We start from the raw sequence: 45,551 nt of genomic DNA on the forward strand, positions 1-45,551 counted from the left end.
ATGACGTTCGTGGACGGCTACCTGCACCCGGGCGACAAGCCCGGCATCGGCGTCGAATTCAACGAAGAGGCCGCCGCCACCTACCCGTACCAGCAGGCCTACCTGCCGTACAACCGCCTTGTTGACGGCACCGTCCATGACTGGTGACCCACAACCGGCAACGCGCGACCGGTGACCCCAACAAAGCAGCAGCACACGCTGTTCTGAACGATGAGAACGGCGCGTGCTGCTACCTAGTTGAGTTGGACTGGGTTGGGTTGGGTTGGGCTGGTTGGATTAGGAGTTTTCGACGGCGCTCACGGGCCCGGCTCCCACAGTCCCGCCCGCTGGCTTGGCGACTGCGGGCTCGGCGACGGCGGCCACGGCCGCGGGCGTCTTGGCTGCCGGCATAGGTTCCTCGGCGCTGTCCGACGGCGCCGTCTTCCACTTGAACCGTTTGGCCACGGTGGTTCCGCCGCCGCTGCGGTTCTTGTTGAAAATGTCGAAGCCCACTGCGAGCAGGAGCACCAGGCCCTTGATGAGCTGCTGGTAATCGGTGCCCAGGCCCAGGATGGACATGCCGTTGTTGAGCACTCCCATGATGAGGCCGCCGATCATGGCACCGGCCACCGTTCCGATCCCGCCCTGGACTGCGGCGCCGCCAATGAACGCCGCGGCAATGGAGTCCAGTTCGAAACCGGTGCCGCCCGCCGGCTGCGCCGAGTTCAGGCGTGCCGTGAACACGAGTCCCGCCAGGGCGGCGAGTACGCCCATGTTCACGAACAGGCGGAATGTCACGGCCTTGGTCTTGATGCCGGAGAGCTCTGCCGCATGGAGGTTGCCGCCGATTGCGTAGGTGTGCCGGCCGAAGATGCTGTTGCTCATCAGCGCCGAGTAGGCGATTACCAGGACGGCGAGGACGATCAGCACGATCGGGGTGCCGCGGTAGCTGGCGAGGAGGAAGGTGATGGCCAGCATGAGCACCGCGATGAAGGCGGTCTTGGTGGCGAACCAGGCCATGGGCTCGTTCTCGAGGTTGAACTTCCGGCGGATCCGGCGTTCCTTGATGGACTGGAACAGGATCGCGGCGGTGCCGCCCACGCCGAGGATGACCGTCAGCCACTCCAGCATCGAGGTGCCGCCGGAGATGTCCGGGAGGAAGCCGCCGCCCAGGGCGCGGAGCTCGTCCGGGAACGGGGTGATCTGCTGGTTCTTGAGCGTGATCAGCGTCAGGCCGCGGAAGATGAGCATGCCCGCCAGTGTCACGATGAACGCAGGGATTCCCACGTAGGCGATCCAGTAGCCCTGCCAGGCACCGACGAGCGCGCCTACCAGCAGGCAGGCCGGGATGGCGATCCACCAGGCCCAGCCCCAGTGGACGATCATCACGCCCGATACGGCCCCGATGAAGCCCGCAATGGAGCCGACGGAGAGATCGATGTGGCCGGCAATAATCACCATCACCATCCCGATGGCCAGGATCAGGATGTAGCTGTTCTGGACCACGAGGTTGGTGACGTTCTGGGGCTGCAGCAGGATCCCGTCGGTCAGGACCTGGAAGAGCAGGACGATCAGGATCAGGGCGACGAAGATGCCAACCTGGCGGAGGCGGCTTGTGAGAAAGCCCAGGGATTCTCGTAGGGCGGACATATTCGCTATTCCTTCTCTTGGGTCATGTAGTGCATGAGGGTCTCCTGGGTGGCTTCGGCAATCGGCACTTCGCCGGTGATGTGCCCCGCGGACAGGGTGTAGATCCTGTCGCAGATGCCCAGGAGCTCGGGGAGCTCGGAGGAGATCACGATGACGGCCTTACCCTCGGCGGCCAGTTCCGCGATGATGGTGTAGATCTCGAACTTGGCACCCACGTCGATCCCGCGGGTCGGTTCATCGAGGATCAGCACGTCCGGGTCCGAGAACATCCACTTGCTCAGGACCACCTTCTGCTGGTTGCCGCCGGACAGCTTTCCCGTGATGGCCGCGACCGATGGGGCCTTGATGTTCATGCTGGTCCGGTACCGGTTGGCCACGATGGTCTCTTCGTTCCGGTCCACCCAGCCACGCTTGGCCAGCTTGCCGAGGGCAGCCATCGAGACGTTGCGCTTGATGTCCTCGATCAGGTTCAGGCCGTAGTGCTTGCGGTCCTCCGTGGCGTAGGCGATCCCGTGGCGGATTGCCTCCGGCACGGTGGAGGTGTTGATTTCCTGCCCGTGCTTGAACACCTTGCCGGACACCGCGCGGCCGTATGTCCGGCCGAAGACGCTCATGGCCAGCTCGGTCCGGCCGGCGCCCATGAGACCGGCGAGCCCCACCACCTCGCCCTTGCGGACGTTGAGGCTGGCGTTGTGAACCACTGTGCGGCTGTGGTCCTGGGGGTGCTGCACCGTCCAGTCCTCGATCCGCAGGACCTCTTCGCCGATGCTGGGCGTGCGGTCCGGGTAGAGGCTTTCGAGGTCGCGGCCCACCATGCCCCGGATGATGCGCTCCTGGGTGATCTGGCCCTGGTCAAGCCGAAGGGTTTCGATGGTCCTGCCGTCCCGGATGATGGTGACGGCGTCCGCCACCTTTCGGATCTCGTTGAGCTTGTGGCTGATGATGATGCTGGTGACGCCCTGGCCCTTGAGGTGCAGGATGAGGTCCAGCAGATGGCCCGAGTCCTCGTCATTGAGCGCGGCGGTGGGCTCGTCCAGGATGAGCAGCTTCACCTCCTTGGAGAGCGCCTTCGCGATCTCCACCAGCTGCTGCTTTCCGACGCTGATGTGCTGGATGGGTGTCACAGGGTTTTCGCTCAACCCCACCCGGGCCAGCAGCTTGGCGGCCTCCAAGTTGGTTTTGCGCCAGTCCACCCAGCCGCGGGATGCCAGTTCGTTGCCGAGGAAGATGTTCTCCGCGATGGACAGGTACGGGCTCAGGGCCAGTTCCTGGTGGATGATGACGATGCCGCGCTTTTCGCTGTCGCTGATGGTGGAGAAGTCGCACGGCTCGTTTTCAAAGAGGATGTCGCCGTCAAACGTGTTGTGCGGGTACACGCCCGACAGCACTTTCATGAGGGTGGACTTCCCTGCCCCGTTTTCACCGCAGATGGCGTGGACTTCGCCGCGGTTCACGTCCAGGGTGACGTCCTGGAGGGCTTTTACGCCGGGGAAGGTCTTGGTGATTCCCCGCATTTGAAGAATGGGTACGTTCATGGTCAATTCCCGCAGATTGGTTGGAGCCGGACTCCTGCTGATGCAGGGCCCCCGGGAGGGATGCGGCCAGGCCGGCGCCCGGCCGCAGCCGTCACGGCGGCTACTTGATGTCGGCGTCCGTGTAGTAGCCGGAGTCGATAAGTTCCGGCTTGTAGTTGTCCTTGGTGATGATCACGGACTTCAGCAGGTAGGCCGGAACCACCTTGACCTTGTTGTTGTAGGTCTCGGTGTCGTTGGTCTCGGGCTGCTGGCCCTTGAGGACGGCGTCAACCATCTTCACTGCCTGCTCGCCCAGCTTGCGGGTGTCCTTGAAGATCGTGGAGTACTGTTCCCCGGCGATGATGGACTTCACCGAGCCCTTTTCCGCGTCCTGCCCGGTGACGACCGGCAGGCTGCCCTTGGAGTATCCGCCCGTGCTGGTCAGGGCGGAAATGATGCCGATGGACAGCCCGTCGTAAGGCGACAGCACGCCGTCGAGCTTTTTGCCTGAACTGTAGGCGGCGGTGAGAATGTCCTCCATGCGCTTCTGCGCAACGGGTGCCTGCCATCGGAGGATGGCGGCCTGCTCAAACTTGGTCTGGCCGCTGGGCACTTTGATGGTGCCGGCATCCATGAACGGCTTCAGAGTGTCCATGGCACCGGTCCAGAAGAAGTTCGCGTTGTTGTCGTCCGGGCTGCCGGCGAAGAGTTCCACGTTGAACGGGCCCTTGCCGTCCACCTTCTTGCCGCTGGCGTCCATGAGGCCCAGCCCGGTCAGGAGGGACGTCGCCTGCTGGACGCCCACCGTGTAGTTGTCGAAGGTGGTGTAGAAATCGACGTTCGGCGTGCCGTTGATCAGGCGGTCGTAGGCGATGACCTTGACGTTCTGTTCCTTCGCCTTGGCCAGGACATCCGTCAGGGTGGTGCCGTCGATGGCGGCGATGATCAGTGCCTTCGCGCCCTTCGTGAGCATGTTTTCAATCTGCGAGACCTGTGTGGGGATGTCGTCGTTGGCGTACTGGAGGTCCGCCTTGTAACCGAGCTTAACCACGGAATCGGAGACGTTCTTGCCGTCGGCGATCCACCGTTCTGACGTCTGGGTGGGCATGGAGATGCCCACCAGGGCGCCGGCAGCATCGGCGCTGCCGGACGGGGCCGCGGCGCCGGGCCGGCTGCCGCAGCCGGTTGCCCCCACGGTGACGGCGAGGACGACCGCAAAGGCGCCCAGAAGTTTCTTGATACGCACTTGTTCTCCTTCCGCGGCTGACTCGTGCCGCGAATTGGTGCTGGGTCGAAGGGCATCTGCGCCTTCCGACGGGACCGGCAGTTGGCGTCGCAACCCACGTTGTGAGCGCTAACAACACGAGAATAGCCTACTGCCCGACTGTGAGTCAATTCACATTAGCTGGCGTCAAACCACGTTGCGCAGCGGCGGATGGGCGCGGTTGGAAGGCGTGGTGCCGGCCGGAGGCGGCCGGCACCACGCCGAGGGTGAAAGCGTGAGCCGCGCTACTGCAGTCCCGGGACGCCGTCGTGGATCTTGAATGAGGCCTTCGTGCTCACCGGCGAACCGGGGGTGGCCACGTAGTCCAGGACCCGGAAATCGGCCTTCATCGAGTCCTTGGTGATGATGGTCCTGACGTACCCGCGCTGGTCGTTGAAGAACTTCAGGTGATCGTTCCAGGCCATGGTCGGATCCGTGACGGAGCCCGTTCCGTTGCCGGTTGAGGTGACGGACGTGCACACCAGTTCCGATCCCACGACGGGCGCGTCCGGGTTCTTGTAGTCCACCTTGACGTCGTTGGCCCAGTTCCGGTGGACGTCACCGGTAAGCACGACGGCGTTGCGCACCTTCGCGTCCACCCAGCCCTGGGTGATCCTGCGGCGGGAAGCGGCATAGCCGTCCCAACCGTCCATCGACATGTCGTCGATGTCGGCGGCCGCGTTGCGGTCGCGTTCGGCGAAGAACACCTGCTGGCCCAGAACGTCCCAGCGGGCCCGGGATTTCCGGAACCCGTCCAGCAGCCATTGCTCCTGTTCCGCACCCGTGATGGTGCGGTTCTCCGCCAGGCGCTCCTGGACGTTCTTGCGCCAGCCGTCGCCGGCAAGCTGGTCATCCCGGTACTGACGGGTGTCCATCATGTGGAAGTTCGCCAGCTGGCCCCACTGCACCGTGCGGTAGATCTTCATGTCCGAGCCTGAGGGCATGGAGGGCGCGCGCAGGGGCATGTTTTCGTAGTATGCCTGGAAGGCCGCAGCCCGGCGCCGGCGGAAGTTGGCGGTGGTGTCATTCAACTGGGCCGGGTCCGCGTTCTCCGGCACCTCGTCCGCCCAGTTGTTGTCCACTTCGTGGTCGTCCCAGACCACCAACCACGGCGCGGCCGCATGCGCGGCCTGGAGGTCGGCGTCGGCCTTGTACTGCGCGTGGCGCTGGCGGTAATTCTCAAGCGTCACGGTCTCCGGCCCCTCGTGGTCGCGGACGTTGCCGCCAGCGGTGATGTAGGAGCCCTTCTTGTATTCGTACTGGTAGTCGCCCAGGTGGAGGACAAGGTCCGGCTGGTCCTCCGCGAGGCGCCGGTAGGCCGTGAAGTAGCCGTGTTCGTACTGGGCACAGCTGGCGAAGGACATGGCCAGCGCCGCCGGCGTCTCGTTCCAGGCCGGGCTTGTCAGCGTGCGGCCCACCGCGCTGATGTGGCGGCCGGCGCGGAAGCGGTAGAAGTATTCACGGCCGGGCTTCAGTCCGCGCAGCTCGGCGTGCACTGAGTGGGCGCCCGCCGGCACCGCCTGTTCGACGCCGCGCTGGACAACCTTCCGCATGGCCGGGTCCTCGGCCACTTCCCAGGCGACGGCGACGGTGCGGGAGGGCATGCCGCCCAGCCCGTCCTCCGCCAGCGGGCTGAGGGCAAGGCGGGTCCAAATCACAAAGCCGTCGGGCCACGGGTCGCCAGAGGCGACGCCGAGCGTGAAGGGGTCTGTGGGAAGGCTTGCCTCCGAGCTCCGCTGGTCGGCGATGGCGGTTCCAGGCAAGGCGATGACGAGTCCGGCACCGAGGCCGGTGGTGATGAGCGTTCTGCGCGTAATGTCCATGGCCCGAACCTAGCCAGCCCGTTTGGACAGGCGAGGACGCACGCGTGAATCGCGAGTGAACGCAGTGGTGCCGTCCGGCTACTTCGAGGGCTGCGGGACTTCGCAGGCGATCTTGGGATTGGCGCCCATATAGTTCAGGGGGCCAGCCGCGATGGTCACCGCCACTGTGCCGGCCTCGGCGCACGAGTCGGGCGAACCGCCGAAGTAGCCGCGCTGGAACGCAGCGAAGGCCCCGATGAGGAGCCAGATGATCAATAGCGTTCCGACGATCCTCATGGCATCCTCCGTAGCTGCGTCGCCACTAATGTGAGTCCATTATCCACCGGCGCCATGCTGTGGGACAGAGCCCCGGATCCGGCGCCTTACCCGTGGCTGGACCCGGCGTGTGGCTGGGATGCCGCCACCCGAGTCAGCTCGGCTCAGTGGTGTCCACGGGGGTGTCGTCCACGTCTTCAGTCTCTTCGGCGGTGCCTACCTGGTCATCGCTGGGTTCCGACCCGCTCGGCGCTGCAAGCCCTTCTTCGGGCTCGAACGTGTTCGGTTCACCTGCGCCAAGTCCGACGCCTGAGCCAGACGGTGCCACGGTGCCATCCTCCTGTGTAGCAGCGTCCTGCGGGCCGGTTCCGGTTCCTTCAGTGCTCATGCGCTCTCCTGAGACCTCGTAGTGAATGGGTACCTCACGGTAACAGCGGCTGGGTCCATCCGTAAGGCTCCGCCGGATATCCTGTTCCCGCCAGCGTCACCGGAACGGGGATATTCTTCATCAAAGAACATTCCCCTCGGCGCACAGGCAGGCTTCCAATGGCACAAGAATCAGCGGGCAAGACTGGCTGGTGGCGGACGTTCCACGACAAGTTCGTCGTCGAGGAACGCTATATGGACACCCGCGCCAGAAAAGCGCTTTACGTAAGCGCGGTGATCCTGGTGCTGGTGGGCGCGTCCGTGTTCTTCGTGAGCCTGGCCGGCGTCCTGCAGCAGGATGGATTGACCGGCGCCGACGAATCAGCACGACGATGGCTGCTGACGCTGCGTTCGGAGGCCCTGACGGTTGTGATGATTTTCCTGGCGATCATATTTGGGCCAGTAGCGCTGCCTATTATCGTCCTGGTGGTCACGGTCGCCTGGGGGATCCTGGCCAAGCACGCGTGGCGGCCCATTGTGCTGGCCGCGGCGATGCTCACCGGCGTGGGGCTCGCACAGCTTATCGGCCGTTCCGTCGAGCGTGACCGCCCACCGGTGGATCTCATGCTCTTCGGTGCCGACCACACTTTTTCCTTTCCTTCCGGCCATGTCCTGGGTGCATCGGATTTCCTGCTGGTGACCACGTTCCTGGTGTTTTCCCGGCGGCAGAACTCGCGCGCCGCCGTCGTCGCATTTGCCTTCGCCATTATTGGCGTGTTCCTGGCAGCGGTCAGCAGGCTCTACCTGGGGTACCACTGGGTGAGCGACGCCGTCGCCTCCGTGGCGCTGTCCCTGGTGGTGGTGGGCGTCGTCATCGCCGTGGATACCTGGCGCACTGCCCGGGTGACGGGTGAAGCCGTCACTGGCGAGCTGTCCAAGGCCGATTCCCCGTCGGACTGATGCCGGCACGCGGTGCCCGGGGCGGGGATTGCCGCGGCCGGTGCGCGGTGCCACAGTAGGGCATGGCCACTGAAGCCGATGTCCGCCGGATCTGCCTTTCGCTGCCGGGTGTCACGGAACGTCCCAGTTGGGGCCAGCCGGCATGGTTCGCCAAGACGCTCATGGCCCGGATCTGGGAAGAGGGCGTGCTGACCGTCAAAACCGTAGAGCGCGAGGCGCTCGCGGGAACGGATCCGGAGACGTACTTCTGGACGCCGCACCACGAGAGGTCGCCGCAGTTGGTGCTGGTCCGGCTTTCAAGGCTCGACGGCGACGAACTCGCCGAGTTGTTGGAGGAGTCCTTCCTCCTCGCTGGCGGACGGGGCTGAGCGGCGGACGGGGCTACCGCGGACTCCGGGTGCGGGCACGTTCCAGCTCCCGGCGGAGCCTGGCGTTGTCCACCTCGAGCTCGAGCACCTTGGCCACGCCCGCCAGGTTGAGCCCTTCGTCGAGTAGCTCCCCGATCCGGCGCAGCACCGCCAGGTCCGACTCGCTGTACTGCCTCGTTCCGCCCAGGGTCCGCCCCGGGGTGAGTAGGCCGCGGCGCTCATAGAGTCGGATGTTTTGCTGGCCTGTACCGAGGAGTTCCGCCACCACGGAAATGGCGTAAACCCCCCGGTCGCTGTCTGAAGCTGCCACTCTTTCCCCTGATCTGGAAAATTTTCGAAATCATCTGTTGCACCAGTTTGTCACTAGTGCTATAAAAAATCTATATCCACCACCATAGATATCTGGGGTGGGTCGCCATAACACCAAACACGCTGAAGGAGTGGGAAATGATGTTGATCCGTACCGACCCGTTCCGTGAGCTGGACCGGCTCACCCAGCAGGTCTTCGGAACCGCGGCTCGTCCGGCGGCCATGCCGATGGATGCATGGCAGGAGGACGGGGAGTTTGTCGTCGCCTTTGACCTGCCCGGCGTTTCCCCCGACACGGTGGACCTGAACGTCGAACGGAACGTCCTGACAGTGCGGGCCGAACGCCGCGACGCCACGCAGCCTAACGTCGAGCTGGTGGTTTCCGAGCGGCCCCGCGGCGTCTTCAGCCGCCAGCTGATTCTCGGCGACACCCTCGACACAGAGAACATCAAGGCCACCTATGACTCCGGGGTGCTGACGCTCCGGATTCCGGTAGCCGAGCAGGCTAAGCCCCGCAAGATCGAGATTGAAAGCAAGGGCCAGCTGCATCAGCTCGAAACCTAGCAGTCGTCGCCATGGGTGCGGCTTCCGGTTTCCGCTTTCCGGCCCTTTGGGCTTCGGGCGGAACCTGGAAGCCGCACCCAAACTCCCGCAAGGTCCCCCCATGTCCAGCAACCCTCCGGATCACTACGCGGTGTTGCACGTTTCCCGCAGTGCGACGCAACAGGAGATCGCCCGCGCTTATCGTTCCCTGATGCGCAGGCACCACCCCGACCTGGACAGCGGGGAAGCCGTGCCCGCCGAACTGCAGCGCATCATGCAGGCCTTCGCCGTCCTTCGCGACCCCGGACGCCGCAGAGCTTATGATCAGGAAACCGCCCGTGCCGCCGCCCGCGAAGCCGGCGGTCCGCGGACTATCCCCGTCCGGCTCGACCCGCACACGGATCCGCCGCTGCGGGCCACCCCCGTCCGGTGGGAGAGCGGCCCCTGGGCTTGAACCCCTACGTCAAAGGAGACCGAACATCATGAGCGACTGGCGCCGCTACGACTCCCACCTGATCCCGGCATTCCATGAGAGGTTTGAAGAGCGCTGGGGCAAGGGCACCGCGCCGTTTCTGGATCCGGAGGCCTACGAGGAGCCGCTTCCCCGCGCACAGTGGATCAACCCCGTAACCGGCGCTGCACTGGCCGTTGTGCCCATCTGGAGTGATGACGACCGCCAGAACCGTTCGTTCGGCGTCTTTTATCTGCCTCCGGCTGGAGATATCTGGGTGCTCCGCCCAGGCTTCACCGGGTACCTTGAGCCGGGCGAACCGGCTTCAGACCAGCTTGTAGCCCTCCGGAACGACGCCTACAAGAAGGCCGTGGCCCACGCCAAGGATTTTCTGTTCGGCCCGCCCCCGGTACATTAGGCCGGCCGCTCCGGGTCAGTGTGCCCCGGGGTGGAAGGGGCCCAGCCCCCCGTAGCCCGGTCCGCCGTAGCCGTCGCCTTCACCGGGGCCGCTGCCAAGGAGGCTCCGGGTGAGGGCCTCGCTGTCGGCCATGAGCCCGTCCACAGCCTGGCCGAGGTGTCCGTCGGCGACGGGCACGCCCTCTAATGCTGCGGCCACGACCGCGCGGCGCACGAGTTCGCGGGCGAACGAGGCTGTGGTGCCCTCGGTGCGCTCGGCAGCATCCTGTACCGCGGCAGGACTGAAGGGAATCCCGCGGCCATACAGTTTCACCAGCTCGGTGCGCTCTGCCGGGGCCGGGAGCGGGATCTCCACGGCAAGGTCCACCCGGCCCGGACGCTGTGCCAGGGCGCGCTCAAGCATGTCCACACGGTTCGTGGTGAGGACGAACGCAACGTCGGCGTCGCTGTCCAGGCCGTCCATGGCGTCCAGCACCTCGAACAGCAGCGGCTGTGGTCCGTGGCCAAAGCTCCGGTCCTCGGCGATCAAGTCGCAGTCCTCAAGCACCACGATGGAAGGCTGCAGTGCCCTGGCCATGGTGGCGGCCTCCGAAATTCTGGCCAGTGATCCGCCGGACAGGAGGATGGCGGTGGCGCCTTCGCTCTGGCTCAACAGATACCGCACGGTATGCGTCTTTCCCGTGCCCGGCTTGCCGTACAGCAGGATGCCCCGCTTGAGGTGCTGCCCGTATTCGCTGAGCGACTCACGGTGCTCGGCGATCCCGAGGGCATGATCCGACACCTTTTGCAGCAGACCGTCCGGCAGGATGACGTCGGAGGCAGCCAGGGCAGGCCGGGCGTGGAACGTCACCCCGGCGGCGCTGGGACCGTATTCCCCCATGACCAGGGAGATGATCTGGCCTTTCAGGACACTGCGGTGCCGCATCTGCCTGCGAAACTCGGACAAGAAGCCCGCGGCGTCCGCGGTGTCGCCGGCCAGGACCTCGAGGGAGGCGGACTGCCGTCCGTACCGGGGGTTGGCATCCCGCTGCAGCACGGCCACGGGTCTGCCTCCGTGCCTGAAGAGCCACAGCCCGAGCGCAACCGCCTGCCGCTGTTCGTCCGGCCCCACGGCGAGGTTGGTGTAATCGGGCTGGGACAGCGGGAACTGGGGAAAGAACTGGGACTGCTGCAGCATGTCGCTGAGTGACTGGTGGTGGCGCTGGTCCCCGCCGCCGATGCCCACGAGCCGGAAATCCCCGTCCGCACCGGCCAGCTCTGCCATCATGATGTCCGCGTCCACGAACCGATGCGGCGGAATCTCCTCCACCACAACGGACAGTGATTCGGCGGGTGTCCCCAGATGGTCCGTGAGCGTCGTCAGCAGCTGGGTTCCGGCCCGGACCCGGTGCTGACCGGACTGCGCGAGCTCCACCAGCTGAGCAAAATTGTCGATGAACTTCCCCAAATTTTCATCCATGCGCAGACCCTACCAGCGCAATAAGCCGAAGCCTGCGGATCTCCCTGTCTGCGCCAATCGGTGGGCACAGGGCGCCCTCGTCAGCCTCCACCGCCTGTGCCATTCTGGAATGTATCCCAATCCACGCAGCCATCCAAAGGAGAAGGCCATTTTCACGCCACAGCGTTCGCTTTCGGTGATCAGCGCGGGCGGCCAGATGTCCTGACAGGGTACATTCAGCAAACCGTAGATTACGCATACAATTCCATCCGTCCCTACAACACCACAGAGGTCCCACCGATGCACACGTCCGCCAAAGAGCTGGCCGCCACCATTCCGACGTCCTTCACGCTTGGAGTAGCCACTGCCGCTTTCCAGATCGAAGGCGCGCTCGACGAGGACGGCCGCGGACCCTCAGGCTGGGATGTCTTTGCCGCCAAGCCCGGCGCGATCGTGGATGGCCATACCCCCACGGTGGCGTGCGACCACTACCACCGGATGCCCGCGGACGTTGCCCTCATGAAGGAACTGGGCATCGACTCCTATAGATTCTCCCTTTCGTGGCCGCGGATCCAGCCCGGCGGCAGCGGGCCGGTTAACCGCGCCGGGCTGGACTTTTACGACCGCTTGCTGGACGAGCTCCTGGCCAACGGGATCTCCCCGATGGTAACCCTCTACCACTGGGACACGCCCCTGCCCCTGGACGAGGCCGGGGGGTGGCTGAACAGGGACACGGCCTACCGCCTGGGGGAATTCGCAGCCATCGCCGCAGCGGCCTACGGGGACAGGGTGGCCCGCTGGGTGACCATCAACGAGCCCGCAACTGTCACCACCAACGGCTATGCGCTCGGCCTGCATTCGCCGGGCAAAGCGGACTTCGCGAACGGGCTGCCCAGCGTCCATCACCAGCTGTTGGGTCACGGGCTCGCGCTGCAAGCGCTGCGGGCGGCCAAGGTGCCGGGCGAGATCGGCATGACCAACGTCTACTCACCCATGGTGCCGAATTCCGGGAACCCGCTGGATTGGATGAGTGCCGGGGCCATGGATGTGGCCCAAAACCGCCTCTATGCGGACCCGGTCCTTACGGGAAAGTACCCGGACCTCGTCCGCGTCGGAAAGTTCTTTTCCTCCTTCGAACATCCGGACGAGGACATGGCCATCATCTCCCAGCCGCTGGATTTCTACGGGCTCAACTACTACATGCCCACGCGGGTGGCGGCGGGCGCAGGCGACAGCCCGGTGCCAGTGGCCATGGCGGAGGCCATCGGGGACGATCTCAGCGGCGCCACGCCCGGCGCCCCGCTGCACATTGAGTCCTGGCCGGACACGGAGACCACTGCCTACGGCTGGCCGGTGAAGCCGGAGTACATGGCGGTTGCACTCAAGGAAATGGCTGACCGCTATCCCAATCTTCCGCCCGTCATCATCACCGAAGGCGGAGCGAGCTTCGAGGACATCATCGTCACGGACAAATCGGCCAACCGCCGGTTCATCCCGGACGAGCGGCGCCTGCGCTACCTGTCGGACCACCTGGGCACTGCACTCCAGGCCACTGCCCCGGGCGGCATGGCACAGGGGATCGACCTTCGCGGCTATTACGTCTGGTCCCTGATGGACAATTTCGAGTGGTCAGGCGGCTACAAGCAGCCTTTCGGGCTGGTGCACGTGGACTTCGAGACTTTGGAGCGTACGCCGAAGGCGTCTTACTACTGGTTCCAGGAACTCCTCGAAGAACGGAAGCTTGTGGCGTCGGCGGGAGCCGCCATCGCCGCTGCCGTGGTGCCGGACGCGGTTCCCTCTGCCATTGCCGGCGCCGATCAGGGCGGTGAGGATGCCGGAATGTCCGACGGCGGCGCGCAGGCGCTGGGACTCTGACCCGTTGGGCGCCGGTCAGATGAGCTGAAGCCCCCTGAGCTGCCGGGCCATGCCGGCGCCGTCGGGGGAGTAGATCCACGGCACCGAGGAAGCGCTGTGGTCACCGTCCTCCGAGTGCCCGCCAGCGAGGACTGACTCACTCGCGGACAGCTGCCGGATGGCGATGGCTGCCACTTTGTCCGCGTGCTCCTGGGCGAACTCCGAGTAGATCTGCTCGTCGTGCTGGCCGTTGTCGCCGATCAGGAGCCAGCGCATGTGCGGAAACTCGGCGGAGAGGCGCTGAAGGTTCTTGAGTTTGTGGTCCATGCCGCTGCGGAACCAGCGGTCCTGCGTGAGCCCCCAGTCGGTCAGCAGCAGGGCACCGGACGGGTACAAGTTGCGGTTGAGGAACCGGGCGAGGGTGGGCGCCGCGTTCCAGGGGCCGGTGGAAAGGTAGATCACCGGCGCGTCGGGATGCTCCACCGTCAGCCGGTCCAGCAGCACTGCCATTCCCGGAGTGGCCATCCTGGCGCGCTCGCTGAGCACAAACGTGTTCCACAGGGCAAGGAAGGGCCGCGGCAACGCCGTGATCATGACAGTGTCGTCGATGTCGGAAACGATCCCGAAGTTGGTTTCGGGGCCAATGACAAAGATACGGGCTTCGGCCGGCTCGGTGCCGACAGAACGCAGGACGGCCGTGTGCCAGCCCGGCTCGAGGGACACCTGGACATCTATGTCAATCAGTCCGCCCCGGTCGGCCGTGACCTTCATGACCGTCCCGCCGATCTCAATCTCCACCTCAGACCGCGGGATGGGCACACTCGTAAACGCCCGCCAGCCGCGCACGTTTTCAGTGCCGTTCTTGGCGGCGTGGTCGGCGCGGCTGCCCGGCACCGGCTTGCTGGCTAGCACCACCCTGCCGAGAACGCGGACCCACTCCGTGGAGCCGTAGCCCTGGTAGGCAATGGTTTTGGGTTCAAACTTCCAGCGCCGCGCAAGTTTCAGGCGCGTGGTGTTTATCGAGTTTGAGAGCCAATGGGCCAGGCGGAAGACGCGCTTGCCTGACAGGGATGAGTGGTGTGACGCCGTGTCCATTCCTTCACTCTGCCACAGGCCGGGGCCCGGCGGGGCGCAGTCCTGCTCTGTTACCCTCCGTCCCAAGGGCGGCGCCGAGGGCGCAGGCCCCCTCAGCCGTCCCCCAGTAGCCACCGCAGCGTCTCCGCATTCCGCACGGCGTTACCGCCGCCGTCGTTATTGAAATAGGCGTACACATCCTTGCCGGCGCCGCGCCACTCGCGGATCCTGTCAGCCCACCACCGCAGCTCGTCATCCGAGTACGATCCGCCGTACAGGTGCTGGTGGTCCGGACCGTGCAGCCTGACGTAAACGAAAGGCGCGGTGGCGCGAAGGATGCAGGGCAAATTTGCCCCGCTCATCACGCAGTACGCGGCCTGGTGCCGCTCCAGCAGGCCATACACGTCGGGATGGTCCCAGCTGGGATGCCGGAACTCCACCGCGACCCGGATCCAGTCCGGCAGTGCGGCCAGGAAGTAGTCGAGCCGGCCGTCGTCGCGCTCCAGATTAGGCGGGAGTTGGACCAGCAGCACGGCGCGCTTGTCGCCAAGCTCATGCCAGCACCGCGTGATCCGCTCGATCCACACCTCCGGGCCGTAGAGCTTCTTGCCGTGGGTCAGGCCGCGGGGCGCCTTGACGGACAGGGCGAATCCATCGGGCAGCCGGCGCCGCCAGCTCGCGAAGGAAGTGTCCCGCGGCCAGCGGTAGAAACTCGCATTCAGCTCCACCGTCCTGAACCGCGCCACATAGTGCTGCAGCCTCTCCCGGGCCGGAAGCCCGGGCGGGTACAGCACGTTTTCCCAATGGTCATAGCTCCAGCCGGACGTGCCTATGTACACCGTCACCCGTGCCCCCCGCTCTCTGTGCATGGACGGTCGCCAAGGTCGGCCTGGCAGGGACGAAAGTCAGCTTCCGACAGCAACTGCCTACCTCACCTCAGGCTACACCGGGCTTCCTCTCGTGCCGCCGGGGCAGCTGTGGCACTGTAAGGGCATGGTACGAATTGAGGACTACGCGGTGGTGGGCGATCTGCACACTGCGGCCCTGATCAGCACTGAGGGATCCATAGACTGGTTGTGCCTGCCACGCTTCGATTCGTCGGCGTGCTTCAATGCCATCCTTGATACGCCGGAGTCCGGCCGGTGGATCCTGGCCCCCGAGGGCGGCGGCGAATGCACGCGCCGCCGCTACCGCCGTCACACGCTGATTCTGGAAACAGATTGGGAGACCGACGACGGCGCCGTGCGGGTCATCGACTTCATGCCCCCGCGTGACGAAGTGGCGGACATCGTGAGAATCGTGGTGGGGCTGCGCGGCAAGGTCAGGATGAAGGGACAGCTGGCCCTGCGTTTCGATTATGGCCACATCATGCCTTGGGTTCGCCGCGACAGCCACGGACTCCATGCCATCGCCGGCCCGGATTCCGCATACCTCGTGACAGACGCGCCGCTTCGGGGCCAGCACATGCAGACCGTCAGCGAGTTCACCGTGGAGGCCGGCGAACGGGTGCCGTTCGTGCTGACCTGGGCGCCGAGCCACGTCCACCGGCCCCGGTCCGTGGATGCCGAGGGCGTCCTGGAGTCAACCGAGAAATTCTGGCGGGAATGGTCCGGTCAGTGCAAGGTGACCGGACCCTACAAGGACGCCGTGGAACGGTCGCTGATCACGCTCAAGGCCCTCACCTACGCGCCCACCGGGGGCATCGTGGCGGCCGTGACCACATCGCTGCCGGAGCAGCTGGGCGGCCCGCGCAACTGGGATTACCGCTTCTGCTGGCTGCGCGACGCCACCCTCACGCTGCAGGCATTGCTTGCCGCCGGCTACACCGCAGAGGCCGCCGCCTGGCGGGACTGGCTGCTGCGCGCCGTTGCGGGGGATCCGGCCGACCTGCAGATTATGTACGGCATCCACGGCGAACGCCGGCTACCCGAGATGGAGATCCCCTGGCTGGCGGGGTACGAGGGCTCGTCCCCGGTCCGCATCGGCAACGGCGCTGCAGGCCAGCTGCAGCTGGATGTCTGGGGGGAGGTGCTGGACTGCCTGTCACTCACGCGCAACTCCCTGTTAAAGCACACGGACGAAGCGTGGGATGTCCAGGTGGCGCTGATGGAGTACCTGGAGGGGGCATGGGACCAGCCGGATAACGGGCTGTGGGAAATGCGTGGGCCGCGGCGCCACTTCACCCATTCCAAAGTCATGGCGTGGGTTGCGGCGGACAGGATGGTCCAGGGCGTCAGGGATTCAGGCCTTCCCGGGCCCGCCGACCGCTGGGAGGTCCTGCGGGACACCATCCGCGACGACGTGATGACGCGCGGCTTCGACGCTGAACGGAACACCTTCACCCAGTCCTACGGCCGCCCCGAGCTGGACGCCAGCCTGCTGCTCATTCCGCGCGTGGGCTTCCTGCCGCCGGATGATCCCCGCGTGATCGGCACCATCGACGCCATTCAGCGGGAGCTTACCGAGGACGGGTTCGTGCTCCGGTACCGACCCCAGGAAAGCGACGACGGCCTCCCGGGTGACGAAGGCGTTTTCCTTGCCTGTTCGTTCTGGCTCGTGGAAGCGCTGCTCGGTGCCGGCCGCCGGCGGCAGGCCACCGAACTCTTCGAGCGGCTGCTGGCGCTCCGCAACGACGTGGGCCTGCTGAGTGAGGAATGGGGTGTCCAGAGCGCGCGGCACCTGGGAAACACGCCCCAGGCCTTCAGCCACTTCGCGCTCGTGACGAGTGCCCTGGAACTTCATCAGCAGCGAACGCGGCGGAGTGACAGGCCCTTGGCGTCCAGGGCTGGCGGGGCCTGATGCCTGTCTTTTGCCTCTTAATTTGGGCGCGTCAGTAAGTATACTTACTAATACTTCGCCGGGTGGTAGACCGGCGAGTGATAAAGGAGGAAGGCGCTATGGCTGGATATTTCGAATTGGTGGACGCTCCCGACGGAGGCTACAGGGTCCGGTTGCTTGACGGATCTGGAGCACTGATGGCGATCTCCATCACTTTTCGCACCAAGCGCGCAGCCGTTGCCGGCGTGGCGCGTGCCCGTGAGATTGCCGGCATGGGACTAGTTCGCGACCACTGCAAAGATGCGGTCAAGCGGCCGGCGGTCCACAGCACGAAACGTGCACGGAAACAGGCGACGGCAGGCGCGCCCCGCACCCCCGCCCTGCAGACGCCGCGTTCGCCGGCCGGGCACTGAGGCGGCGGCGGAATGCCGAGCCATAAGGCTGAAGGGCGGTACAGCAAGGGAGTCCTCTTCGACGTGGACGGGACTCTCGTCGACTCCTCCTACATCCACACGATCGCCTGGTGGCAGGCGTTCCGCCAAGCCGGATTTGACGTGCCCATGGCCCGGATCCACCGTTGCGTTGGAATGGGCGGGCCGCGCCTGGTGGATCACCTGCTGCCGGAGGGGCGCGACAAGACCCGCGATGACGCTGTCCTGTCCGCCCACTCGGGTATTTTTGGCACGTACTGGCCGTCGCTCCGCGCGTTCGACGGGTCCCGGGACCTGCTGGCCCAGTGCTATGAGAGTGGCCTGGCCGTGGCGCTGGCCTCCTCCGCCAAGGATGAGGATCTCAAGGCCCTCCGCTCCACCCTCGCCGCCGATTCCTTCATCCATGCGGCCACGAGCGCCAACGATGCCAAGGAAAGCAAGCCCGAGCCGGACATACTGGTCGCGGCGCTCCGCGCGGTGGGACTCGCGGCCGCCGATGTTGTCTATGTGGGAGATGCAGTATGGGACGTGCTTGCAGCCAGCAAGCTCGGTATCCCCACCATCGGCGTCACGTGCGGTGGCACCAGCGAAGCTGAACTCCGCGCCGCCGGCGCCGTGGAAGTCTACGAAGGCCCCGGCGCGCTCCTGGACGGTCTCAGGGACAGCGCCATCGGAAGGCTGCTGGGACGCTAGGCCCCGGGTTCGGATCCCGGCCCCGCCTGACGCTGGCCGCCCTCGGTAAACGCGCCGCCCGCTGGTTCGTCGGCGTAGTCGCCCTTGTTCCATGACACCGACACCGCCACTGAGCCGTCGTCGTTCCTGACCACTTCGGTGACCACCTCAGGAACTGCCGCCCCCATGGCCAGGATCTTGGCACGGTAGGTGGTCACCAGCTCCTCAAGGCTGGATTCTGTCCATTCGCCGGGTCGCATCCGGGTCGAAATCTCCACGGGCTCAGGCTGGTACAGCGTCATGATGATGCCTTTCCTCGGGGGCAGGGACAGTTCATACGCTAGGAGCGTTTTGCCCCCGAGACAAGGGAAAAAGCAAGGCGGCTTGCCTTTGGCATATCCGCACCGCTGGGATAAACCGCCGGGATAGTAAGCATGCTGACCTTCCAATCGGGGCGGATGCGCTATACGGTCGAAAGGACCCGTTGTGTGCTAGAGGAAGGCAGACTATGAAGGCACTGACCTGGCAAGGCAAGCGCTCGGTGAGCGTGAAAGAGGTTCCGGATCCGGTGATCCAGGAGCCCACGGACGCCATCATCCGGATTACGTCCTCCGCGATCTGCGGCTCCGATCTTCACCTCTATGAGGTGTTGGGACCCTACATGCACAAGGACGACGTGCTGGGCCACGAACCCATGGGCATTGTGGAAGAGGTGGGGAGCAGCGTCACCCGGCTGGCGAAGGGGGACCGCGTGGTCATTCCCTTCAACATCTCGTGTGGCAGCTGCTACATGTGTTCCCAGGGGCTGCAGTCCCAGTGCGAAACCACCCAAGTCAAGAAAAAGAACTCCGGAGCCGCGCTCTTTGGATTCTCGGAGCTGTACGGGTCTGTTCCGGGCGGACAGGCGGAGTACCTGCGCGTGCCGTATGCGGACTATGGCCCCGTAAAGGTGGGCCAGGAGCTGCCGGACGAACGATACCTGTTTCTGTCGGACATACTGCCCACCGCCTGGCAGGGTGTGAAATACGCCGACGCGCCGGCCGGCGGGACGCTGGCGGTCTTTGGCCTCGGCCCCGTGGGGCAGTTCGCGTCCAGGATCGGAACGTATCTCGGCCAGCGCGTCATTGGCGTGGATCCGGTCCCGGAGCGCCGTGAGATGGCCGCGCGTCACGGCGTCGAGGTTCTGGACTATTCCAAGGGCGTGGCCGACGAACTCCGGGAAATGACCGGCGGCCGCGGCCCCGACGCCGTGGTGGACGCCGTCGGCATGGAGGCGCACGGTTCGCCCGTTGCGGCGTTTGCGCACAATGCGCTGGGCCTCCTCCCGGACAAGGTTGCACAAAAGGCCATGGAGACCGCCGGCGTGGACCGGCTCGCCGTGCTGCACACGGCCATTGACGCCGTTCGCCGCGGCGGCACCCTGTCCCTCAGCGGGGTATACGGCGGAACCGCCAGCCCCATGCCGCTGCTCACCATGTTCGACAAGCAGATCCAGCTCCGGATGGGGCAGTGCAACGTCCGGCGGTGGACTGACGACCTGCTGCCGCTGGTGGAGGACGACGCCGATCCGCTGGGCGTGATGGACCTCGTCACCCACAGCGCGGGGCTGGCCGAGGCGCCGGCGCTGTATGAAAAGTTCCAGAAGAAAGAGGACGGCTGCATCAAGGTGGTGCTGAAGCCCTAGCTGGACCAGGGACACCGGGCTTCAGCAGCGGGGTCCGGCTTGGCGGCTGGCGGGAGTCTAGTTCTCCCGCCAGTCGTCGTTTGTAATGTGTGAACCGGCCTGCGGTCCCATCTGCAGCATGCCGCCGTCGACGGCCCAGGACGCTCCGGTGACGTAGCTCGACGCCGGCGACGCCAGGAACGCAATGACCGCAGCCACCTCCCGGGCGTCGCCCGGCCGGCCGAGCGGAACTCCTGGGCGGTCCGTGGTGGTGGGATCCTCGTCGGCCTGGCCCGTCATGGGCGTCGCGATTTCGCCCGGTGCCACCGAATTCGCGGTGATGCCGAAGGTTGCCAGTTCGAGCGCTATGGTCTTGATCAGTCCGCCCAGCCCGTGCTTGGAAGCGTCGTAGGCCGAGGAGCCAACACGCGGCTGGGTTTCGTGAACACTGGTGACGGCAATGATGCGGCCGCCCCGCCCGGCGTCCACCATCCGCCGGGCGGCGGCCTGGATGCACAGGAAAGCGCCGTTGAGATTGGTGTCCATGGTGTTGGACCACGTTTCGTAGTTCAGCTCCAAGAACTTCCGGCCGTCGCCGGTGCCGGAATTGTTCACGAACACGTCCACTCCGCCCAGTTCCTCGGCAAGGCCGTCGATGACGCCGGCGCAGCCGGCGAGATCGGTGGTGTCCAGCCGCCGGACGACGGCACTGCGGCCTGCGGCGCGGACCTCCTCCGCGGTTTTTTCGGCCCCGGTCTTGTCCGAGTGCCAGGTGATCCCGATGTCCAGACCCGCATTGGCCAGCGCAACTGCCGTGGCCCGGCCGATGCCGGAGTCGCTTCCGGTAACGATGGCGGTGTGTGGTGAGAAGTCCATGGCTGTCCTTTCGTTTTGGCTGGTTGCTTACGCTCCGGCGTCCACAACGCAGAAGCGGTTTCCGTCCGGGTCTGCCAGGACGACGAAGTCGGGGTCGTCCGGGTAGAGATCCCAGTCCACGCGGGACGCTCCAAGTTCCACGAGCCGCTCCACTTCGCCGGGCTGGTCATCGGCATAGAGGTCCAGGTGGATGCGCGGATGCGCCTGAACGGGCGTCTCGCTGAGCATGAGGGCGAGCCGGGCGCCTTCGCCCCGTTGCGGGACCAGCACCACCCACGTCTCGTCGCCCTCGTCCCGGGGGACGTAGCCCAGCGCATCACACCAGAACGCAGTGGCGCGGGCGACGTCGTTGACGCCGAGGACAGTCGTTCCGATCGTCAGCATGCCTTCATGCTTCCGTGCGGCTGTTCGACGCGCAAGGGTGGCGAGCTCAGATGATCAGCATCAGCACATGCTGTTTAGCGTGTTCTCGGCGACATCCATCATTTCCAGGACCAGCGGGTTTTCCCCTGCCACGAAGGGCGCCGGCGGGTATGTGAGGGCCACGGTGACCTGCCTGGTTCCATCCGCGCTGGTGATCGAGACGGTCCCGTAGCCCAGGAGGTCTCCCGGATGGCCGTAGGCGAAGTCGTTCGTGCAGGTGTCGTTCCAGATCCATAGGCCGAGACCGTAGAAACCGGCGAAGTCGTTCGTCTGCATTTCCTTGAGCATGGCGGGCTTCAGGAGCTTTCCCTGCAGTAAGGCTGAATAGAACGAGTTCAGATCCTGCACGGTAGACACCATGCCCCCGGACGGCGACCCTATGACTACCTCCGGGTTGGTGACGTCCACCGTCTTGTCCTCGATGACCAGGTAGCCGTGCACCATGCCTGACGGCGCGGCCCTGGCTCCGCTCATAAACGTGCCGGTCATCCCCAGCGGGCTGGTGATCTCGGAATTGATGACGTCTCCGATCGGCCGCCCACGGAGTTTTTCCACTAGCAGCCCCAAGGCAACATAATTCGAATTCGAGTAGTTGAACCCCTGGGCGAGCCGTTTCTCCCACGTCGTTTTGCCCGCCCACGCAAGACGTTCGGTCAGGCTCAGCCTGGTGTGGATGACGTCCTTCAACGGCTTGGATTCGAGCAGCGCATGCTCGTAGTCCGGCATCCCCGACGAATGGCCGAGGAGATCGCGAATAGTGACGGGAAGCGGCGGATGCACGACTCGGCCGAAGTCCGGCAGGTACTCGCTGACTGCTTCGTCGAGCTTGAGCCTGCCCTCCTCCACCAGCTTCAGGACGGAGACGGCCACCATGGACTTCGTCACGCTGGCGACTTGCACGGGATCGGAGAGCTGCACCGGCTCCTTGGCCTCCAGGCTCCTGACGCCGACAGCGCGGGACCATTCTTCGCCATTGTTCTTCGCGTGCATCAGGACTGCCGGAGCGCCGTTTTCGATCATCGTCCGGCCGAACTGTTCAAGATCCGCGAAAGCGGCTGCGGAGGCTGACGTCTCCTCCGGCTGATCCGGAGCCGCAGTGCAGCCGCCCGTCAGTGCCGCAAGTGCGGCTGCGGCCACAAAAGCCGTGGGCCTGAGCCGTGACGTGCGGGGCCTGGTCCCTGGCATGCCATCAGATCCTTAGTGCGGTCCGGCAGGTTCACCCAGGACGGTCAGCACTGCCGGCACCACACATGTTCCTCGCGCGCTCCGGGCGGGTCAAGGGCCCGGCGCTCCGCAGCAGGTACGCCGGAAACGCGGTGGAATCGCCGGAAGCCCGCTGTGTTCAAGAAGGAACCAGTAGGCTTCCGGAGACCTCGGCCGGCTGGGGAGCGGCTAGGTCAGGCGGATCTGGCGGTTCATGTCCTTGTACAGCAAGTAACGGAATTGGCCCGGGCCGCCGGCATAGCAGGCCTGCGGGCAGAAGGCGCGCAGCCACATGAAGTCGCCGGCCTCCACCTCAACCCAGTCGTTGTTGAGCAGGTACATGGCCTTGCCCTCGAGGACGTACAGGCCGTGTTCCATGACGTGGGTCTCCGGGAACGGGATGACCCCGCCCGGCTGGAATGTCACAATGTTCACCTGCATGTCGTGGGCCAGGTCGCTGGAATCCGTAAAGCGGGTGGTCTTCCAGGCGCCGTTGGTATCCGGCATCGCGGTGGGTTCCACCTCGGAGTCACTGGTGACGAAGGACTTTGCCTCGTAACCCTCAAGCCGCTCGTAGGCCTTGCGGATCCATTGGAAGGAGACAATGTCATCGGAGACGTTCTCCAGACCCCAGGTAGCACCGGCGGCCAGGTAGGCGTAGCCGCCTTCCTCAAGCTGGTGTAGTTCGCCGTCGAGGGTCAGGTTGACCTTTCCCTTGGTGACGAAAACAACGCCTTCGACGCCGGGCTCAAACTCGGCCTTGGGAGCGCCGCCGCCAGGGCCGATTTCCACGATCAGCTGCGAAAACGTGGTGGCAAACCCGGAGATCGGGCGGGCCAGGATCCAGGAGCGGGTGTTGGAGAAACCAGGCAGGGTGCTGGTCACGATGTCGGTCATTACACCCTTGGGGATGACCGTGTAGGCCTCCGTGACGATGGCCCGTTCCGTGGTGAGGTGGGTCTGCGGCGGCAGGCCGCCCTGGGGGTAGTAGTACTTGCCCATCATTGGATCCTTACTTCGAAATGGTGTGGGCCAGCCTCGGGTGGGCCAGGCCGGTGAGTTGGGGGATTCCGACGCCGGCAAGCGCCAGTACTTCGTCGGCACCCACCGCTCCGCACTGGACGCCGCGCAGCACGAAGGCAGCCAGCGCGCGGGCAGTGGCTGGTTCATCCATGACGCCGCCCTCCGTCTGCTCGACGTAGTTCCGGAGCCGGGCCGCGGCGGCCGGGAGCCCCTGGCGGTAGAAGGCATACGTTGCGGCGAAGCGGCTGGGCAGCTGGGCCGGGTGCAGGTCCCAGCCCTGGTAGTAGCCGCGCTCCAGGGAACGCCGCACCAGCCGGCCATGCAGCTGCCAGGCGTTTTCGACGTTGTCGCCCACGGGGATGATGTTGGTGGAGCCGTCCGAGAGCCGGATGCCGGTGCCGGCCACGGCGAGCTGCATGACCTCCTTGGCGAAGTCCGCCACGGGGTGCTCCATGGACTGGTACTCGGCCGAGATCTGCAGGGACGCCGAGTAGTCGTAGGTGCCATAGTGCAGCCCGCTGATTCGGCCGGGAACAGCGTGGGGAAGCTGGGCCACGGGTGAGCTGCCGTCGGGGCCGAGGATGAGCTGCGGTGTCTCCACCTGCACCTCGAACCGCAAGCGTCCGGCGGGCAGGGAATGGACTTCCTCGAGCCGGGACACGGCGTAGTCCATCGCCTGCACCTGGGCCACCGTGGTGACCTTGGGCAGCGTCAGGACCAGTCCGTGGGGCAGTTCGCCGGCCGCGGCCAGGCCGGACACAAACAGGTCCAGGGTGCGCAGGCCGCGGGCCCGGGTGGCGGCCTCGAAGCACTTGAACCGGATCCCGATGAACGGCGGCGCTGTGCCAGCCGCAACCGCGGCGGCCACGGCGGAAGCCGCAGCAGCAGCGGCGGCGTCCTCGGCGTCGTCGCCCCTGTCCCCGAAGCCGTCCTCGAAGTCGAGCCGGAGATCCTCGATCGGTTCGCTGCCCAGCTTGGCCTCCACCCGGGCGGCGACGGCGGCGGCCAGGTCAGCGTCCTGGCCCAGCAGCGCGCCGAGCCGGGCCAGCCCGCCGTGGGCGTTCGCCGTCGCGAGCGCCTGGGCGCCCCAATCGGCGGCGAGCGACGGCGTGAACCGGTCCGCGGGGACGTAGACGGTGTGGACGGGCTGGCGGGAGCCGTCGTCGCCGGGGTAGTTCTGCTCCAGCAGGCGGTCGGTGTCCGCAAGCTGGGCGTCGATGCGGGCGAGGTCGGCCGGGCCGAGTGATGGTTCGGGTACCGCCATGCCTCAGCCCACCAGTTCGTAGGCCGGGGTGGTGAGGAAGTCCGTGTAGTCCTCGGAAAGGCAGATGTCCGCGATCAGGCTGCTGGCGGGCTGGTAGTAGCGTTCGAAGGCTTCTTCGCCCACCTCGCCGCGCAGCTTCTCCGTTTCCTCGGCCAGGATCTTCGTGACCAGTTCGCGCGTCACCGTGTTGCCGGTGTCAGCCAGGACCACCTCGTTGCGGATCTGCTGCCACACCTGCGAGCGGGAGATCTCTGCCGTGGCGGCATCCTCCATCAGGTTGTGGATGGCTACCGCACCGTTGCCCGAGATCCACACGGCGGTGTAGGCGACCGCGACGTACAGGTTCAGGCGCAGGCCCGCTTCCGTGACCTGGCCGTCGGCCGAGGCGATGTCCAGCAGCTGGCCCGCGGTGACCGAGACCTCCGGCCGCTGCTTGTCCAGCTGGTTGGGGCGCTCGCCGAGGACGGAGTCGAACACTTCCTGGCAGACCGGGACGAGGTCCGGGTGCGCCACCCAGGAGCCGTCGAAGCCGTCGTTCGCTTCGCGGGTCTTGTCCGCACGGACCTTCTCGAAGGCCTGGGCAGTGACTTCTGGCTCGCGCCGGTTCGGGATGACGGCGGCCATCCCGCCCATCGCGAAGGCGCCGCGGTGGTGGCAGGTCTTGACCAGCAGCTCCGTGTAGGCGCGCATGAAGGGCGCCGTCATGGCCACGGTGGCACGGTCCGGCAGCACGAAGCTGGCACCGGCGTCGCGGAAGTACTTGATGATGCTGAACAGGTAGTCCCAGCGCCCGGCGTTCAGGCCCGAGGCGTGGTCGCGGAGTTCGTAAAGGATCTCGTCCATCTCGAACGCGGCCGGGATGGTCTCGATCAGCACGGTGGCGCGGATGGTGCCCTGGTTGATGCCCAGGAAGTCCTGCGCGAACACGAACACCTCGTTCCAGAGGCGGGCCTCGAGGTGGCTCTCCATCTTGGGCAGGTAGTAGTACGGGCCCTGGCCGTTGAGCACCAGCTGCTTGGCGATGTGGAAGAAGTGCAGGCCGAAGTCCACCAGGGCACCCACGGCGGGCGCGCCGTCGATCAGCAGGTGCCGTTCCTCCATGTGCCAGCCGCGGGGCCGGGCCACCACCACGGCCAGCGGGGCGTCGGTGCGGAGCCGGTATTCCTTGCCTTCCGGGGAGGTGTAGCTCAGGGTCCCCGTTGCGGCGTCGCGGAGGTTCAGGATGGCGTCGATGACGTTGGCCCACGTGGGGGTGCTCGCGTCCTCGAGGTCTGCGAGCCACACCTTGGCGCCGGAGTTCAGCGCGTTGATGGCCATCTTCGCCGGGGAGGCGGGGCCCGTCATCTCCACCCGGCGGTCCTGCAGGGCCGCCGGTGCCGGCGCCACCTTCCAGTCGCCGTCGCGCACGTCCTGGGTGTTCGGCAGGAAATCGAGGCTGCCGGTCCGCGCCACGTGCTCACGCTTGGCGGCCCGGGCCTTGAGCAGGTCCGCGCGCGTGCCGGCGAAGCGCTTGTGGAGCTCCTCCACGAAGGCCAGCGCCTTGGGGGTGAGGATCTCCTCCGCGCGTTCGATCGGCCGGGGGTCTGTGACTGTGATAGCCATTGTGGGTCCTTTCCAGGGCTGCGAATCAGGCGTTGGCGAAGGCTGCTGTGTTTGCGGCTGCAGGTGCTTCTGCTTGTGTTGAGTCTTCCGCTGTTGCCGCTGCTATGCCAGTACCCGCAGCGGCGTGGGCGGCGTTTGCCACAGCTGCGGCGACGTCCGCGGCCACGTGGGGGTCGAACACGCTGGGGATGATGTAGCTGGCGTTGAGTTCATCGTCAGCAACGCGGTTGGCAATGGCCTCGGCGGCGGCCACCAGCATCCGGGGCGTGATGTCCGAGGCCCCGGCGTCGAGGAGCCCGCGGAAGAATCCCGGGAAGGCCAGCACGTTGTTGATCTGGTTCGGGAAGTCGCTGCGGCCCGTGGCCACGACGGCGGCATGCCTGGACGCGACAGCGGGATCGATCTCCGGCGTCGGGTTGGCCATGGCGAAAACAATCGCGTCCTTGGCCATCGAGGCGACCTGCTCCTCGCCGATCACGTGCGGCGCGCTGACGCCGATGAACACGTCGGCGCCCTTGAGTGCCTCGTGCAGGGTTCCGGAGAAGCCCTCCTCATTGGTGTTGGCGGCAATCCAGCTGCGGTGCTCATCGTTGTATTGCTCGCCGGAGTGGATGGCGCCGGAGCGGCCGGCGGCCACGATGTGCCGCGCGCCCTGGGCCTTGAGCAGCTGGATGATGGCCGACCCCGCCGCGCCCACGCCGGAAACGACGATCCGGACCTCGTCGAGCTTCTTGCCCACGACGCGGAGCGCGTTGACGAGGGCTGCCAGTGTGACGATGGCGGTGCCGTGCTGGTCGTCGTGGAACACCGGGATGTCCAGTTCCTCGCGGAGCCGGTTCTCGATCTCGAAGCAGCGCGGCGCAGCGATGTCCTCGAGGTTCACGCCGCCGTAGACGGGGGCGATGGCCTTGACGATCCTGATGATCTCTTCGGTGTCCTGGGTGTCCAGGCAGACCGGCCAGGCATCCACGTTGGCGAACTGCTTGAACAGGGCTGCCTTGCCTTCCATGACCGGCAGCGCCGCGGCCGGGCCGATGTTGCCCAGGCCCAGGACGGCTGAGCCGTCGGTGACCACGGCGATGGTGTTCCGCTTGACGGTCAGGTTCCGGGCGGCGTCGGGGTTTTCGGCGATCGCAAGGCAGACACGCGCGACGCCGGGAGTGTAGGCGCGGGAGAGGTCGTCACGGTTGCGCAGGGCTACCTTGGGGACGACCTCGAGCTTGCCGCCCAGGTGCATCAGGAAGGTGCGGTCCGAGACGTTCCGGACCGTGACGCCGTCGAGCGCGTTGAGGGCGTCCTTGACGCGGTTGGCGTGGTCGTCGTCGGTGGTGTTGCAGGTGACGTCGACAACGAGTGTTTCGTGGTGCGACTCGGTGACGTCCAGTGCGGTGATGGCCGCACCGGCCGCACCCACGGCGGCGGCGAGTTCGCTGGTGGCGGAGAAGCTGGACGGTGCTTCCACGCGCAGGGTGATCGAATTTCCGGGGCTCGGGTTCGCCATTGAATGTCCTCCTGATTGGGCCCATCGCTGGGCTGGGTCGTTCTCGTAAATGTTTTCGTATTATGGATATTATTATCTACTTTATGGAAATACAAGCCCTTGTTGGCGCATCGACGCCGGGAGTGCCGTGCTGTATCTTTGGCTTTCTAAGCAGTTCTTTTCACGATGCGGATAAGAGTTGTCGGAACCGAGCCAGCAGGAGATTGGTACATGGCTGAAAAAGCCCCCGGAGGCGTGCAGTCCGTTGAGCGCGTCTTTGAACTTTTGGAACTGATCACCGATGCAGGCGGCGACGTCACGCTCAGCGAACTCTCCTCCTCCACGGATCTGCCCCTGCCCACGATCCACCGGCTCCTGCGCACCTTGGTCACCCTGGGCTACATCCGCCAGCTGCCCAACCGCCGCTACGCCCTCGGCCCGCGGCTGATCCGGCTCGGCGAGGGCGCCAACAAGCAGCTCGGGGCCCTGGCGCGGCCGCAGCTGAAGTCCCTCGTGGACCGGCTGGGCGAAACTTCCAACATGGCCGTGCTCGACTCGGACATGGTGATCTACGTGGCGCAGGTGCCGTCGCTGCACTCCATGCGTATGTTCACCGAGGTGGGCCGCCGCGCGCACACGCATGACACCGGCGTGGGCAAGGCCATTCTGGCGCAGCTGGACGACGAGGTGGTCCGCGGGATCGTCACGCGGACCGGAATGCCCACGCCCACGCCCAAGAGCATCGGCGACTTCGATTCCCTCATTGCGGACCTGAACCGCATCCGCGAGCGCGGCTACTCCATTGACGAGGAGGAGCAGGAGCTCGGCGTCCGGTGCTTCGCCATGGCCGTGCCCAACGCGCCCACGCCCACCGCCATCTCGGTGTCCGGGCCGGTGTCCCGGGTGGACCAGTCGTTCGCCGACCGCGCCGTCCCGCTGCTGCGCGAAGCAGCCCAGGCGATCTCGGACGAGCTCAACCAAAACTGACCCCCGCCGTCGTTCTTCTCTTGGAGCGCGAACTGGCAGCTAACGCCCTCAAACGCGGGTTTTGAGGGCATCAGCTGCCGGTTCGCGCTCAGGTCTCCGTGCCTTGGAGCGCGAACGAACACTTGAGGCCCTTGGAAACAGGGGCCTCAAGTGTTCGTTCGCGCTTGGGGGAGGGGCTCAGTGCTCCGATGTCGTGGAGGACTGGACCGGGACTTCCTTGCCGTCGCAGTCAATCAGCTTGCCGCCCTCGTAGCGGTCGCCGTCGGCCAGGCACTTGAGGTCTTCCTCGCGGACCACGCGCCCCGTTCCGGCGACGAACACTGACTGGTTCTCCGAGTTGCCCGCCTTGAGGTGGTTGAACAGCAGGTTCAGCAGGATGGCCATGATCGCGGCCGAGCTGATGCCCGAGTGGAAGATGGTGCCGAACCAGGACGGGAACTGGTCGTAGAACGCCGGGGCGGCGATGGGAATCATGCCGAACCCGATGGACGCCGCCACGATGATCAGGTTCATGTTGTTCTTGTACTCCACTTTGGCGAGCGTCCGGATGCCGCTGGCGGCAACCGTTCCAAAGAGTACGACGCCGGCACCGCCCAGGACGGGAGTCGGCACCGCCGCGACCACGCGGCCAAGCACCGGCAGCAGGCCAAGGATGACGAGGATCAGGCCGCCGGCGCTGACCACGAAACGGCTCTTGACGCCCGTGATGGCAACCAGGCCCACGTTCTGGGCGAAGGCGCTCTGGGTGAAGGAGTTGAACAGCGGGGAGATGGCGCTGGAGAGCATGTCCGCGCGCAGGCCGTCGCCGATCCGCTTGGAGTCCACCTTGGTGCCCACGATCTCGCCGACGGCAATGATGTCCGCGGAGGTCTCGGTGAGCGTCACCAGGATGACGATGAGCATGGAGACGATCGCGGCTATCTCGAACGTGGGGGCACCGAACGCGAACGGGGTGGGGAACGCGACGACTTCGCCCTGGCCCACCTTGGAGAAATCAGCCATGCCGAAGATGACGGCGATTACCGTGCCCAGCACCATGGCCAGCAGGATGGAGAGCCGGGAGATCGCGGCGCTGCCCACCTTGCTGAGCAGGAGGACGATCGCCATCGTCGCGGCGGCCAGGCCGATGTTGGCCACGCTGCCGTAGTTCGGCGCCTTGCTGTTGCCGCCCATAGCCCAGTTGGCCGCGACCGGCGTCAGCGTCAGGCCGATCGTGGTGATCACCGTGCCCGTCACCACCGGCGGGAAAAAGCGAATGATCTTGGAAAACAGCGGCGTGATGAGCAGGCCGATCAGCGAGGCCGCGATCACCGACCCGAAGACCGCCTGGATGCCGCCGCCGCCGTGGACAATCGCCACCATGGTGGAAACGCCGGCAAACGAGACGCCCTGGACCAGGGGCAGCTGGGATCCGAAGAACCGGATGCCGACGGTCTGGAGGATCGTGGCCAGGCCGCCGACGAACAGGCAGGCGGCAATCAGCAGGCCGATGTCCTGCGAGGACATGCCGGCCGCCGCGCCGATGATCAGCGGCGGGGCGATGATGCCCCCGTACATGGTGAGGACGTGCTGGAACCCGTAGGCGAAGGTGCTGCCGAGTGACAGCTTCTGGTCTTCGGGGCGGGTTGCCGCCGGGCGGACTTTTTTCTTGGTGTTCATGGCAGACTTTCTGGTTCATGGCAGACGTCTTTGTCTGGCTAACGTGTCTGGCTAACAAGTTTTGATTCGGTGGTGCTGGGTGTGGCCGGTCGCGTTTAGGACCGGCTTGCCGGTGGTCGAGCCTGGCGAGACCACAGTGGTTTCATCCGGCTCGACCACCGAAGCGGGTCAGCAGAAGCCTGCGATGCCGGACCAAGCCACCTCTGCCGGCTCGGCATCGTCCCGCTGGACGGTCGCCTCGATCAGGCCGTACGGGCGGTCGGCCGCGAAGAAGACCTCGTTGGGGTTGTCGAGGCCGAACGGCGAGAGGTCAACCAGGAAGTGGTGCTTGTTGGGCATCGAGAACCTGATTTCCTCGATTTCGCTGTGCGCCTCCAGGACCTTGGTGCCCATGTCGAAGAGCGTCTGCTGCAGGGCGTGCGAGTACTTCTCGGTGAAGCCTTCGAGCAGGAGGGCCTTGACGTCCTCGTAGTTCTTGTTGAAGTCCAGCGAGCTGAAGTCGGTCCCTGCCTTGAAGCGCCAGCGCGCGGAAACGTCGGTGGCGAGGATCCGGTCCGTGGTCTCCGGCAGGGTGGTGTACTTGTCCCTGGGGTAGCCAACGAAACCGGACTGCGTGGATTTCAGCACCGTCAGGTCCTTGAGCCCCGAGATGAGGTGGGTGGCGGCGCCGTCGCGGACCAGGACGGCGGTGCGGACCTCCTGGCCGCTGCGCACGAAGGAGTGGTCGTGTGCGGTGCCGTGGGCCTGGATGCGGTCCCAGCGGTAGGACTCTGCTTCCCAGCGTCCGCCGGTGACCCACTCGAAGCTGGACGTGAAGTGCTCGCCGAGCCGGAGCAGGAAGGCCTCGGGGGAGCCGATCCCGTCGCGGGCGAAAGCGTAGACGGTGTTCTTTTGCGTATCCGTGGCCACGACGTGGGCGTTGTCGCCTTCGAGGTGCGCCGCCGTGAAGTCACCGCGGAGCTGAGAGGTGACGTTCAGGTCTTCGATCTCGTGGCGCTCGGTGTCCCGGGTGATCTTGACGACGCGGACTTCGGCCTTGCCGTACTGGTTGTTGCCGAGGACGATGTTGTTGCTCATGGTCAGTTCCCAACTTCCGTAAGTGGAATCAAAGTTCCACAGTGAAATTAAGTGCGTGTTTCCCACGCGTTTCTTGTCCCGTCGACCCAACAAAAAATGAGCCGACATCAATTGATGTCAGCTCATTACGACCCTGCCTGCTGCTCCCAGGTTACGTGACATGCGCCACGAATTGCCTTCCAGCGTAGCGCAGCCATGCCGTGGTGTACATCACAATCCGAAAAATCTGATTATGACTGGGCGCACCGCCCGGTAAGCGCGCTCTCTGCGCGCGAGCTCTTGACCGGACCGCCAAGCCGGACCTAGAATTTCCACATAACAATAAACAGTTTCCGAGATGTGAAATTGACCGTAGGTAGCACCACAGAAACGAGGAGGAACAGATGGACTCGCAGGATAAGAACAACGTCGCGGAATTCCCGGCGCCCGGCCAGGAACTGTACCTGCCGTTCGGCGCCACGGATCCCGACTTCTACATTCCGGCCGACTGCGACCGACAGGCCCGCGGTTTCTCCCGCTGGCTGCGCGCGCTGCCGGTGTTCGGCCGGCAACGTCCGTAGAGCTACGGCCCCGGGCGCCCCGGCCACTCCTTGCCGGCCCACGGGTCGTAGTCGGCGATGAGCTCTTCCTGCGGCGGACGCTCCGCTTCGGGGATGTGCTGCAGGTTCACCCGCACCCGGTACCAGAGCGAGCTCGATCCGCGCATTCCGTCGACGAGCACGTCCGCGGGGTGCAGGGCCGGAACGAGGTCCGCATGCCGGGTCTTCCACTCCTCGAGCGCCGCGAGCGCCTCGGGCTTGGTCTTGGTGCGGGCCACCTCGACGAGAGGCATCACCGACTGCCTGCGGCCGGAGCCGTCGCCACTGCGCGGCGGCTTCTCGGCGGGGCCGAGCTCGGCAGCCAAGGCGAGGAGTCCGTCGAGCGTGCCCACCGCGTCGTCGATGCCGGTGTGGGGGTCGCCCACCTCTAAGAAGCGCTCGAGCACCGTGGGCACCGTGAATTGGTCCGGCCGCGTTGAGCGGACCTCGTCCCAGGTGAGCGGCGTCGAGACACGGGCATCCGGCAGGGGCCGGATCGAGTACGCGGATGCCACGGTGCGGTCCTTGGCGTTCTGGTTGAAGTCGACGAACACGCTCTCGCCGCGCTCCTCCTTCCACCACCGCGCGGTGGCGAGGCCCGGAGCGCGGTTCTCCACCTCGCGGGCGAGGGTCTCGGCGGCGAGCCGCACGTCGCGGTACGACCACTGCGGCGAGATGCGCACCAGGATGTGCAGCCCGCGCGACCCGCTCGTCTTCGGCCACCCCACCAGCCCGACGTCGTCGAGCACTTCCCGCGCAACATACGCGACGTCGACGATCTGGGACCAGTCGACTCCCGGCATCGGATCGAGGTCGACCCGGAGCTCGTCGGGGTGCTCGAGGTCCTCGGCGCGCACAGGATGCGGGTTAAGGTCGAGGCAGCCAAGGTTCACCACCCACGCCAGGCCCGCGGCATCCCGGATGACGGCCTCCTCAGCCGAGGTGCCCGACGCATAGCGCAGCGTCGTCGTGTCGATGAAGTCGGGGTGGTTTTCGGGCACGCGCTTCTGAAAGAACGGTTCAGCGTCGATGCCCTTCGGGAAACGCTTGAGCACCATTGGCCGGCCGCCGGCGCCGCGCAGCGCACCGTCCGCAACGGCGAGGTAGTAGCGCACCAGGTCGAGCTTCGTCAGCCCGGGCTCGGGGAACACCACCTTGTCCGGACTCGAGATCCGGACCTCGGCGCCGGCAATGTCGAGGATCTCGGCCGGGGTCTTCGACGGGTTCATGCCGCCACGCTAGCAACGATCGGATGTCGCAGCATAGGCCCCATTTCGATGGTTCCCTGCGCACAAGACGTTTGCGAACATCTAGTGCGAAGGGAACCGTCGAAACGGGGCCGGGCGGAAGGGGGAGCCTAGCCGTTGACCAGCCTCCGGGCAGCGGCGGAGTGTTCGGCGATCAGCCCGGCCACGTCCAGGCCCGGGATCTGCCCGTCCAGCACACGCCAGTTCCCGCCCACCATCACCCGGTCGGCCCGGTCCGCGCCGCAGAGCAACAATGCTGCGACGGGGTCGTGGCTGCCGGAGAACCGCAGGTCGTCGAGCTTGAAGAGGGCCAGGTCGGCCTGCATTCCCGGTGCCAGCTGGCCGAGGTCCGGCCGGCCCAGCGCCGCCGCCGACCCGCGCGTGGCCCAGCCCAGTGCCCGCTCCACGGGGACGTGCGCCCCGTAACGCAGCCGCTGCAGGTACAGCGCTTGCCGGGCCTCGAGGATCATGTTGGAGGCATCGTTCGACGCCGATCCGTCCACTCCCAGCCCCACGGGAACTCCGGCGTCCTCGAGTTCCAGCACCCGCGCGGTGCCCGAGGCCAGCCGCATGTTCGACGTCGGACAGTGCGCGACGGCGGTGCCAGCGGCTCCCAGCGCGGCGATCTCGGCGTCGGTGAAATGGATGCCGTGGCCGAGCCATGTCCGGTCAGTCAGCCAGCCCACGCTGTCCAGGTACTCCACGGTCCGCAGCCCGAACATCTCACGGCAGAAGTCCTCCTCGTCCAGGGTCTCGGCCAGGTGGGTGTGCAGCCGGACGTCGTGCCGCTCCGCCAGAACCGCGCTTTCGGCCATGATCTCCTTGGTCACGGAAAACGGCGAACACGGTGCCAGGGCGATCTGGATGACGGCGCCGTCGCCACGCTCGTGGTACTCCCGGATGAGCCGTTCGCTGTCCGCAAGGATCACCTCGGCCGCCTGCACGGTCGACTGCGGCGGCAGCCCGCCGTCGTTCTCGCCCAGTGCCATGGAGCCGCGGGTGAGGGTGGCCCGCATGCCCAGCCGGCGGACCGCCCGCACTTCGATGTCGATGGCGTCCTCCATGCCCGCCGGAAACAGGTAGTGGTGGTCCGCGGCGGTGGTGCAGCCGGACAGCAGGAGTTCCGCGAGCGCGACCGTGGTGGCCAGTTCCAGGTCCCGCGGCGTAAGCCGGGCCCACACCGGGTAGAGGTTCTGCAGCCACGGAAACAGCGGGGCGTTGGCCACCGGACCCCAGGCCCGGGTAAGCGTTTGGTAAAAGTGGTGGTGCGTGTTGATCAGCCCCGGGAGCAGGACATGCCCGGAGGCGTCGAAGGTCTCCTCACAGGGCACGGAAGGCACTTCGCCGGAGCCAAGCACCTCCGTGATCCTGCCGCCGCGGACCACCACGCCCCCGGAGGCGTCCAAGGTGTTGGCGGTGAAGGCTGCGAGCGGGTTCCGGATCCAGAGCCGGGGTTCGGAGGGGCGGAAAAGTGTCTGGGCCATGTGCGATTCCTGTCTGAGCGTGCCGATGCGTTCCAGCTCAGTGGGCCTGTCTGCTGATCCAGGTGGCCGGCCGCCTGTCGGAGGCCGGATCGGCATCAGACTAGGGCCGGCTCCGGAAGGGCGTCAATGCCCGCGCATTGTGACTGCCGGGAGTGACAGCCCGGAAACATGGATTTCACATTGCGAAATTAAGTTTCCAGAAAACTATGGCGCACACCACAATCCGGTGCTAATCTCGAACTTGCCAAAGGCGGGCACCCGGACACCGGGAAGCTATCTACCAGGCGCAACTTAACCTTCAAAAGCACATGCTGAAGCCTGGTAACCGTCGCAACTGGTCCTTTCCGTCCCGGCACGGGTACAGGCTTCCACAGCAAAGGGAGTCGCATCATGAGTACCACCGTCACGGCCGAGGCTTTCCTGGCCAGGTCCATCCGGTTGGCAACGGCCAACGTCCTGAACAGCGGCGGCCCGTTCGGAGCCGTGATCGTCACCGCCGACGGTCAGGCGTTCGACGGCGTCAACCGCGTCACCGCCGACAACGATCCCACCGCCCACGCCGAGGTCACGGCCATCCGCCGCGCATGCAGCGGACTCGGCACCTTCGATCTCCGCGGGGCCACCCTTTACAGCAGCTGCGAGCCGTGCCCGATGTGCCTCGCCTCGGCGCTCTGGGCCCGCATCGACCGCGTGGTCTTTGCCGCCGACCGGCACGATGCCGCATCCGTAGGCTTCGACGACGCCGTCTTCTACGAGTACTTCGACAACGCAGACCGCGATGCCCTGATGCCCGTGTCCAAGCTGGACCTGGGCGAGCCCGGGGCGCCGGCCATCCTGGAGCCGTTCACCACCTGGAACACGCTCGACTCCAGGATCGATTACTAGGGCCGGTGGCTGACATGTCAATCCTGGAACAGACCCCCGAGGGGCCCCGAGTGGCACCCCAGCGCGAACGCCAGCAGGCACCGAACACCCGGCCGCCGGCGTCGAACGCCTTCCTTGACCGCTTCTTCCAGATCACCCAGCGCGGCTCCACCCTGGCGCGCGAGCTGCGGGGCGGCCTGGTCACCTTCTTCACCATGGCGTACATCGTCATCCTGAACCCGCTGATCCTGGGCGGTTTCAGCGCGGACAACGCCCCAACCGACGTTGCCGGGGGCTGGCTTTCCGCGGCGCAGGTGGGTGCCGTCACCGGGCTCACCGCCGGCGTCATGACCATCGCCTTCGGGCTGATCGCCAACCTGCCGTTCGGGCTGGCGGCGGGGCTGGGCATCAACTCCTTCCTTGCCGTGGCGGTGATCCAGGAAGTCACCTGGGCCGAAGCCATGGGCCTGGTGGTAATCAACGGCATACTGATCGTCCTCTTCGGCGTCACCGGCGCCCGGACCGCCATATTCCGGGCCGTCCCGAAGGAGCTGAAGGCGGCCATCACGGTGGGCATCGGCCTGTTCATCGCGTTCATCGGATTCGTGGACTCGGGCTTCGTCCGCGCCACCACGGGCGGGCCACCCGTCCAGCTCGGCGAGAACGGATCCATCACGTCCATCCCCACCCTGGTGTTCGTCGTGGGACTCCTGGTCATGGGCATCCTGGTGGCACGGAAGGTCCAGGGCGGCCTGCTGATCGGCATCGTGGCCACCACCGTGCTTGCAGCCGTGGTGGAGGCGATCCTCCATATCGGTCCGAGCAGCGAGAGCAACCCCGGCGGCTGGCACCTCAACACCCCCGTGCTGTCCGGCCAGTTGGTCTCGGCGCCGGACCTCGGCCTGGTGGGTCAGTTCGACCTGTTCGGCGCGTTCGGCCGGATCGGAGCGCTCGCCGCGACCATGCTGGTGTTCACGCTGGTGTTCACCAACTTCTTCGATGCCATGGGCACCATGACCGGGCTCGCCAAGAGCGCCGGCGTGGCGCACAAGGACGGCACGTTCCCGCGGCTGAAGTCCGCCTTCATTGTGGAGGGCATCGGGGCCGTGGCCGGCGGTGCGACGTCGGGATCCTCCAACACCGTGTACATCGACTCCGCCGCGGGCATCGGGGAAGGTGCCCGCACCGGACTCGCGTCGGTGGTCACCGGCGCGCTGTTCCTGGGGTCCATGTTCCTCACTCCACTCACCAGCGTGGTGCCGCTCGAGGTTGCAGCAGCCGCCCTGGTGGTGGTGGGCGCGATGATGATGGCCCAGATCCGCGAGATCAAGTTCAGCAAGTTCGCGGTGGCCCTCCCGGCCTTCCTGACCATCGTCACCATGCCGCTGAGCTACTCGATCGCCAACGGTATCGGCGTGGGCTTCGTGTCCTGGGCCGTGATCGGGGCAGCCTCCGGCAAGGCGAAGAAGATCCACCCGCTGATGTGGGTGGTGACGGCGGGCTTCCTGGTCTACTTCGCCCGCGGCCCGGTCAGCGCGCTGCTCGGCGCGTAACCGGCTCCTGAGACCGGACCGGGGCGGGCAGATGGGGCCTGCCCCGGTCCACCAACTGCAACCAAACTGATGCGCGCTTCAGGGGAACGTTTCCCCGTACAAAGGATAGGAATGACAATATGGGCACCATCGCACGGGAAGAGGGAGTGCTGACATGCTGGATCTAATGCCTTCTCTGGGCGGCTGGCGCCCCGCGGTGTCCGGTGAGCGGTGTGCCGTGGCCACCATCGTTGCGGCCAGCGGCTCGGTACCGCGCCCACCGGGCACCTCCATGCTGGTTTCCGAAACGGGACGGGTTCTGGGGAGCCTGTCCGGCGGCTGCGTTGAGGGAGCCGTGGTGCAGTCGGCGTTCGAAGTGATGGCCGACGGCGGCAGCCGCCTCGAGCACTTCGGCTACAGCAGCGAGGACGCGTTCGCCGTCGGGCTCACCTGCGGCGGCGAGCTGGAGGTCCACATCCAGCCGCTCGGCGACGCGGCAGGCCGCATGCGGCTGGAGGACCTCCACCGCTATTTCGCCGGTGACCCCGGCGCGCCGCTGGCACTGATCCGGCGGATCGACACGCAGGGCGGCGGCGCCGTCGTCGTCCCGAATCCTGAGACATTTTCGGTGGCGGAGTCGGCCGAGCTGGCCGCCCTGCTGGGGCTTGACGCCACGGCCGCTGCCCCCGCAACAGCACCCGCCAGCGAAACCGGCGCACCCGACGTCCGCGGTCGCCGGGCAGCGATGCTGGCGGCGGCGGCCCAGCTGGAGCCGCTGCTCCGCGGCGGGCAGACGGGGCTGGTCAGGCTCGCTCCGCGCGATGGCTGCGGCTACGCTTATGCGCGAAGCGTGGCGGATGCCGAGGCCTCTCCGGAGCCGGTCACGCTGCTCGTGGAGAGCAGGCTGCCGGCGGCGCGCATGCTGGTGTTCGGGGCCAACGACTTCGGCGCTGCGCTGCTGCCTGCCGCGAAGCTGCTGGGCTACCGCGTCACGCTCTGCGACGCTCGGCCGGCCTTCTCCGGACAGGACCGCTTTGCCGCCGCGGACGACGTCGAAACCGGCTGGCCGGACAGGTATCTCGCCGCCGAGGCGTCTGCGGGCCGCGTGGACTCTCGGACTGTGATCTGCGTGCTCACCCACGACCCCAAGTTCGACATCCCGCTCCTGAAGACCGCACTGGGCCTGGACGTCGCATTCGTTGGAGCCATGGGCTCGCGGCGCAGCCACCGGCAGCGCGTGGATGCCCTGCTCGAGGCGGGGGTGACCCCGGCGCAGCTGGCCCGGCTGCATTCACCGATCGGCCTGGATCTCGGAGCCGTCACTCCGGCCGAGGTGGCCGTCTCCATCACCGCCGAACTGATTTCCGCCCGCAGCGGCGCCGCGGCGTGCGCACCGCTTCGGGACGGCACCGGGCCCATCCACCACCTTCCCGCCGACGATTTTTCCTCGGAACCGCGCCGTCCCGCCGAGCAGCGCCGTCCCTCCGAACCGGGCTTCGGCTCCGATGCAGCACGCCAGGAGACCGCATGGACATGAACACCATTGAGGCCGTGGTCCGCACCGCGGACCCTGCCGAGTGGCGCGCCGGCGACGCCTGGCTCGCCGGCGGCACTGTGCTCTTTTCCTATGGCAGCACCGCCTTTGGCCCCGAGCCGCTCCGCCGCCTGCTGGACCTCGGCTCTGCCGGCTGGCCCGCCATCACGGTGACAGACGCGGGCATCGAGCTCGCCGCCACGTGCACCGTTGCCGAACTCTACGCGCTGCCGGACACGCTGGCCGGGTCGCCGGGAGCCGCCCGCGACTGGCCCGGGCTGGACCTCATCCGCCCCTGCTGTGACTCCTTCGTGGCCTCCTTCAAGGTCTGGAACATGTCCACGGTGGGCGGGAACCTGTGCACCTCGCTGCCGGCCGGGCCCATGATTTCGCTCTGCGCCGGGCTGGACGGCACCGCCACGGTGCTCAGCCCGGACGGCTCCGGCCGGGAGCTGCCGGTGGCGGACTTCATCACCGGGGACGGGCAGAACGCCCTGGCACCCGGCGAGCTGCTCCGCAGCGTCAGCCTCCCGGCGTCGGCCCTGGCCTCACGGGTGGCGTTCCGCCGGCTGTCGCTGAGCAACCTTGGCCGGTCGGGCGTGCTGCTGATCGGAACGCTCGACGGCGGCGGGCGGCTGACGCTCACCGTCACCGCCGCAACGAAGCGGCCCGTGCAGCTGCGCTTCGGCCCGCTGCCGGACGCGGCGGAGCTCGCGGCCGCGCTGGACGGAGCCATCCCGGACAGCCTTTACCACGACGATATTCACGGCCTGCCGGCCTGGCGGCGCGACATGACGTACCGCCTGGCCACGGAGATCCGGGATGAACTGGATACGCGGGCGGGCGCAGTGCCCGGCCGCGTGTCCGGGGATTTCTGGCCGCCGCAGAGTCCGCGGCGGGAATCCACGCCGCAGGAAGGGGCCTGATCATGGCCATCGAAATCAACGGCGCAGCGGCGGATACTCCGCCGCGCCCCGGCCAGTGCCTGCGTACGTTCCTGCGTGAACAGGGCAATCTCGGCGTCAAGAAGGGCTGCGACGGCGGGGACTGCGGCGCCTGTACGGTCCACGTTGACGGCACGCCGGTGCACAGTTGCATCTACCCGGCCGTGCGCGCCGACGGCCACTCCGTCACCACGATCGAGGGCCTGGCCGGAGCTACTGGCGGAACCGCAAGCGAGACGCTGCACCCGATGCAGCAGCAGTTCCTGGACCGGCAGGGCTTCCAGTGCGGCTTCTGCACCGCCGGCATGGTCATGACCGCGGCAACCTTCGATGAATCCCAGAGGGAGAATCTGCCGCGCAGCCTGAAGGGGAACCTGTGCCGCTGCACGGGCTACCGGGCCATCGGCGACGCCGTGTGCGGCCACGAGGGCCACCCGGACCCCGCCGGACCGGGCTCGGGCATCGCCGGCGACAGCCAGCCCGCGCCGCGTCCCGGCCAGCTGGGCGACGACGTCGCCGCCCCCGCCAGCCGGGCCGTGGTGACGGGCCGGGCCCGGTACACGCTGGACGTCCCGGCGGAGGAGCTGCCCGGGCTGCTTCATCTGAAGCTGGTGCGCTCGCCGCACGCCCACGCCCGGGTGCTGTCCATCGACAAGGCCGCGGCACTGGCCGTCCCGGGCGTCGTAGCCGTTCTGACTCATGAGGACGCACCCGCCCAGCTGTTTTCCAGCGCCCAGCACGAGCTCTACACCGACGACCCCGACGACACCCGGGTGCTGGACACCGTGGTGCGGTTCCGCGGGCAGCGGGTTGCCGCCGTCGTGGCCGAATCGGTGGCCGCGGCCGAGGCCGGCGTCCGCGCCGTCCGGGTGGACTACGAACAACTGCCAGCTGTGTTCACCCCGCACGACGCCATCAGCCCCGGTGCGCCCGCGCTTCACGGGGACAAGGACGCCGGCACGGCACGGATCGCCCGGCCGGAGCAGAACGTCGTGGCGGAGCTGCACTCCGAACTCGGCAGCGTAGCCGCCGGATTTGCCGAGGCCGATTTCATCCACGAACAGACCTACCGGACCCAGCGTGTGCAGCACGTGGCACTGGAGACGCACGCGTCCATCGCCGCGGTGGACGACGCCGGCCGGCTCCAGGTGCGCACGTCCAGCCAGGTTCCGTTCCTCGTGCGGCGCACGCTCTGCCGCGTGTTCGGCCTCCCGGAAGAACAGGTCCACGTGGTCGCGGGGCGCGTGGGCGGCGGCTTCGGCGGGAAGCAGGAGGTGCTGACCGAGGACATCACGGCGCTCGCTGCTCTGAAGCTGGGCCGCCCCGTGCAGCTGGAGTTCACGCGCACCGAACAGTTCACCGCCAGCACTGTCCGCCACCCGTTCACCATCAGGCTCAAGGCGGGCGCCGGCAACGACGGCAGGCTCACGGCGCTGCAGCTGGACGTCCTCACGAACACCGGTGCCTACGGCAACCACGCACCCGGCGTCATGTTCCACGGCTGCGGCGAATCGCTGGCGGTCTACAAATGCGCCAACAAGAAGGTGGACGCCCTCGCCGTGTATACCAACACGCTGCCCTCCGGCGCCTTCCGGGGCTACGGCCTGAGCCAGATGATCTTCGCCATCGAGTCAGCCATGGACGAACTCGCGGTGGGCATCGGCATGGACCCCCTGGAGTTCCGCCGCCGCAACATGGTCCGCGAAGGCGATGACATGCTGTCCACGCATTCCGAGCCCGAAGAGGACGTGCATTACGGAAGCTACGGGCTGGACCAGTGCACGCGGCTGGTGCAGGACGCCCTGGACCGCGGCCGTGAACGCTACCGGTCCGCAGGGCTGGACGATCTCGGGCCGGACTGGGTCACCGGCGAGGGCACGGCGCTGTCCATGATCGACACCGTGCCGCCGCGGGGCCACTTTGCCCACTCGAAACTCAGGCTCCTTGCCGACGGCACATACGTGGCCGACGTCGGGACCGCCGAATTCGGCAACGGCACCACCACGGTGCACGCGCAGCTCGCGGCGACGGCACTGTCCACGGTGGCCGCCCGGGTTGCGGTCCGGCAGTCAGACACGGACCTGATCGAGCATGACACCGGGGCCTTCGGGTCCGCCGGGACAGTCGTGGCGGGCAAGGCCACGCTGGCCGCGGCCGAGGAGCTTGCCGTCCGGCTCCGCGCGTTCGCCGCCGGAAGCCGGCAGATCCAGGCCTCCGGCTGCGTGCTCGACGGCGACGCCGTGGTCTGTGAGGGAACCCGGGTGCCGCTGACGGAACTTTACGACGCCGCCAGCCGGGCCGGCGTCGAACTCGCCGCCGAGGGGCGCTGGGGCGGGACACCGCGCTCGGTGGCCTTCAACGTCCACGGGTTCCGGGTCGCCGTAAACACCGGGACGGGTGAGCTGAAGATCCTGCAGAGCGTGCAGGCGGCGGACGCCGGCGTGGTGGTCAACCCGCGGCAGTGCCGCGGCCAGATCGAGGGCGGGATTGCGCAGGCACTCGGGGCTGCGCTTTATGAGGAGGTCCGGGTGGACGACGCCGGCCGCGTCACCACCGACATCCTCCGCCAGTACCACATCCCCTCCTTCGCCGATGTGCCGCGCAGCGAGGTGTACTTTGCCGACACGAACGACAAACTGGGGCCGCTCGGAGCGAAATCCATGAGCGAGAGCCCGTTCAACCCGGTAGCGCCGGCCCTGGCGAACGCCATCCGGAACGCCACCGGCCTGCGGTTTGCAGAGCTGCCGATCGCCCGGGACAAGATCTACCTGGGCCTGAAGGAAGCCGGTCTGGTCCCGGCCGCGGCAGGTAGTGCACTCCGCGTCCGCTAGGTTCGGAGCGGCCGGCCCGCGTCATCCGGGCGTGGTCTGGGGCGGAGGCGGCGGCGTGAGCCCTATAGTCGTGGGATGGAACAGCGCATCTTAGGCAAGACCGGACGGAACGTTTCCGTCGTAGGACTCGGCACCTGGCAGCTCGGCGCCGACTGGGGCAACGTGGACCCGGCACAGGCACAGGCCGTCCTCGCCGCCTCGGCTGAGGCGGGTGTGACGTTCTTCGACACTGCTGATGTCTACGGGGACGGCCGCAGCGAACAGGCCATCGGAGCGTTCCTGGCGGACAACCCTGGGCTGGACCTGACCGTGGCCACCAAAATGGGCCGCCGGGCGGAACAGCGCCCGGAAAATTACAACCTGGCCAATTTCCGCGAATGGGTGGACCGCTCGCGCCGCAACCTGCGGACCGACTCCCTGGACCTGGTGCAGCTGCACTGCCCGCCCACGTCCGTCTACAGCAACGCAGAGGTTTACGATGCCTTGGACACCCTCGTCGCCGAGGGCGCCATCCGGAACTACGGGGTCAGCGTGGAGCGGACGGACGAAGCCCTGGAAGCCATAAGCCATGCCGGCACGGCGTCGGTGCAGATCATCCTGAACGCCTTCCGGCTCAAGCCGCTGGACGATGTGCTGCCCGCCGCGATGGCCGCAGGCGTGGGAATCATCGCCCGCGTGCCCCTGGCTTCGGGGCTCCTGTCCGGCAAGTACACCAAAGACACGTCGTTTGCCGAGAACGACCACCGGAACTTCAACCGCGGCGGTGACGCGTTCGACGTCGGAGAGACATTCTCCGGTGTCGATTACGAGCTGGGTCTCAAGGCGGTGGCCGAGTTCGAGCAGCTGGTGCCCGAGGGTGCCGGCACCGCGCAGGCAGCCATCGCCTGGATCGCTGCGCAGGACGGCGTCACCTCGGTCATTCCCGGCGCCCGGAACGTGGAACAGGCACGGTCCAACGCGGCCGCTGCCGGCCTGTCCCTGAATGAGGAGTTCAACGAGGGCGTGCGCTGGATCTACGACCACTACTTCCGCGAGGCAATCCACCCGCGCTGGTAGCCGCAGCTCCGGGCCAGCTCAGCCGAGCAGGTGCAGCTGGTCCGCGGTATCGATGTCCTCGCCGCCGGACTGGCTGCCGCCGGCCGAGTTGGTGCAGTCCACCAGGTCAATGAGCCCGGGGTGGGCCTGAAGAAAGTGCCGTGCTCCGGCGTCACCGGCCGCCGACTCCGCTGCCTCGGCGCGGAGTGAGGAGTCGAGCAGGAGCGGGTGCCCGCGCCGGAGCTCTCCTGCATCGTCCCGGTAGGCCGCGGCGGTCACCCGGCCGGGCCGGTGCGCGCCGAGCAGTCGCGTCACGGTTTCCGGCGTCAGCCCGGGCTGGTCCACAAGCGCCACGAGCACATGGTCCCCGTCGCGGGCGCGGGAGAGACCCAGCTTGAACGAACTTCCCATGCCGGTGGACCAGGCAGCGTTCTCCACCACGGTATGCCGGCCCAGGTCGGTGCCGGCGCGGACGGAGTCGGCGGCCGCGCCGAGCACAACCACTACCTCGCGGCAGCCGCCGTCGCGCAGCACGTCTGCCAGCACCTCAACGAGGGTGTGGCCCCGGAACGGCAGAAGCGCCTTCGGGCCCCGGCCCAGGCGGGTGCCCGCTCCCGCGGCCAGCAGGACAGCCGTGGTGGCGGGGATGCCTGAGTCTGCCATGTGCACCACCTTAGGGGACTGAGTGTGGAGCCGGGGACAGCAGTTCTGCCCTTGTGGCCGCCGAAAAACTACCGACCAGTAGGGGTGGTTGCTTCGGTTAACGGCGGCTAACCTCGTAAATGTCGTGTTGGCAATTGGGGGTCACAGACGGCTGCAACGGCGCAGCCCAGAAGGAGCATAGATGGCAGGCACATTCGAAATACTGACCGAGGGCAAGGGTTCATTCCGGTTCCGGCTGACGGCGGAGGATGGCACCGTGGTTGCGGTATCGCCCAGCTTCCCAAACATCAAAGCAGCGGTCGCAGGCATCACTGCGGTGCGGGAAAACGCCGCGACCGGCTTCATCGTTGACCGGCGCCCGTCATTGACCTCAACGTAAATCGAACGCGCTAACGGAACGCCCGACGGCGGTCCCCACCGGAAGGTGCGGGCCGCCGTCGTCTTGTTGTGCAGCGCTCAGCCAAACTCAGTCAGGAGTCGCCTCCGGCGCCGCCGGTGGTTCCGGCGTTGACGTCCAGGAGCTTGTAACGGTCCATCGCATACGCGGGCATGCCGCCGTCGACTTCGCCCCTTGCCGCGAGCAGCTGCAGCGTTTTCACCACGATCGAATGGGTGTCGTTCTTGAAGAAGCGGCGAGCGGCGGCGCGGGTGTCCGAGAAGCCGAAGCCGTCGGCGCCGAGCGAGGCGAACTGGTGGGGCAGGAACTGGCGGATCTGGTCCGGCACCGCCTTCATGTAGTCGGAGACCGCCACCACGGGGCCCTGCGCATCAGCCAGTTGCTGAGCCACAAACGGGATCCTGGCGGGTTCGCCGGGGTTCAGGAACGCTTCTTCCTCGGCGGCGAGGCCGTCGCGGCGCAGTTCGTTCCAGGACGTGACGGACCAGACGTCCGCGGAGACGCCCCAGTCCTCGGCCAGGATCCGCTGGGCCTCCAGCGCCCACGGCACCGAGACACCCGAGGCCAGAATCTGGCTCCTGGGGCCTTCTGCTTCCGACGCCGACACCCGGTAGATGCCTTTCAGCACGCCGTTGACATCGAGGTTCTCGGGCTCGTTTGGCTGGGTGATGGGCTCGTTGTAAACGGTGATGTAGTACATCAGGTTCCGGTCGGCGGCGGCCCCGGCCGGACCGCCGTCGGGGTGTTCGCCGTACATGCGCTCGATGCCGTCCCGGATGATGTGGCCCATTTCGTAGCCATAGGCGGGGTCGTAGGTGACCACTGCCGGGTTGGTGGCGGCCAGGATCGGGGAGTGGCCGTCGGCGTGCTGGAGTCCTTCGCCGGTCAGGGTGGTCCGGCCGGCGGTGGCGCCGATGATGAATCCGCGGGTCATCTGGTCCGCGGCGGCCCAGAAGGCGTCACCGGTGCGCTGGAAGCCGAACATGGAGTAGAACACGTAGACCGGGACCAGCGGCACGCCGTGGGTGGCGTAGGCGGT

Annotated in this window: 42 protein-coding genes and 2 pseudogenes; 20 read left to right on the top strand and 24 right to left on the bottom strand. The window is 66.7% G+C overall.

Annotation, left to right across the window (positions count from 1 at the left end; all coding sequences use genetic code 11):
• A pseudogene (locus CXQ90_RS23085) lies at positions 1-147 on the top strand (bifunctional D-altronate/D-mannonate dehydratase); the annotation flags it as partial.
• A 129-nt stretch (positions 148-276) separates the two neighbouring features.
• On the opposite strand, the gene mmsB reads toward CXQ90_RS23085, so the two are convergent.
• The 6 genes from mmsB to CXQ90_RS20050 form a co-directional block, all read right to left on the bottom strand.
• Positions 277-1,629, bottom strand: a complete 1,353-nt coding sequence (gene mmsB, locus CXQ90_RS20025; RefSeq protein WP_258064643.1) for a multiple monosaccharide ABC transporter permease — start codon at positions 1,627-1,629, stop codon at positions 277-279.
• Positions 1,630-1,634: 5 nt separating this feature from the next.
• Positions 1,635-3,164, bottom strand: a complete 1,530-nt coding sequence (gene mmsA / locus CXQ90_RS20030; RefSeq protein WP_104141107.1) for a multiple monosaccharide ABC transporter ATP-binding protein — start codon at positions 3,162-3,164, stop codon at positions 1,635-1,637.
• A 100-nt stretch (positions 3,165-3,264) separates the two neighbouring features.
• A complete protein-coding gene (gene chvE / locus CXQ90_RS20035; RefSeq protein ID WP_104141108.1) occupies positions 3,265-4,389 on the bottom strand; it encodes a multiple monosaccharide ABC transporter substrate-binding protein in 1,125 nt (374 codons plus the stop codon).
• A 263-nt stretch (positions 4,390-4,652) separates the two neighbouring features.
• Complete coding sequence (locus CXQ90_RS20040) at positions 4,653-6,230, bottom strand: alkaline phosphatase (RefSeq protein ID WP_104141109.1); 1,578 nt, start codon at positions 6,228-6,230, stop codon at positions 4,653-4,655.
• A gap of 78 nt (positions 6,231-6,308) precedes the next feature.
• On the bottom strand, positions 6,309-6,506 hold the full coding sequence (locus CXQ90_RS20045; RefSeq protein WP_104141110.1) for a hypothetical protein: 198 nt from the start codon (positions 6,504-6,506) through the stop codon (positions 6,309-6,311).
• Positions 6,507-6,639: 133 nt separating this feature from the next.
• Positions 6,640-6,873 carry a hypothetical protein gene (locus CXQ90_RS20050; RefSeq protein WP_104141111.1) on the bottom strand — a complete coding sequence of 78 codons (234 nt, stop codon included), beginning with the start codon at positions 6,871-6,873 and terminating at the stop codon, positions 6,640-6,642.
• A gap of 158 nt (positions 6,874-7,031) precedes the next feature.
• Here CXQ90_RS20050 and CXQ90_RS20055 point away from each other — a divergent pair, with 158 nt between their 5' ends.
• Together CXQ90_RS20055 and CXQ90_RS20060 are read left to right on the top strand one after the other, a co-directional pair.
• Positions 7,032-7,811: a phosphatase PAP2 family protein gene (locus CXQ90_RS20055; RefSeq protein WP_104141112.1), complete on the top strand. Its 780-nt coding sequence runs from the start codon at positions 7,032-7,034 to the stop codon at positions 7,809-7,811.
• 62 nt (positions 7,812-7,873) lie between these two features.
• On the top strand, positions 7,874-8,179 hold the full coding sequence (locus CXQ90_RS20060; protein WP_104141113.1) for an MmcQ/YjbR family DNA-binding protein: 306 nt from the start codon (positions 7,874-7,876) through the stop codon (positions 8,177-8,179).
• Positions 8,180-8,192: 13 nt separating this feature from the next.
• Here the strand turns inward: CXQ90_RS20060 and CXQ90_RS20065 are convergent, their stop codons facing one another.
• Positions 8,193-8,489 (bottom strand): MerR family transcriptional regulator, encoded by a 297-nt coding sequence (locus tag CXQ90_RS20065; RefSeq protein ID WP_104141114.1) that lies wholly within the window; start codon positions 8,487-8,489, stop codon positions 8,193-8,195.
• Between the two features lie 140 nt (positions 8,490-8,629).
• Between CXQ90_RS20065 and CXQ90_RS20070 the strand changes: the two genes are divergently transcribed.
• From CXQ90_RS20070 to CXQ90_RS20080, 3 genes are all read left to right on the top strand, one after another.
• Positions 8,630-9,052, top strand: a complete 423-nt coding sequence (locus tag CXQ90_RS20070) for an Hsp20/alpha crystallin family protein (protein ID WP_104141144.1) — start codon at positions 8,630-8,632, stop codon at positions 9,050-9,052.
• A 100-nt stretch (positions 9,053-9,152) separates the two neighbouring features.
• Positions 9,153-9,485, top strand: a complete 333-nt coding sequence (locus CXQ90_RS20075; RefSeq protein WP_104141115.1) for a J domain-containing protein — start codon at positions 9,153-9,155, stop codon at positions 9,483-9,485.
• A gap of 28 nt (positions 9,486-9,513) precedes the next feature.
• The gene (locus CXQ90_RS20080) at positions 9,514-9,900 is read left to right on the top strand and encodes a hypothetical protein (protein ID WP_104141116.1); all 387 of its coding nucleotides are present in this window, start codon (positions 9,514-9,516) and stop codon (positions 9,898-9,900) included.
• Positions 9,901-9,915: 15 nt separating this feature from the next.
• Here the strand turns inward: CXQ90_RS20080 and CXQ90_RS20085 are convergent, their stop codons facing one another.
• Complete coding sequence (locus tag CXQ90_RS20085; protein ID WP_104141117.1) at positions 9,916-11,358, bottom strand: ATP-binding protein; 1,443 nt, start codon at positions 11,356-11,358, stop codon at positions 9,916-9,918.
• A 279-nt stretch (positions 11,359-11,637) separates the two neighbouring features.
• On the opposite strand from CXQ90_RS20085, the gene CXQ90_RS20090 reads away from it, so the two are divergent.
• The gene (locus CXQ90_RS20090; RefSeq protein ID WP_258064645.1) at positions 11,638-13,212 is read left to right on the top strand and encodes a GH1 family beta-glucosidase; all 1,575 of its coding nucleotides are present in this window, start codon (positions 11,638-11,640) and stop codon (positions 13,210-13,212) included.
• A gap of 15 nt (positions 13,213-13,227) precedes the next feature.
• Here CXQ90_RS20090 and CXQ90_RS20095 read toward each other — a convergent pair whose 3' ends face one another.
• A complete protein-coding gene (locus CXQ90_RS20095) occupies positions 13,228-14,286 on the bottom strand; it encodes an App1 family protein (protein WP_104141118.1) in 1,059 nt (352 codons plus the stop codon).
• A 92-nt stretch (positions 14,287-14,378) separates the two neighbouring features.
• Complete coding sequence (locus CXQ90_RS20100) at positions 14,379-15,110, bottom strand: DUF72 domain-containing protein (protein WP_104141119.1); 732 nt, start codon at positions 15,108-15,110, stop codon at positions 14,379-14,381.
• Between the two features lie 148 nt (positions 15,111-15,258).
• Between CXQ90_RS20100 and CXQ90_RS20105 the strand changes: the two genes are divergently transcribed.
• From CXQ90_RS20105 to CXQ90_RS20115, 3 genes are all read left to right on the top strand, one after another.
• A complete protein-coding gene (locus tag CXQ90_RS20105) occupies positions 15,259-17,064 on the top strand; it encodes a glycoside hydrolase family 15 protein (RefSeq protein WP_104141120.1) in 1,806 nt (601 codons plus the stop codon).
• Between the two features lie 98 nt (positions 17,065-17,162).
• Positions 17,163-17,456: a hypothetical protein gene (locus CXQ90_RS20110; RefSeq protein WP_104141121.1), complete on the top strand. Its 294-nt coding sequence runs from the start codon at positions 17,163-17,165 to the stop codon at positions 17,454-17,456.
• Between the two features lie 12 nt (positions 17,457-17,468).
• Positions 17,469-18,167, top strand: coding sequence for an HAD family hydrolase (locus CXQ90_RS20115; RefSeq protein ID WP_104141122.1), 699 nt, complete (start codon positions 17,469-17,471; stop codon positions 18,165-18,167).
• Here CXQ90_RS20115 and CXQ90_RS20120 read toward each other — a convergent pair.
• A complete protein-coding gene (locus CXQ90_RS20120) occupies positions 18,164-18,448 on the bottom strand; it encodes a hypothetical protein (protein ID WP_104141123.1) in 285 nt (94 codons plus the stop codon). The genes CXQ90_RS20115 and CXQ90_RS20120 overlap by 4 nt on opposite strands.
• A 206-nt stretch (positions 18,449-18,654) precedes the next feature.
• On the opposite strand from CXQ90_RS20120, the gene CXQ90_RS20125 reads away from it, so the two are divergent.
• Entirely contained in the window at positions 18,655-19,830 is a 1,176-nt protein-coding gene (locus tag CXQ90_RS20125) for a zinc-dependent alcohol dehydrogenase (protein WP_104141124.1), read from the top strand.
• A gap of 57 nt (positions 19,831-19,887) precedes the next feature.
• Here the strand turns inward: CXQ90_RS20125 and CXQ90_RS20130 are convergent, their stop codons facing one another.
• The 7 genes from CXQ90_RS20130 to CXQ90_RS20160 all read right to left on the bottom strand — a co-directional run bounded on the left by CXQ90_RS20130 (position 19,888) and on the right by CXQ90_RS20160 (position 27,701).
• Positions 19,888-20,685, bottom strand: coding sequence for an SDR family oxidoreductase (locus tag CXQ90_RS20130; protein ID WP_104141125.1), 798 nt, complete (start codon positions 20,683-20,685; stop codon positions 19,888-19,890).
• 27 nt (positions 20,686-20,712) lie between these two features.
• The gene (locus CXQ90_RS20135) at positions 20,713-21,069 is read right to left on the bottom strand and encodes a VOC family protein (RefSeq protein ID WP_104141126.1); all 357 of its coding nucleotides are present in this window, start codon (positions 21,067-21,069) and stop codon (positions 20,713-20,715) included.
• A gap of 60 nt (positions 21,070-21,129) precedes the next feature.
• On the bottom strand, positions 21,130-22,293 hold the full coding sequence (locus CXQ90_RS20140) for a serine hydrolase (protein WP_104141127.1): 1,164 nt from the start codon (positions 22,291-22,293) through the stop codon (positions 21,130-21,132).
• A 207-nt stretch (positions 22,294-22,500) separates the two neighbouring features.
• Positions 22,501-23,313 (bottom strand): bifunctional allantoicase/(S)-ureidoglycine aminohydrolase, encoded by an 813-nt coding sequence (locus CXQ90_RS20145; RefSeq protein WP_104141128.1) that lies wholly within the window; start codon positions 23,311-23,313, stop codon positions 22,501-22,503.
• A 10-nt stretch (positions 23,314-23,323) separates the two neighbouring features.
• Entirely contained in the window at positions 23,324-24,598 is a 1,275-nt protein-coding gene (locus tag CXQ90_RS20150; RefSeq protein ID WP_104141129.1) for an aldolase, read from the bottom strand.
• Positions 24,599-24,601: 3 nt separating this feature from the next.
• Positions 24,602-26,200, bottom strand: coding sequence for a malate synthase A (gene aceB / locus CXQ90_RS20155; RefSeq protein WP_104141130.1), 1,599 nt, complete (start codon positions 26,198-26,200; stop codon positions 24,602-24,604).
• A 25-nt stretch (positions 26,201-26,225) separates the two neighbouring features.
• Positions 26,226-27,701, bottom strand: coding sequence for an NAD-dependent malic enzyme (locus CXQ90_RS20160; RefSeq protein ID WP_104141131.1), 1,476 nt, complete (start codon positions 27,699-27,701; stop codon positions 26,226-26,228).
• 210 nt (positions 27,702-27,911) lie between these two features.
• On the opposite strand from CXQ90_RS20160, the gene CXQ90_RS20165 reads away from it, so the two are divergent.
• Positions 27,912-28,667, top strand: a complete 756-nt coding sequence (locus tag CXQ90_RS20165; protein ID WP_056622701.1) for an IclR family transcriptional regulator — start codon at positions 27,912-27,914, stop codon at positions 28,665-28,667.
• A 177-nt stretch (positions 28,668-28,844) separates the two neighbouring features.
• Here the strand turns inward: CXQ90_RS20165 and CXQ90_RS20170 are convergent, their stop codons facing one another.
• Together CXQ90_RS20170 and pucL are read right to left on the bottom strand one after the other, a co-directional pair.
• Entirely contained in the window at positions 28,845-30,326 is a 1,482-nt protein-coding gene (locus CXQ90_RS20170; protein WP_104141132.1) for a nucleobase:cation symporter-2 family protein, read from the bottom strand.
• Positions 30,327-30,494: 168 nt separating this feature from the next.
• The gene (pucL, locus tag CXQ90_RS20175; protein WP_104141133.1) at positions 30,495-31,403 is read right to left on the bottom strand and encodes a factor-independent urate hydroxylase; all 909 of its coding nucleotides are present in this window, start codon (positions 31,401-31,403) and stop codon (positions 30,495-30,497) included.
• A 383-nt stretch (positions 31,404-31,786) separates the two neighbouring features.
• On the opposite strand from pucL, the gene CXQ90_RS22520 reads away from it, so the two are divergent.
• Entirely contained in the window at positions 31,787-31,963 is a 177-nt protein-coding gene (locus CXQ90_RS22520) for a hypothetical protein (RefSeq protein ID WP_181038646.1), read from the top strand.
• Between the two features lie 2 nt (positions 31,964-31,965).
• Here the strand turns inward: CXQ90_RS22520 and ligD are convergent, their stop codons facing one another.
• Positions 31,966-33,210, bottom strand: coding sequence for a non-homologous end-joining DNA ligase (gene ligD / locus CXQ90_RS20180; protein ID WP_104141134.1), 1,245 nt, complete (start codon positions 33,208-33,210; stop codon positions 31,966-31,968).
• Between the two features lie 128 nt (positions 33,211-33,338).
• Positions 33,339-34,712 (bottom strand): 8-oxoguanine deaminase, encoded by a 1,374-nt coding sequence (locus CXQ90_RS20185; protein ID WP_104141135.1) that lies wholly within the window; start codon positions 34,710-34,712, stop codon positions 33,339-33,341.
• 390 nt (positions 34,713-35,102) lie between these two features.
• Here CXQ90_RS20185 and CXQ90_RS20190 point away from each other — a divergent pair, with 390 nt between their 5' ends.
• From CXQ90_RS20190 to CXQ90_RS20215, 6 genes are all read left to right on the top strand, one after another.
• Complete coding sequence (locus CXQ90_RS20190) at positions 35,103-35,597, top strand: nucleoside deaminase (RefSeq protein WP_104141136.1); 495 nt, start codon at positions 35,103-35,105, stop codon at positions 35,595-35,597.
• A gap of 14 nt (positions 35,598-35,611) precedes the next feature.
• A complete protein-coding gene (locus CXQ90_RS20195; protein WP_104141137.1) occupies positions 35,612-37,129 on the top strand; it encodes an NCS2 family permease in 1,518 nt (505 codons plus the stop codon).
• A 154-nt stretch (positions 37,130-37,283) separates the two neighbouring features.
• Positions 37,284-38,645 (top strand): XdhC family protein, encoded by a 1,362-nt coding sequence (locus CXQ90_RS20200; protein WP_104141138.1) that lies wholly within the window; start codon positions 37,284-37,286, stop codon positions 38,643-38,645.
• The gene (locus CXQ90_RS20205) at positions 38,636-39,568 is read left to right on the top strand and encodes an FAD binding domain-containing protein (protein ID WP_104141139.1); all 933 of its coding nucleotides are present in this window, start codon (positions 38,636-38,638) and stop codon (positions 39,566-39,568) included. The genes CXQ90_RS20200 and CXQ90_RS20205 overlap by 10 nt, the downstream gene beginning before the upstream one ends.
• Positions 39,569-39,570: 2 nt before the next feature.
• Positions 39,571-42,417 carry a molybdopterin-dependent oxidoreductase gene (locus CXQ90_RS20210; RefSeq protein WP_104141140.1) on the top strand — a complete coding sequence of 949 codons (2,847 nt, stop codon included), beginning with the start codon at positions 39,571-39,573 and terminating at the stop codon, positions 42,415-42,417.
• 75 nt (positions 42,418-42,492) lie between these two features.
• Entirely contained in the window at positions 42,493-43,473 is a 981-nt protein-coding gene (locus CXQ90_RS20215) for an aldo/keto reductase (protein ID WP_104141141.1), read from the top strand.
• Between the two features lie 18 nt (positions 43,474-43,491).
• Here the strand turns inward: CXQ90_RS20215 and nboR are convergent, their stop codons facing one another.
• Positions 43,492-44,115 carry a nicotine blue oxidoreductase gene (gene nboR / locus CXQ90_RS20220; protein WP_104141142.1) on the bottom strand — a complete coding sequence of 208 codons (624 nt, stop codon included), beginning with the start codon at positions 44,113-44,115 and terminating at the stop codon, positions 43,492-43,494.
• A gap of 181 nt (positions 44,116-44,296) precedes the next feature.
• Here nboR and CXQ90_RS20225 point away from each other — a divergent pair, with 181 nt between their 5' ends.
• Positions 44,297-44,494, top strand: a complete 198-nt coding sequence (locus tag CXQ90_RS20225; RefSeq protein ID WP_104141143.1) for a YegP family protein — start codon at positions 44,297-44,299, stop codon at positions 44,492-44,494.
• Between the two features lie 91 nt (positions 44,495-44,585).
• Here CXQ90_RS20225 and CXQ90_RS20230 read toward each other — a convergent pair.
• Positions 44,586-45,551: pseudogene (locus CXQ90_RS20230) on the bottom strand (pyruvate dehydrogenase (acetyl-transferring), homodimeric type); the annotation flags it as partial.

It is taken from the genome of Arthrobacter sp. ZGTC131 (assembly GCF_002929275.1).
GTDB lineage: Bacteria > Actinomycetota > Actinomycetes > Actinomycetales > Micrococcaceae > Arthrobacter.

Bases quoted from the DNA above. Each gene is read 5' to 3' on its own strand.
- CXQ90_RS20080 (WP_104141116.1), top strand. From the start codon at position 9,514: ATGAGCGACTGGCGCCGCTACGACTCCCACCTGATCCCGGCATTCCAT.
- mmsB (WP_258064643.1), bottom strand. From the start codon at position 1,629: ATGTCCGCCCTACGAGAATCCCTGGGCTTTCTCACAAGCCGCCTCCGC.
- nboR (WP_104141142.1), bottom strand. From the start codon at position 44,115: ATGGCAGACTCAGGCATCCCCGCCACCACGGCTGTCCTGCTGGCCGCG.
- CXQ90_RS20125 (WP_104141124.1), top strand. From the start codon at position 18,655: ATGAAGGCACTGACCTGGCAAGGCAAGCGCTCGGTGAGCGTGAAAGAG.
- CXQ90_RS20040 (WP_104141109.1), bottom strand. From the start codon at position 6,230: ATGGACATTACGCGCAGAACGCTCATCACCACCGGCCTCGGTGCCGGA.
- CXQ90_RS20050 (WP_104141111.1), bottom strand. From the start codon at position 6,873: ATGAGCACTGAAGGAACCGGAACCGGCCCGCAGGACGCTGCTACACAG.
- ligD (WP_104141134.1), bottom strand. From the start codon at position 33,210: ATGAACCCGTCGAAGACCCCGGCCGAGATCCTCGACATTGCCGGCGCC.
- CXQ90_RS20145 (WP_104141128.1), bottom strand. From the start codon at position 23,313: ATGGGCAAGTACTACTACCCCCAGGGCGGCCTGCCGCCGCAGACCCAC.
- CXQ90_RS20205 (WP_104141139.1), top strand. From the start codon at position 38,636: ATGGACATGAACACCATTGAGGCCGTGGTCCGCACCGCGGACCCTGCC.
- CXQ90_RS20200 (WP_104141138.1), top strand. From the start codon at position 37,284: ATGCTGGATCTAATGCCTTCTCTGGGCGGCTGGCGCCCCGCGGTGTCC.
- CXQ90_RS20060 (WP_104141113.1), top strand. From the start codon at position 7,874: ATGGCCACTGAAGCCGATGTCCGCCGGATCTGCCTTTCGCTGCCGGGT.
- CXQ90_RS20190 (WP_104141136.1), top strand. From the start codon at position 35,103: ATGAGTACCACCGTCACGGCCGAGGCTTTCCTGGCCAGGTCCATCCGG.
- CXQ90_RS20225 (WP_104141143.1), top strand. From the start codon at position 44,297: ATGGCAGGCACATTCGAAATACTGACCGAGGGCAAGGGTTCATTCCGG.
- CXQ90_RS20085 (WP_104141117.1), bottom strand. From the start codon at position 11,358: ATGGATGAAAATTTGGGGAAGTTCATCGACAATTTTGCTCAGCTGGTG.
- CXQ90_RS20070 (WP_104141144.1), top strand. From the start codon at position 8,630: ATGTTGATCCGTACCGACCCGTTCCGTGAGCTGGACCGGCTCACCCAG.
- CXQ90_RS20045 (WP_104141110.1), bottom strand. From the start codon at position 6,506: ATGAGGATCGTCGGAACGCTATTGATCATCTGGCTCCTCATCGGGGCC.
- CXQ90_RS20160 (WP_104141131.1), bottom strand. From the start codon at position 27,701: ATGGCGAACCCGAGCCCCGGAAATTCGATCACCCTGCGCGTGGAAGCA.
- CXQ90_RS20115 (WP_104141122.1), top strand. From the start codon at position 17,469: ATGCCGAGCCATAAGGCTGAAGGGCGGTACAGCAAGGGAGTCCTCTTC.
- CXQ90_RS20165 (WP_056622701.1), top strand. From the start codon at position 27,912: ATGGCTGAAAAAGCCCCCGGAGGCGTGCAGTCCGTTGAGCGCGTCTTT.
- CXQ90_RS20055 (WP_104141112.1), top strand. From the start codon at position 7,032: ATGGCACAAGAATCAGCGGGCAAGACTGGCTGGTGGCGGACGTTCCAC.
- CXQ90_RS20215 (WP_104141141.1), top strand. From the start codon at position 42,493: ATGGAACAGCGCATCTTAGGCAAGACCGGACGGAACGTTTCCGTCGTA.
- CXQ90_RS20150 (WP_104141129.1), bottom strand. From the start codon at position 24,598: ATGGCGGTACCCGAACCATCACTCGGCCCGGCCGACCTCGCCCGCATC.
- CXQ90_RS20140 (WP_104141127.1), bottom strand. From the start codon at position 22,293: ATGCCAGGGACCAGGCCCCGCACGTCACGGCTCAGGCCCACGGCTTTT.
- CXQ90_RS22520 (WP_181038646.1), top strand. From the start codon at position 31,787: ATGGACTCGCAGGATAAGAACAACGTCGCGGAATTCCCGGCGCCCGGC.
- CXQ90_RS20120 (WP_104141123.1), bottom strand. From the start codon at position 18,448: ATGACGCTGTACCAGCCTGAGCCCGTGGAGATTTCGACCCGGATGCGA.
- CXQ90_RS20130 (WP_104141125.1), bottom strand. From the start codon at position 20,685: ATGGACTTCTCACCACACACCGCCATCGTTACCGGAAGCGACTCCGGC.
- CXQ90_RS20105 (WP_104141120.1), top strand. From the start codon at position 15,259: ATGGTACGAATTGAGGACTACGCGGTGGTGGGCGATCTGCACACTGCG.
- CXQ90_RS20135 (WP_104141126.1), bottom strand. From the start codon at position 21,069: ATGCTGACGATCGGAACGACTGTCCTCGGCGTCAACGACGTCGCCCGC.
- CXQ90_RS20170 (WP_104141132.1), bottom strand. From the start codon at position 30,326: ATGAACACCAAGAAAAAAGTCCGCCCGGCGGCAACCCGCCCCGAAGAC.
- mmsA (WP_104141107.1), bottom strand. From the start codon at position 3,164: ATGAACGTACCCATTCTTCAAATGCGGGGAATCACCAAGACCTTCCCC.
- CXQ90_RS20090 (WP_258064645.1), top strand. From the start codon at position 11,638: ATGCACACGTCCGCCAAAGAGCTGGCCGCCACCATTCCGACGTCCTTC.
- CXQ90_RS20185 (WP_104141135.1), bottom strand. From the start codon at position 34,712: ATGGCCCAGACACTTTTCCGCCCCTCCGAACCCCGGCTCTGGATCCGG.
- CXQ90_RS20095 (WP_104141118.1), bottom strand. From the start codon at position 14,286: ATGGACACGGCGTCACACCACTCATCCCTGTCAGGCAAGCGCGTCTTC.
- aceB (WP_104141130.1), bottom strand. From the start codon at position 26,200: ATGGCTATCACAGTCACAGACCCCCGGCCGATCGAACGCGCGGAGGAG.
- pucL (WP_104141133.1), bottom strand. From the start codon at position 31,403: ATGAGCAACAACATCGTCCTCGGCAACAACCAGTACGGCAAGGCCGAA.
- CXQ90_RS20210 (WP_104141140.1), top strand. From the start codon at position 39,571: ATGGCCATCGAAATCAACGGCGCAGCGGCGGATACTCCGCCGCGCCCC.
- CXQ90_RS20110 (WP_104141121.1), top strand. From the start codon at position 17,163: ATGGCTGGATATTTCGAATTGGTGGACGCTCCCGACGGAGGCTACAGG.
- CXQ90_RS20075 (WP_104141115.1), top strand. From the start codon at position 9,153: ATGTCCAGCAACCCTCCGGATCACTACGCGGTGTTGCACGTTTCCCGC.
- CXQ90_RS20195 (WP_104141137.1), top strand. From the start codon at position 35,612: ATGTCAATCCTGGAACAGACCCCCGAGGGGCCCCGAGTGGCACCCCAG.